Genomic DNA, 56,851 nt, shown 5'->3' on the forward strand with positions numbered 1-56,851 from the left:
CGTCGTGGATCACGCCCGCCGGCGTGATCGGCAGCAGCTTCTTAGCGAAGCGGCCGGTGGCAAAACCGGTAATGAGATAGGCGAGGCCGTTAACCATCAGCAGCCACATCGCCGCGAAATGCCAGAGCAGGCCGCCGCCGAGCCAACCGCCGAGCGTGTATTCGCGCGGAAAACTGAAGCCGAACAGCGGCGAGGCGTTATAAATCTGCCAGCCCGACAGGATCATCAGGACCATGGCGACCGCGTTGGTCCAGTGCATGACCCGGACCCAGACCGGCTGGATCACTTTGCCCGGAGTAGCCCTGACCTGCTCGTCGGATACGGTGAGGCTCGACATGGTGGTTCCGTCCTGTGAGATCGCGCTGACCATTATACGCCAGCGGCTCGGCGTTCGTTACATCAGCGCTTTCGCGAATCTGGCGCGCAGCTTCTCACAATAAAGCGAGCCGGGGGTACCCCCGACTCGCCTTGCCGTTCTTCCCTGCTCAGGGGGACTAAACAGGGTTCCGCGGTGTTACGTCGCCGGCATCAGCACGGTATCGACCACATGGATCACGCCGTTCGACTGGTTGACGTTGGAGATCGTCACCATCGAGGTGCCGCCCTTGGCATCGACGATCCAGACCTTGCCGTCCTGCTTCTTGACGGTGAGCTCCTCGCCCTCGACGGTCTTCAGCTTCTTGCCGTCGGTGAGGTCGGAGGCTTCGAGCTTGCCGGCCACCACATGGTAGGTGAGGATCTTGGTCAGGGTCGCCTTATTCTCAGGCTTGACCAGGGTGTCGACGGTGCCGGCCGGCAGCTTGCCGAAGGCGGCGTTGGTCGGCGCGAACACCGTGAACGGGCCCTTGCCTTCCAGCGTCGGGACGAGGCCGGCCGCCTTCACCGCTGCCACCAGCGTGGTGTGATCCTTCGAGTTGACCGCGTTCTGGACGATGTTCTTCGACGGGAACATCGCGGCGCCGCCAACCATGACGGTCTTTTCCTCGGCGCGGGCGGGCGCGACGACGGTCGCGGTGATGGCCAGCGCGCTGAAGGCTGCGGCGGTGAGATAGGCAATGCGCTTCGACATGGAGAAACTCCCGATTGAATTGTGACCGGCGATTGCCGGCGTTTGCGTTGGGCAACAACGGCGCCTGCGACAGTTTGACGTGAAGCAGTCACGCGTCGTTGGTCCGAACTACGGGACGGTTTGCGAAGCGGTTTCGGGGAATAACTTATTGTGATGCGTGAAACTATGCGCGGGATGGTGCGTGGGGTGCGCGAGCGCGCCTCACGCTCCACTGTCGTCCCGGCGAAGGCCGGGACCCATACTCCCGAAAAGCAGTCGTAGCGCGAGACAGGTAACCACGAGTCTTCGCCAAACTAATTCCTGTGGTTATGGGTCCCGGCCTTCGCCGGGACGACGAGTTGAGATTGTCGCGCGTGCTAAGACTCAATCCCTGTTGTGCGGCGTCTGAATGAATCCGCGATTATGCGTCGGGCTGATCAGCAGCTCGTTGATGCAGACGCGTGGCGGCATGCTGGCGATGAACGCGATGGTGCGGCCGAGATCCTCGGATTGCAGCATCTTGGCCTGCTCCTCCTCGCTCGGCACCACCGGACGCAGCTTGAGGATCGGCGTCGCCACCTCGCCCGGCATGAGACAGCAGGCGCGCAGGCCGTTGACGCATTCGTCCATGTTGAAGGAATGGGTCAGCGCCAGCACCGCATGCTTGGTGGTGGTGTAGGCCGGGCCCGGCATCTTCGAGACGTGGCGGCCGGCCCAGGACGAGACGTTGATGATCGAGCCGTCCTGCTGTTTGCGCATCGTCGGCAGCACCGCGCGCATGCAATAGAGCACGCCGTTGAGATTGACCTGGACGAGCTTGTCCCAGCCCTCCAGTTCCATGTCCTTCCAGCTCCGCTTGGGGACATTGATGCCGGCGTTGTTCACCAGAAGGTCGATCCGGCCGTGCTTCGCGACGATTTGATCAGCCGTCTTTTGGGCGTCGGCCGCGACCGCCACGTCCAGCGCGATCGCCTCGGCGGTCCCGCCGGCCTTCGTGATCTTCGCCACCACGGTCTCCAGGGCGTCCTTGCGACGACCGGAGACCACCACTGTCCAGCCGTCGGACGCAAGCGCTTCGGCGCCGGCCTCCCCGATCCCGCTGCCGCCGCCCGTGACCCAGGCCACGCGTTTCCCATTTTTGGTCATGCCAACTGTCTCCGTTGCTTCTTCGGGGCGGTTTTTGCTAATCCAGCCCTCGGTTTTGACCGGCTGAGCGGTCGAGGAAATCTTGCATGAACCAAGCTGCCAACGCCAATTTGTTTTCCCGCCTGTTCGACGGCCTGGACAGCCCTGCGCGCCTCGCGATCGAGACCCATGACGGCGCGCATATCAGCTATGGCGATCTGATCGCGCGGGCCGGGCAAATGGCGAATGTGCTGGTCGCGCGCGGCGTCAAGCCTGGCGACCGCGTCGCCGTGCAGGTCGAGAAATCGGTCGCGAATATCGTGCTGTATCTCGCCACGGTGCGGGCCGGCGCGGTCTATCTGCCCCTGAACACCGCCTATACGCTGAACGAGCTCGATTACTTCATCGGCGATGCCGAGCCGTCGCTGGTGGTCTGCGATCCCTCTAAGGCGGAGGGCCTCACCGCCATCGCCGCCAAGGTGAAGGCCAAGGTCGAGACGCTCGGGCCTGACGGCAAAGGCTCGCTGACCGAAGCCGCCGAGAAGGCGAGTAGCGAGTTCGCGACCGTCTTGCGGGCGAACGACGATCTCGCCGCGATCCTCTACACGTCCGGCACCACCGGCCGCTCCAAGGGCGCGATGCTCACCCACGACAATCTGGCGTCGAACTCGCTGAGCCTCGTTGGCTACTGGCGCTTCACCGACAAGGACGTGCTGATCCACGCGCTGCCGATCTACCATACCCACGGCCTGTTCGTGGCGACCAACGTGACGCTGTTTTCGCGCGCGTCGATGATCTTCCTGCCGAAGCTCGATTCAGATCTCATCATCAAGCTGATGGCGCGCGCCACGGTGCTGATGGGCGTTCCGACGTTCTACACGCGCTTGCTGCAAAATCCCGCGCTGTCGCGCGAGACCACGAAGCATATGCGCCTCTTCATCTCGGGCTCGGCACCGCTGCTGGCCGAAACCCATCGCGAATGGTCGGCGCGCACGGGCCACGCGGTGCTCGAGCGCTACGGCATGACCGAGACCAACATGAACACGTCGAACCCGTATGACGGCGAGCGCGTCCCCGGCGCAGTCGGCTTTCCCCTGCCCGGCGTTTCCGTGCGCGTGACCGATCCGGAGACGGGCAAGGAATTGCCGCGCGACGAGATCGGCATGATCGAGGTCAAGGGCCCGAACGTGTTCAAAGGCTATTGGCGCATGCCGGAGAAGACCAAGGCGGAATTCCGCTCCGACGGCTTCTTCATCACCGGCGATCTCGGCAAGATCGACGGCAAGGGCTACATCCACATTCTCGGCCGCGGCAAGGATCTCGTGATCTCCGGCGGCTTCAACGTCTATCCGAAGGAGATCGAGAGCGAGATCGACGCCATGCCCGGCGTGGTCGAATCCGCCGTGATCGGCGTGCCGCATGCCGATTTCGGCGAAGGCGTCACCGCGGTGCTGGTCTGCAGCAAGGGCACCGATGTGACTGAAGCCGCGGTGCTCAAGGCACTCGACGGGCGGCTGGCCAAATTCAAGATGCCCAAGCGGGTCTTCGTCGTCGACGAGCTGCCCCGCAACACCATGGGCAAGGTGCAGAAGAACGTGCTGCGGGATACGTACAAGGATATTTTCGCGAAGAAATAGCGGCGACTTAGCCGCACGACCGCGCCACATCCTCGCAGTCGTCCTGGCGAAAGCCAGGACCCATTGCCCCAGGGAGAAGTTTGGCGCGAAGCTGGTGACCACGAGTCATCGCAAAACCACTCCCTGGGGCAATGGGTCCTGGATCGGCGCTCGCTACGCGAGCTTGTCCAGGACGACGATGGAGTTAGCATTGCGAGCACTCTCATCACCGTCATTGCGAGGAGCCCTTGCGACGAAGCAATCCAGACTGCGACCGCGGAAAGATTCTGGATTGCTTCGCTGCGCGCGCAATGACGGAGTTTGTGGCGCCTACTGCCCGCCCAGCAGGCTCATCGCAAACCGGCTGCCGACGATAAACAGATAGCACCCGAAGGCCATCTCCAGCGTCCGCTTCGACATCGCGTGCGCGGCTCTCACACCTAGCGGCGCAGTGACCAGGCTCATCGGCATCACCAGCACGGCGCCGATCAGCGAGACGTAGCCCAGCGCGAACGGGATTTGCAGGGCCGTAACGGCCGGATAAGTCGCGGCCGCCGGCCAGCCGGCATAGATGTAGCCGAGCGCGCCGGGGATCGAGATCAGCACCGCGAGCGCCGACGAGGTCGCGACCGCCTGATGAATCGGGCGGCCGTAAAACGTCATCAGCAGGTTCGAAAATAGCCCACCACCGATGCCCATCAGCGTCGACAAGATGCCGACGCAGAAGCCGTAGACGCGCATCAAGGGGCCCTTCGGCAGATCGTCGCCGAGCTTCCAGGTCTCGCGCGCGAAGATCAGTCGCACGGCGGCGGAATAGGCGACGCAGACGAAGACGATCTTGAACAGCCGCTCCGGCGCGTAGCGCGCGACCACGCTGCCGAGAACGACGCCGATCAGGATCGGCAGCCACCAGACGCGCAGGATCGACATGTCGACAGCGCCGCGTTTGTAATGCGCCTGGAACGAGCGGATCGAGGTCGGGATGATCACGGCGAGCGAGGTGCCAACGCAAAGCGGCATCCGCACCTCGAGCGGCACGCCGGCGATGCGGAAGCATTCGTAAAACACCGGCACGAGAATCGCGCCGCCACCGATGCCGAATACGCCGGCCAAAAATCCGGACAGCGCCCCGACTGCGATCAGCAGCAGCGCGAGCTCGACGAGCTCGTTGATATCAAGACCTGCAATCACCCGGATCTGCCCCGACAACTGGCCGCAACCTTTCCGATTCGTTCGTTCGGAATGAGCTGCGGAGCAAGCTGTAGGCGATCCGATTTGCGTGGTCGACACGCCACCCCTCCCGGCTGGGGTGGAATGCAAGGTGCGCATATCCGCCGCCTGACGGAAAATCGGTGCGCAAGGCGGAAATTGGAGAGGGCGCATCGGCCAACTGCGCCGCCGTGGGCGTCATGAACTGACTGGTTCGAACGGTGGCAGCCAGTCGGCGGCTTAGAGCCGTTCCAATAGTGATTTCAATGCGCCTCGGCCATCGCCACAAAAGATGAATTAATATTCTATCCTTGGTCGGTGCACCATCGCTCTGGTATACCAAGCCTCTGATTGGCCTGTTGCATCAACGGCGTAGTGCTGAACGCCGGTTCGATTTATGACGATTTGGAGATTGCGCAGGTGAAATCGACTCCGTAAATAGAGCCGACCTTTCGCGATCCCCGCGCGCCCTCTGCTGGGCCGCCATAAACATCAAAGCCCATGACCGCACGGATCGAACGACCGCTTTCACCACACATGCAAGTCTACCGCTGGACGCTGACGATGGCGCTGTCCATCGTCCACCGCGCCACCGGCATCGCCCTTTATGTCGGAACCCTGCTGCTGGTCTGGTGGCTGGTCGCGGCGGCCTCGGGACCTGCCGCCTACGCCAACGTCCAGGCCTTCACCGGCAGCATCATCGGCCGACTGATCGTGTTCGGCTACACCTGGGCGCTGATGCACCATATGCTCAGCGGCATCCGGCACTTCGTGTGGGACCTTGGCTATGGCTTCAAGGCCAATGAGCGCGAGGCCCTGACCTGGGGCGCGCTGATCGGCGGCATCGTGCTGACGGTGCTGATCTGGATCATCGCCTTCGCGATCGGAGGTGGACGATGAGCGCACCCGATACGCCGAAGCGCAGCATGCGCACCCCGCTCGGCCGCGTCCGCAATCTCGGCGCCGCCCATTCCGGCACGTCCGACTTCTGGCGCCAGCGCATCACCGCCGTCGCCATGACGCTGCTGATGATCCCGGCGCTGGTCATCGTCATGATGCTTCTCCGCAGCAACCATGCCGGCGCCGGGCAGATTCTCAGCTCGCCTCCTGTCGCCTTGATCCTTCTGCTCTTCATCGCTGCCAGCACCTGGCACATGAAGATCGGCATGCAGGTCGTGATCGAGGACTACGTCCATAACGAGAAGCTGAAGCTCGTCTCGATCATGCTCAACAATTTCTTCTCGGTCGCCGTAGCGCTCGCCTCGGCCTACGCGATCCTGAAGCTTTCATCCGGAGTGTAAGCCATGGCCACAGCAGCGAATGGCAAGGGCAACGGCGCACCCGCCACCAACGGAAAAGCCTATCCGATCGAAGACCACACCTATGACGTCGTCGTGGTCGGTGCCGGCGGCGCGGGCCTGCGCGCCGTGGTCGGCTGCAGCGAAGCGGGCCTCCGCACCGCCTGCATCACAAAGGTGTTTCCGACCCGCTCGCACACGGTCGCGGCGCAGGGCGGCATCTCGGCCTCGCTCGGCAACATGCACAAGGACGACTGGCGCTGGCACATGTACGACACCGTGAAGGGGTCGGACTGGCTCGGCGACCAGGACGCGATCGAATACATGGTGCGCAACGCGCCCGAGGCGGTCTACGAGCTCGAGCATTGGGGCGTGCCGTTCTCGCGCACCGAGGACGGCAAGATCTACCAGCGCCCGTTCGGCGGCATGACGCTGGACTACGGCAAGGGCCAAGCGCAGCGCACCTGCGCCGCTGCCGACCGCACCGGCCACGCCATGCTGCACACGATGTACGGCCAGTCGCTGCGTCACGCGGCCGAGTTCTTCATCGAGTTCTTCGCCATCGATTTGATCATGGACGACCAGGGCACCTGCCGCGGCGTCATCGCGCTCAAGCTCGACGACGGCACGCTGCATCGTTTCCGTGCCCAGACTGTGATTCTCGCGACCGGCGGCTACGGCCGCGCCTATGCCTCCTGCACCTCGGCGCACACCTGCACCGGTGACGGCGGCGGTATGGTGCTGCGCGCCGGCCTGCCGATGCAGGACATGGAGTTCGTGCAGTTCCACCCGACCGGCATCTACGGCTCGGGCTGCCTCGTCACCGAAGGTGCGCGCGGCGAAGGCGGCTATCTCGTCAACTCCGAGGGCGAACGCTTCATGGAGCGTTATGCGCCGTCGGCGAAGGACCTCGCCTCACGCGACGTCGTCTCGCGCGCAATGACCATCGAGATCCGCGAAGGGCGCGGCGTCGGCAAGAAGCAGGACCACATCTTCCTGCATCTCGACCATCTCGATCCCGCGGTGCTGGCCGAGCGGCTGCCGGGCATCTCCGAATCCGCAAAGATCTTCGCCAATGTCGACGTGACGCGCGAGCCGATCCCGATCGTGCCGACCGTGCACTACAACATGGGCGGCATCCCGACGAATTATCACGGCGAAGTCCTGACCAAGAAGGGCGGCGACGACAACGCCATCATCCCGGGCCTGATGGCGATCGGCGAAGCAGCTTGCGTCTCCGTGCACGGCGCCAACCGGCTCGGCTCGAACTCGCTGATCGACCTCGTGGTGTTCGGCCGCGCCGCGGCGCTACGCCTTGCCGAGAAGCTTACGCCCAACGCCAGCCAGCCGGAGCTGCCGGCGAATTCGTCCGAGCTCGCGCTCGGCCGCCTCGACCATTACCGCTACGCCTCCGGCGGCACGCCGACCGCGAAGCTGCGCGAAGGCATGCAGCACGTGATGCAGAACAATTGCGCGGTGTTCCGCACCGGCGATATCCTGACCGAGGGCCAGAACCTGATCGAGAAGGTCCACAGCGGCATCACCGACATCGCCGTGTCCGACCGTTCGCTGGTGTGGAATTCCGACCTGATCGAGACGCTCGAGTTCGACAATTTGATCTCGCAGGCCGTGGTGACGATGGACTCCGCCGCCAACCGCACCGAGAGCCGCGGCGCGCATGCGCGCGAAGACTTTTCCGCGCGCGACGACAAGAACTGGATGAAGCACACGCTGGCCTGGCTGGACGATTCCGGCAAGGTCAAGATCGAGTACCGCCCCGTTCACGACTACACCATGACCAACGACGTGCAGTACATCCCGCCGAAAGCGCGCGTGTACTGAGCGAACAGCGAAGGCCTTAATCGAAATGGTTGAATTCGCACTTCCGAAGAACTCCAAGATCACCGGCGGCAAGACCTGGCCGAAGCCCGCGGGCGCGACAGAAGTTCGCGAATTCCGCGTCTATCGCTGGAATCCGGACGACGGCAAGAATCCGAGTGTCGACACCTATTACATCGACACCCATGATTGCGGTCCGATGGTGCTGGACGGCCTGATCTGGATCAAGAACCACATCGACCCGTCGCTGACCTTCCGCCGCTCCTGCCGCGAAGGCGTCTGCGGCTCTTGCGCCATGAACATCGACGGCCAGAACACGCTCGCGTGCACCCGCTCGATGCACGACGTCAAGGACGGCGCGGTGAAGATCAATCCGCTGCCGCACCAGCCGGTGGTGAAGGATCTCGTTCCCGACCTCACCAATTTCTACGCGCAGTACGCCTCCATCGAGCCGTGGCTGAAGACGACCTCGCCGACACCGCAGAAGGAATGGCGCCAGAGCCATGAGGACCGCGAGAAGCTCGATGGGCTCTACGAGTGCATTCTCTGCGCCTGCTGCTCGACCTCGTGCCCGAGCTATTGGTGGAACAGCGACCGCTATCTCGGCCCCGCCGCCCTGCTCCAGGCCAACCGCTGGGTCTCCGACTCCCGCGACGAGGCGACCGGCGAGCGGCTCGATAATCTCGAGGACCCGTTCAGGCTCTATCGCTGCCACACCATCATGAACTGCTCCAAGGCCTGCCCGAAGGGCCTGAACCCGGCGGAAGCTATCGCCGAGCTCAAGCTCAAGATGGTCGAGCGGCAGATCTAGGCGTCATTTGTGCTGCGACCCCGGCCTGAGCGGCCGGGGCATTCTACAGCCGACGCCAATTTAAGTAGAATTTTTCACTAACCCGCGCAGCGAGCGATCCTGCGGACCGCAACCTCCGGTTCTCGCCATAAGCCGCTTCCTTCCCGGCGCGAAATTCAAGTAAGCTCACCGGTCTGGGACCGGAGCGACTGTGCAGGGCGCGCAACGCAACTCGCTGAGACTTTTGCAGTGGATGATGGCTGCATCCCTGGCGCTGCCGATTGCGCTGTTCGCCATCGCCTCCACGATCTCCTACACCTCCACACTGGACATCGCCGACCGCGAGATCGAGCGCACGCTGGATGTCGCGCATGAGCATGCGCTCAAGGTGTTCGAGACCATCGACCGCAGCCTCGCCGAGCTCAACGAAGTCGTGCGCAGCCTTCCCGACGACAACATTCGCGCGCGCGAACCTGTGCTGCACCAGCGCCTGAAGCAGCTGAGCGACTCCCTGCCGCAGCTCAAATCGGCCTGGATCTTCGATGCGGACGGAAAGGCCCTGGTCAACAGCCTTGCTTCACCGCCGCAGGAGTTGAGTTTCGCGGACCGCGATTATTTCTACGCCCATGTCGACCAGACCATCGGCACGTTCATCGGCGCCTCGCTGACGCCGCGGCCGCCCTATCAGGGTGCGCGCTTCTTCGGCGTGAGCCGCCGCCGCGATGCTGAGGACGGCAGCTTCATCGGCGTGATCCAGGCCTCCGTCCTCCCGGAATATTTCGAGAGCTTCTACGCCAGGATCGGCTCCGATCCCGGCAGCTTCTTCGCGATGGGGCGCACCGACGGCACGCTGCTGGCGCATTTCCCGCGGCTCGATCGCGACCTCCGGCTCGATCCGAACGGGCCGGTCGGCCGGAACATCGCAGCCCACCCGGATCACGGCCTCATCACCATCGCCTGGCCGTCGGACGGGATCGAGCGCCGCATCGGCTACCGGCGCATCGCCGAATACCCGATCTATATCAGCGCAGGGCTGGAGACCTCGGCGATCCGCGCGCGCTGGCTCGCCACCATGAGCCAGCATCTGGTGTTCGGCGTTCCCGCGACCGCGCTGCTGTTTGTTCTGCTGGCCTTCGCATTCCGGCGCACGCAGCATCTCCAGACGGAGGCCGCAAGGCGGCGCGAGGCCGAGGAGGCACTCAAGCACAGCCAGCGCCTGGAGGCGCTGGGACAGCTCACCGGCGGCGTCGCGCATGACTTCAACAACCTCCTGACCGTGATCCGCGCCTCCGTCGATCTGTTGAACCGGCCGCAACTGAGCGAGGAGCGGCGGCAGCGCTACATCACCGCCATCGCGGACGCGGTCGCGCGCGCGGCCAAGCTGACCTCGCAGCTGCTGGCCTTTGCGCGGCGGCAGACCCTGAAGCCCGAAGTGTTCGACGTCGGCGAGCGCTTGCAATCGTTGCACGACATGCTGGCCACGCTGCTCGGACCGGCGATCGAGATCGTCATGCGACTGCCGGCGGAGTCCTGCCTCGTCAATGCCGATGCCGGCCAGTTCGAAACGGCGCTGATCAACATGGCGACCAATGCGCGCGATGCCATGCAGGGCAAGGGCCGGATCGTCTTCACGGTGCAGGCGGCGACGAATGTTCCGGACACGCTGGCTCATCTCACCGGCCGTCAGTTCTCGAGCAACCACGGCTTCGTCAGCATTGCCGTCGGCGACACCGGCATCGGCATTCCCGCAGGCCGATTGGGGCGCATCTTCGAACCGTTCTTCACCACCAAGCAGGTCGGCCAGGGCACCGGCCTCGGCCTGTCGCAGGTGTTCGGCTTCGCGCGACAATCCGGCGGCGAGGTGACGGTGACGAGTGAGGTCGGCCAGGGCAGCACCTTCTCGCTCTATCTGCCGCGCGTGCCGCCGGATCTCTTGCCGCGGAGTCAGGCGCCGACCACGGCGCCGGCGGTGGCCGGCAGCGGCATGTCGGTTCTGGTGGTCGAGGACAATATCGAGCTCGGCAATTTCGCCGCCGACGGGCTGACCGAGCTCGGCTACAGCATCACGCTGATCGACAATGCCACCGACGCGCTCGCCGAGTTGCTCGTCGACGCGGATCGGTTCGACGTCGTGTTCTCGGACGTGGTGATGCCTGATATGACCGGGCTCGATCTCGCGCAGGCGATCCGCGATCGCAGCATTGGCGTGCCGGTCGTGCTGACCACGGGTTACAGCGAGGCACTGTCACAGGAAGGCAGCCTCGGCTTCGACCTCGTGCAAAAGCCCTATTCCATCGACGAACTGTCGCGCGTGCTGCACCGGGCGGCGCGGCTACGGCGGGTGCGCGACGGCGCCGCCGAATGAACCACGGCACCGGAACTCGCGGGAACCGTTTGATTTCTTTTGCGTTATCCGGCCATGCAAAAGCCGGCCGGAAAAAATGAGCAGGGCAGGAAGCCGCCCATTGTCGAAATCACTGGCGAGAATGGCGAGGACGTCGCTCCGCCGCCGCCCGAACTGGTCGAGCCCGATCCCGAACTATCGCCTGAAGAGGCCGAGCAGGCGCGCAAAGACTATCTGCTGACGCGCTTCTGGATCAGCGCCCGCGGCTTCTGGGGCCGCAAGGGAGACCGGCTGGCGTGGCCCTACTCGATCGGCCTCGGTGTGCTGATCGTCCTCACCGTCGGCTTCCAGTACGGCATCAATGTCTGGAATCGCGCGATCTTCGACGCGATCGAGAAGCGCGATGCGACGGCCGTCTTCCATCTCTCCGCGGTGTTCTTCCCGCTCGCGATCGGCAGCATCGTGCTCGGCGTGGCGCAGGTGTTTTCGCGCATGGGCATCCAGCGGCGCTGGCGCGCCTGGCTCACGGCGAGCGTGCTGACGCGGTGGCTCGGCCATGGCCGCTACTATCAGCTCAACCTCGTCGGCGGCGACCACAAGAACCCGGAATACCGGATCGCCGAGGATCTCCGCATCGCGACGGATTCGCCGGTCGATTTTCTCGCCGGCGTGACCTCGGCGCTGCTGTCGGCGGCAACCTTCATCGTCGTGCTCTGGACCATCGGCGGCGCGCTCACGGTTACTCTTGGCGGCTCCGCGATGACCATTCCCGGCTTCCTTGTGATCGCCGCGATCCTCTACGCCGCGATCGCCTCCGGCTCGATCCTGGTGATCGGCCGGCGCTTCGTGCAGATCTCCGAGGACAAGAACCAGGCCGAGGCCGATTTCCGCTACACGCTGACGCGCGTGCGCGAGAACGGCGAAAGCATCGCACTGCTCGGCGGCGAGGAGGAAGAACGCGGCGGCATCGATCGCAACTTCACCAACGTGCTGCGGCAATGGGCGCGGCTCGCCGGCCAGCACATGCGTACCACGCTGGTGTCGCAGGGATCGAGCCTGGTTGCGCCCGTGGTCCCTCTCTTGCTCTGCGCGCCAAAATTCCTCGACGGCAGCATGAGCCTCGGACAGGTGATGCAGGCGGCGTCCGCCTTCACCATCGTGCAGAGCGCGTTCGGCTGGTTGGTCGACAATTATCCGCGGCTGGCCGACTGGAACGCCTGCGCACGCCGCATCGCCTCGCTGATGATGTCGCTCGACGGTCTCGAACGCGCCGAGCAGGGCGACGGCTTCGGTCGCATCAAGCGCGGCGAGACCAGCAATGACGCCATGCTGGAGCTAAACGATCTCTCGGTCACGCTCGACGACGGCACCGCCGTGGTCGGCGAGACCGAGGTGGTGGTCGCGCCCGGCGAGCGCCTGCTGGTCGCCGGCGAATCCGGCACCGGCAAGAGCACCCTGGTGCGCGCTATCGCGGGCCTCTGGCCATGGGGCGGCGGCAGCGTCAATTTCCATCCCGACCGGCGGCTGTTCATGCTGCCGCAGCGGCCCTACGTGCCGTCCGGCAGCTTGCGCCGTGCGGTCGCCTATCCCGGTGCCGAAGATGACTGGACCGTGGAAGAGATCGGCGAGGCCCTGCACAAGGTCGGCCTCGACCATCTCAAGGAGAAGATCGCGGAGGAAGCGCCGTGGGATCAGACCCTGTCCGGCGGTGAGAAGCAGCGCCTCGCCTTTGCGCGGCTGTTGCTGCACAACCCCGACATCGTCGTGCTCGATGAAGCGACCTCGGCGCTCGACGAGAAGAGCCAGGACAAGATGATGAAGATGGTCACCGACGAGCTGCCGAAGGCAACCATCGTCAGCGTCGCGCATCGCGTCGAGCTGGAGGCCTTCCACAGCCGCAAGATCGTGCTGGAGCGCCGCAAGGGCGGCGCAAAACTCGTCAGCGACATCGACCTGATCCCGCGCAAGGGCAAGCGCAAGCTGCTCGGCCGCTTCCTGCGCCAGCGCAGGCCGACGCCGAAGAAGGCGGCGTGACCCGTAGCCCGGATGGAGCGAAGCGTAATCCGGGAATCGCGCCACAAATGAAAACCCCGGATTACGCTGCGCTCCATCCGGGCTACAGGCCTCTCGTGAAGATTGGAGTCCCCGGCAAAACCGGCTATGCATGCGCCGCTTGCAACGAGGATCCTTGGCTTGACGCCCGACAACGCCCCATTGTCCGCGCCGTTCGGCGCGTTCGCACCGAACACGGCGCAGGCCGCGATCATCCGCCTCGCACAACGCTCGGGGCTGAAGCGCGGCGCATTCCGGCCCTGGATGTCGCGGCTGGTCAATCTGCTGCGCGGCGGTCCGGTCGACGTGCAGTATCAGGGCGCCTCGTTCCGCTTCTATCACCAGGGCAGCGCGACCGAGCGCGGCGCGCTGTTCAACCCTGACTACAATCTCGACGAGCTCGACTTCCTGCGCCAGCATACGCAAGCCGGCGGCGTGTTCGTCGATGTCGGCGCCAATGTCGGCACCTTTGCGCTGGTGATGGCACGGCAGGTCGGGCCCGCGGGCAAGGTGGTCGCGATCGAGCCGCATCCGATGACCTTTGGGCGGCTCTCGTTCAATCAGGCTGCATCGAAAGCGACGCAGGTGCGCCTGGTGCAGGCGGCTGCGGGCGACAGCGACGGCGAGCTGATGATCGAGAGCGGCGGCGGCAATCTCGGCGCCACGCATGTCGTGACTGGCGCGGCCAGCGCCGATGCGATCAAGGTGCCTTCGCTGCGGCTGACACGCATCCTCGACGAGGCCGGCGTCACGCAAGTCGATGCGCTCAAGATCGACGTCGAGGGTTTTGAGGACCGCGTGCTGATCGGCTTCTTCCGCGATGCGCCGCCCTCTTTGTGGCCGCGCGCGGTTGTCATCGAGCATCTGTCACAAGACGAATGGCGGGACGATTGTATTGCAGACATGGTCGCGCGCGGCTTTGCGATTGCGCGCAAGACGCGGAGCAATACGTTCCTGTCACGCTGACGACGACGAACAACGGAGGTTGCGATGATCGATCATATGGGCTTCTCCGTCTCCGACTATGAGCGCGCGAAAGCGTTCTACGCCAAGGCGCTGGCGCCGCTCGGCTACAGCCTGATCAAGGAAGTGACGCAAGAGCAGACCGGGCACGATCCGGCCGCGGGCTTCGGCGCCGACGGCAAGCCGGATTTCTGGATCGGCGGCGAAGGCGCGCTCAATAAGCCGGTGCATGTCGCGATCCTGGCGAAGGACCGCGCCACAGTCGACGCCTTCTACAAGGCGGCGATGGCAGCCGGCGGACGCGACAACGGACCACCCGGCATCCGCGCGCATTATCATTCGAACTATTACGGCGCGTTCGTGCTCGACCCTGATGGACACAACATCGAAGCCGTCTGCCACGCGCCCGAATAAGACGGCGACGCGAGACGGAACATCGGCGCGGCATCATCGTTGTCGTTCTCCCGACAACTGATCTCGATGATGCCGATGCCGATCGAACCGCCCGAGATACCGCCGTCGACACCCGGCACGCCCACCGAACCGCCGCCCGGAATTCCGCCGGGCAATCCGCAGCCTGAAATTGCGCCGCCGGTGCGCGAGCCCGGCGAATCACCACGGCCCGACGAATTGCCGGGCCATATGCCTGAAGAGATTCCATCGCGAGGCCCGACTGGTCCTCTCACACCGAATCCAGCGACGGATGCCAATTCGCCGCAGGATCACACATCGGGCGAAGCATCACATGTGAGGCGATTGCAACCTGCCTCTGAATGCGCAATGAACGTCGCCAGCGTGACGTGATTTGCGTGCAGAAATAAATCGGGCCGCGACCTCTTCGCCCGCCACAATGCGGCCCAACGCGTAGCTGTTGATCCCAACACTTCGTCAAAGAACCTTCCGGGGAAGTTCATCACCATGACCAATCTTCGTTTCGTGCTGCTCGCCACGACGGCTCTGACCGCGATGCAATTCGCAAGCTCCGCATCACATGCGCAAAGCGCGCCGCTCGTGGTCGCGCAGGCCCAGCCAGAGACGGGCCCTGACGGAAAACCGAAACAGCCTCCGAAGGAAGCGCCAAAGGCACCGCCGCCGGCCGCGCGCCCGGCAGCGCCGCCTCCGCCGCCGCCTGCGGCTCCCGCCCGCCCGACCGCACCGCCGCCGACGGCAGCACCGCCGCATCCGCCCGCCGCGCCCCCGCCGGCTGCCGCGCCGGCACGTCCGACGCCACCGCCGCCGCCGGCTCCGACTCATCAGGCACCTCCGCCGCCTCCGCCATCACCTGCTGCGCCCAAGGCACCGACGCCGCCTCCGGCCGCGGCCCCGCAGCAGCACGCGCCGACGCCGCCACCCGCGGCACCAGCACGTCCCGCCACCACGCCGACGCCTCCGCCGCCCGCAGCCGCGCCTCCTGCAGCGGCCCCTGCGGCGCGACCTCTCCCGACGGCACCAGCCCCGACGGCAACGCCCGCTCCGACGCCTGCGGCTCCCGCAGCTCGCCCGGCGACACCTGCTGCCCCGACCGCCACACCAGCGGCGCCCGGCAGCACGCCTGGCGCTCCGCCGCCTGGACGTCCCGGCGCTGCTCCTCCGGCTGCTGGATCGCCCGCTCCCGGCGCAACCCCAGCTCCTGGTGGCGCGATGACACCGCCTCCCGGACGTCAGGGTGGCACGCCGCCCGCGGGCGCGCCCGCTGCTGCTGGAGCACCTCCTGCGGGCACACCGCCTGCGGCACCGCAGGCTGGCGTCCCGGCCCGACCACCCGCACCGCCTGCCGGCGCCGCAGCGCCATCGGTCGTCCCCGGTTCGGCGGCGGCCGCGGTTCCGGCCAACAGGGCGCAGAACGCCCCGCCGACAGTCAGTTCGGCCTTCCGCGCCGCGCCTACGACCACCACGCCGCTGCCGCCACCGCCGCGCCCGCAGCAGCGTGACCTGACGCCGATTGCGATCGGCGCAGGCGTCGTCGCCGGTGTCGTGATCGGCGCCACCATCGCCGACATGCACAACCAGCGCCGCGAGGTCGTCGAGGGCGGCCGCACCGTCTACACCGAGCCGGACCGCATCATCATCCGCGATCCGGGCGGACAGGCCTATGTCCGCGGCAACGATCTCTATCGCTTCCGCTATGGCGCCCGCGACATCCGCACCGACACCGTCGGCGGCGAAACCCGCACCGTCGTGATCCGTCCTGACGGGAGTCAAATCATCACAGTGGTCGGTGCGGACGGATCGCTGCTGCGCCGAATCCGCCGGGACCCCCGCGGGCAGGAGCTCGTCATCATCGACAACAGCTATCGCGATCCGCGCGCGGTCGGCGGCTTCTATGTCGACGTGCCGCCGCCGGTGGTCAACATCCCCTATGATCGCTACATCGTCGACGCCGAGGAGGCTTCGCCGCAGGTGATCTACGAGACGATGGCAGCGCCGCCCGTGCAACGAATCGACCGGCGCTACTCGCTCGACGAGATCCGCTACAGCCCCAACGTTCGCATGCAGATGCCGAGCATCGACGTCAACACGATCACCTTCGAGCTGGGATCGTGGACCATCCCGCCGGACCAGGCTGCGCGGCTGCAGGCGATCGCCGACGGCCTCAACCAGGCGATCCAGCGCAACCCACGCGAGGTGTTCCTGATCGAGGGCCACACCGACGCGACCGGCAACGACGTCGACAATCTGTCACTGTCGGACCGCCGCGCGCAGTCCGCGGCCGAATTGCTGACGCAGCAGTTCAATGTGCCCGCTGAGAACCTGACGTCGCAGGGTTACGGCGAGCAGTATCTGAAGGAGCAGACGCAAGGACCGAGCCGGATCAACCGGCGCGTCACCGTGCGCCGCATCACGCCGCTGCTCAACGGCGGCCAGGCCTCGCTGCCGCCGCCCCCGCCCGGCACCACGCCGCCGCGCTGAGGCGAAGTCCACAAATGCAAAATGGCCGGGAGCGATCCCGGCCATTTTTGTTTGAGGCGATTGCACGCGAGGCGGCGACACGGCGCGAACTCGTAGGGTGGGCAAAGGCGCGTTTGCGCCGTGCCCACCATCACTGCCGTCGTAGAAAGATGGTGGGCACGCTTCCGCCTTCGCTCTTCGAGCTACGGCGGACAAGTCGCTTTGCCCACCCTACGGCACTAGTCCTTGTCGTTCTCGAGCTTGAAAATCTGCGAGCCTTCGCTGCCCGACAGCAAGCCCGTATCCGTGTAGAGCTTCAGCTTGGTGCGCGTGTCGGCGATGTCGAGGTTGCGCATGGTGAGCTGGCCGATGCGGTCGGCCGGCGTGAAGGCGGCGTCCTCCACCTTCTCCATGCTGAGCCGCTCCGGCGCATAGGTGAGGTTGGGGCTTTCCGTGTTCAGCAGCGAATAATCGTTGCCACGGCGCAGCTCCAGCGTGACCTCGCCGGTGACGGCCCGCGCGACCCAGCGCTGCGCGGTCTCGCGCAGCATCAAGGCCTGTGAGTCGAACCAGCGACCCTGGTACAGCAGGCGCCCGAGGCGCATGCCGCTGATGCGGTACTGCTCGATGGTGTCTTCGTTATGAATGCCGGTGATGAGGCGCTCATAGGCAATGTGCAGCAGCGCCATGCCGGGCGCCTCGTAGATGCCGCGGCTCTTGGCCTCGATGATGCGGTTCTCGATCTGGTCGCTCATGCCGAGGCCGTGGCGGCCACCGATGGCGTTGGCCTCGAGGAACAGCGCGACGGGATCGGCGAAGGTCTGGCCGTTCAGCGCCGTGGGCTGGCCTTCCTCGAAGCGCACCACGACTTTCTCGGCCTTGACGTTGCAGTCGTCGCGCCAGAACGGCACGCCCATGATCGGGTTGACGATCTTGATGCCGCTGTCGAGGCTCTCGAGGTCCTTGGCCTCGTGGGTGGCACCGAGCAGGTTGCTGTCTGTCGAGTACGCCTTCTCGGCGCTCATCTTGTAGGCAAAGCCCTGGGCAGTCATGAACGCCGACATTTCAGCGCGGCCGCCGAGCTCGTCGATGAACTGCTGATCGAGCCAGGGCTTGTAGATGCGCAGGCCCGGATTGGTCAAAAGGCCGTAGCGGTAGAAGCGCTCGATGTCGTTGCCCTTGAATGTCGAGCCGTCGCCCCAGATGTTGACGCCGTCCTCCTTCATGGCCGCAACCAGCATCGTGCCGGTGACGGCGCGCCCCAATGGCGTGGTGTTGAAATAGGTGATGCCGCCGGTCGAGATGTGGAAGGCGCCGGACTGGATCGCCGCGATACCTTCATGGACCAGTTGCGTGCGGCAATCGACGAGCACCGCTTTCTCCGCGCCAAACTCCATCGCCTTGCGCGGGATCTCGTTGTAGTCGGCTTCGTCCGGCTGGCCGAGATTGGCGGTATAGGCGTAGCAACGCGCGCCCTTCTGCTTCATCCAGAGCAGCGCCGCGCTGGTGTCGAGGCCGCCGGAAAAAGCGATGCCGACTTTCTCACCCTTGGGCAGGCTTTTCAGGATCGTGGTCATGGGGCTTCCAATCGGGTCTCAAGGGGCGGATGGCGGGTGTGGTTTGACCGCGCGAATATCAAATTTTGAGAGCCGGGGCACGCGTTTAATGGCGCCCCGGCAGACTCACACGGATGGCGCGGCGCCTGTTTTGCCACCGAACAGGCGCTGGCGGAGCCGGTAAGCGGGCCAGTTCAGCCGGGTCAGGGCGGCATCGACCGCCTCGTCCGAGAAGCGGGTCCGCGGCCAGCGGTAAATCAGCGCGTAGGCAAACCAGATTACGATGAAGGTGACGAGGCCGGCGATCGAGACATCGGTGAAGAAGTGTCCGCCAAAGGCCATGCGGAGCCCGCTGGTCACCAGACCAAAGACAACCGCGCCGGCATAGGCGAGCGGCCGCCATGCCGGCGGGGCCAGCGCGGCCGGCGCCAGCGTCCAGAACGCGGTCGCGCCCTCGCCGGAGAAGAACGAGCAGTTGCGCGCGCAATCGCCGCGCGGATCCCACCACGGCACGAATTGCTGATCACCGGCGAACTCTGTCACCACCACCGGCCGTGGTCGGCCCCAATAGGTCTTGAAGGTGAGATTGGTGAGAATGCCGGCCGACATGATGATCGTGACAAGCAGGAACACGATCGCGCGCCCCGACACCATCAGCGGCCGGTCGGGCCGGATCATCTTGACCACGAGCGCGATCAGCGGAGGCAGCACGAATGCCCAGGCAACCCACATTGCCGCGTCACGCGCAACACCGGCCCAGCCGATCAACTTGAGCGGAAACGTCTTCGTATCGGGGTCGAAGAACAGCGCGGCAAGTTTTAGATCGAGTTCGGGATAGAGGCCGAAGACGACGCCGATCACGAGCCACAGCGCCAGGGCGATGAAGAGTCCAGTACGGTTCATGGCGCGCGGTTTAGCGGAGGCGGGGAGAGATGAAAACCCCGGAATCGGTCGCGGCTGGCGCGGCAAGCCATAACGAAATTGTCAAAGCACGATGCCTCCACAACGTCGTCCCGGCGAAGGCCGGGACCGATAGCCACAGGGAGACGTTTGGCGAAGACTCGTCATGGGTCCCGGCCTTCGCCGGGACGACACTGAGTATGTGGTCTTTGCTCCAGAGCAGCCGCGTACCGTCACGGCGCATCGGGCCGCGACTGCAATGGCAGCGGCGGGGGTGGATTGCGCGGGGGCGGCGGATTGCGCCAGGCGCCGGCGTTGCGGCCGGCGATCAGCCAATAGACCACCCCGGCGACGATGCCCGCACCGGTCATGATCTCGAGGTGACGCCGCACGATGCCTTCGAATTGCAGCGTATCGGAGTGAAAGGGAACGAGGCCGAGATAGCAGGCCAGCCCGACCAAGCCGCCGGCGACGGCATAAGCCAGCGCGCTGCGGATGTAGAGCGCTTCAGTGATCGCGACGATCACCGCCGCCGGCACCAGCGCAAAGCCGGAGACGAAGATGAAGCCGAAACCAAGCAGGATATCGATCGTGCCCTGATCGACGGGGCCGGCGCCGAGATCGGAGAATTCCGGAAACAGCAGCGCGCCGACCACGATGATGCCGCCGACGAAGCAGGCGGCGAGGAAGCCGATGAAGATGACGACGAGGCGGCCGATCAGGGACATGACGGGAAAGCCAGCTTCGCCGTCATTGCGAACGCAGCGAAGCAATCCAGACTGTCTCTGCGGAAAGACTCTGGATTGCTTCGCTTCGCTCGCAATGACGAGGATGCGACAGCGCGGGCACGCATCGTTAATCCGTCATCGCCATGGCGCGTAGCGCCTGGCGTTCGCGGACGGACAGTTTTTCAGTCTCCGACTTGAGCTGGCCGCAGGCGGCGAGGATGTCGCGGCCGCGCGGGGTGCGCACCGGCGAGGAATAGCCGGCGTTGAAGATGTATTCGGAGAACTTTTCGATCTGGTCCCAGTCCGAGCATTCATAGGCTGTGCCGGGCCAGGGATTGAACGGGATCAAATTGATCTTGGCGTGGATGCCCTTGAGCATCTTCACCAGCAGCTTCGCATCATCGAGCGAGTCGTTGACACCCTTGAGCATCACATATTCGAAAGTGATGCGACGGGCGTTCGACGCGCCGGGATAGTCGCGACAGGCCTGTAACAATTCGGCGATCGGATATTTGCGGTTGAGCGGCACGAGCTCGTTGCGCAACTCGTCGCGCACCGCATGCAGCGAGATCGCGAGCATCACGCCGATCTCGTCGCCGGCACGCACGATGTTCGGCACCACGCCCGACGTCGACAGCGTGATGCGGCGGCGGGAGATGCCGATGCCTTCATTGTCGCCGACAATGAGCAGTGCGTCGCGCACCGCGTCGAAATTGTACAGTGGCTCGCCCATGCCCATCATCACGATGTTGGTGACGCGACGCGTGCCGTCCTCGCGATCGGCCCAATCATTCAGACGATCGCGCGCCACCATCACCTGGCCGACGATCTCGCCAGCAGTGAGATTGCGTACCAGACGCTGGGTGCCGGTGTGGCAGAACGAGCAATTCAGCGTGCAGCCGACCTGGGAGGAAACACACAGCGTGCCGCGATCATTCTCGGGAATGTAGACGCACTCGACTTCGTGCGCCCTCTCGACATTGTCGCCGCTCGGCAGCCGCAGCAGCCATTTGCGAGTGCCGTCGTTTGAGATCTGTTCGGCGACGACCTCGGGCCGGTCGACGGTGAAATGCTGGGCGAGATCGCCGCGAATGCCCTTGGACACCGAGGTCATCTCGTCGAAATTCTGGGCGCCGCGGAAATACATCCAGTGCCACAGCTGCTGCACCCGCATCTTGCGCTGCGCAGGAGCGACGCCAATCTCGCCGAGACGATCGGCAAGCTCTGTCCGCGACAGGCCGATCAGCGACGGCTTGGCCGGCGGCACATAGACTTCGAGTGGGGTCTTCTCCACCAATGTTGCGTTGTGCGGCTCGGTCGTCGGTTGCATTGAATGGCCTAGTGTCACCGGTGTCTAAATCGTCATGCCCAGCATGACCGTTCGAAGGACGGCGTCGCCGTGACGACAGAAAATCTGGAACCGCCCCTATATAGCAACCGGAACACCCGATTGCGACCGTGGCTGTTGCCTAGCCTTAAAGGCTTAAGCCTACGCCCTTAACGCCGGCAATCCTGCGAAATCCGGTCCAGCGCCTGGGCGAGGCCCTTCAGCGAGAAAGTATCGGTCGTCTCCGTCCCCTTGGCCGAGACGCCCTTGACCACGAGATCGGCGGATTTGCGCATGGCTTCGACCATCCGCTCCTCCTCGGCCGCGTTCTTGATCCAGAGGCCGTCACCCTGGGTGTACATCGCGAAGGCGGCGCCGCCGACCTCGACCGACGATTCCGAGCCCGGCTTCAGCGCGTAGCCGATCATGACCGAGACTTCGTTGTTCACCTTTTCCGCCGGCCGGGTCGAGACGAAGGCATAGGCGGGGTCACGCGGCCGGTTCGGCGGATTGGTTTTGGACGACGAGGGCTTTGCCAGCGCGAAGCAGACTTTCTTGCCATTGGGGGTCGCCGAATAGGCGCCCCAGGTGCCGAACTGGCCGATCAGCGTCGGGTCAGCACCGCCCGCAACCGCTGCGGGAACGGCCGCAGGTTTGCTCTCGGGCTTTGCCGCCGTCTTCGCGGCAGGAGCGGCCGGTTTTGCCGCGGCCTTCGGCGCCGGTTGCGGCGTCTGCGCTCGCGCGGAATCACTGATTCCACACGCCGTCACACCAATCATCAAAGCCAAAAATAGCGCCCGCCACATGCTGGAGTGGTTCCCTCAATATTGTGACTGGAAGATGGCCCGGCCGCGTTTTGTCCCCGAGCAGGGATAGCCGGGAAAGCCCAATTTGGGAAGGCAGTTAGCGGGACGACGCGGCTGGCCCTCGACTAGCTTTTGGCGCGCGCGGCACGCTGCTCGGCCCATTGCGCGTCGGTCCAGCGCAACAGATCCTCGGCGCCGGAACTGCGCAAATGCGCGCCGCCGTCGATCACCACCATCTCGCCATTGATGTAGCCGGCGCGATCCGAGACCAGGAAACTGGCGAGATCGGCAAGCTCGCTGTGCTCGCCAGTGCGGCCGAGCGGGTTGCGCGCGGTCCAGCCTTCGTCGCGGCCCTCGGGACGGAGCTGCCCGGACGCGCCGGCGGTCGGGAACGGGCCCGGCGCGATCGCGACAGTGCGGATGCCCTTCGGGCCCCATTCCACCGCGAGGCTCTTGGTCATCGCCAGCACCGCCGACTTCGCCATCGCAGACGGGACGGTGAAGGCGCGGCCGGTGATGGTGGAGGTCGAGAGGATCGAGAGCACGACGCCCTTGTGGCCGCCCTCGATCCAGCGCTGACCGGCAGCGAACGTGCAATACATCGCGCCATGCAGCGTCGGCGCCAGGATCGCATCCGCGGCACGGAACGACAGATGCTCGCTCTGTGCGATGAAGGTCGCGGCAGCATTGTTGACGAGAATGTCGAGCGGCCCTTTGCGCCAGATCGCGTCCATCATGCCGTCGACGGCGGCACCGTCGCGGATATCGCAGGCGATCGCGGTGACCTTGCCGCCGGTCTCTCCGCGCATCTCGGCTGCCGCGGTCTCCAACCGATCGAGCTTGCGGCCGCAGATGACGAGCTCCGCGCCAAGCGAAAGGAAGCGGCGCCCCATCGCGGCGCCGAGGCCCGAGCCGCCGCCGGTGACGAGGATGCGCTTGTCCTTGAGCAAAGCTGTTTCAAACATCGTTTGAATCCTCCCTTTTCTTCTTACTTCGTCATTGTGAGCCAACGGGTCCGCGCGACGCGCGGCCCGATGACAGGCGCCGCGAAGCAATCCAGAGTCCGTCCTGCGGAAATAGTCTGGATTGCTTCGCTGCACTCGCAATAACGCGAGGATAGGCCTGCGCATCGCTTTGGGCAAAGAAACCGGATTGTCGCCCGTGCTTAAATCCGGCAGAAACAGCCAACTATAATTCTGCCTCGAAACGCCAAGTGCTCTCAAGAAGGTGTCGCCATGAAAGCCATCCTCTGCTCGCAATATTGCCAGCCCGACGATCTCGTGCTCGCCGATGTGCCGGATCCGGTGGCGGGCCCCGGCGAAGCCGTGATCACGATCAAGGCCGCGGCGCTGAACTTCTTCGACATCCTGATGATTCAGGGCAAGTACCAGATCAAGCCGCCGTTCCCGTTCTCGCCGGCTGCCGAAGTTGCCGGTGTGATCGAGAGCATCGGCCCCGGCGTCACTGAGGTGAAGGTCGGCGATCGCGTCGTCGCGTCCTGCGGCCACAACGGCGCGCGCGAGAAAATCGCGCTACCGGCGGCATCGATCGTCAAAATCCCCGACAATCTCGATTTTGACCGCGCGGCCGGCATCATCATCATCTACGGCACCGCGCTGCATGCGTTGGAAGATCGCGCGAGCCCTAAGCCGGGCGAGACGCTCGCCGTGCTGGGTGCGGCCGGCGGCACGGGCCTGGCTGCCTGCGAGCTCGGCAAGCTGATGGGCCTGAAGGTGATCGCCTGCGCCTCGTCGGACGAGAAGCTTGAGTTTGCGAAGGCGCATGGCGCCGAGCTGACGCTGAACTACGGCAAGGAAGATTTGAAAGAGGGCCTGCGCAAGCTCACCGGCGGCAAGGGCGTCGATATCATCTTCGATCCGGTTGGTGGTACGTATGCCGAGCAGGCGTTGCGCTCGATCGCCTGGGAAGGCCGCTTCCTGGTGATCGGCTTTGCCGCCGGCGACATTCCGAAGATGCCGCTGAACCTCGCGCTGCTGAAGGGCTGCGATATTCGTGGCGTGTTCTGGGGCGCATGGACCCGGCTCAACCCGGCGAAGAACCGCGCCAATCTCGAGAAGCTCGTGAAGTGGACAGCCGAAGGAAAAATCTCCTCGCATGTCGACCGCACCTTCCCCTTGGCGCAGACCGCCGACGCCCTGAAGGTGCTCGCGGGACGCCAGGCCATGGGCAAGGTGATTTTGCATCCGTAATCGCGGTGCTGCTTCTACACACTCAACTGTCATCGCCCGCGAAAGCGGGCGATCCAGTATTCCAGAGACAGTGTGAGGATACGGAGAAGCCGCGGCGTACTGGATTCCCCGCCTTCGCGGGGAATGACAGCGAGCGCGGGACACGCGGTGTGCCCACCGCCGCACGGTAAAAACGCCCTCAACCATGGCTGCCAAAATTGCGGTGCATTCCGCGGGCTCGCCCCAATCAAACCCAAATATCTCCCGATTCGCGCCAACCGCCGTCGTTTTTTGGGCTGATTCAAATTGCGATTTACCGGTTCCAGTTTGCGGGGCGCTTCTGGACAACAACAAGAAGACTGAAGCCTGGAAGGCCCTCGCGTTGCGTCAGTAATGGGGAGCATCACCATGGAGACGACGGCGTACCGTCCGTCCAGGGAGTCGAGGGCGTTCGGCTCCGATCGATCTGCATCACATCCGTCCACCGCGTCTTACATCCGTGCGCACGCCGCGCGTGCCGATCTTTCGCACGACGATCCAGTTCCACTCTTCTTGTCCGATCCGCTCGGCGCGCCCGACCCACGGGAATATGCGCCGCGGGAGTTGCGCCTGAGGACCCGACTGGTCCCACGCATTCTCGCCGGCGTTCTGGCGATATCCACCATGGCAATCCTGGTCGGGCTATGTCAGCCCGATCTTCGCAGCCTCGTCACCGCCAATGCCGGTGGCGCGACGAGCACAGCTGCTGATCAGCCTGTGGCTCCGCCGAGCGCACCAATTGCACGGCAGGCTCCGATCAAGGACCCGGCCCGCGTGACCAACACGAGGCTGGCGAGCGCCGACGCGCAGGACCTTCCAGCACCGTCGACGCCAAGCCGCGAAGCGATCGCGACCGCCTACCAGATTGCGCTGCAAGCCCAGGCGCCTGTGACCGCGCCCGTGCCCGTCGCCGTGCAGCCTGCGCCGCCTCAACCTGCACCGCCTCAGCCTGCGAGAGCGCTCGACGCCGACACGCTGGCAGGACTGATGACGCGCGCGAAGAGCCTGATCGGCGTCGGCGATATCGCCGCCGCGCGCCTGCTGCTCGAACGCGCGGCCAATGCGCAAGATGCAACGGCAACACTTTTGCTGGCCCGGACCTATGATCCGGCAGTGCTCGGCACCAGGGATTCGCGGAGCGTCAACGCCGACGCGACCGTGGCACGCGACTGGTACCAGAGGGCCGCAGCCCTCGGATCGGCGGAGGCGCAGCAGCGCCTCGCTCAGCTCTCGAACTAGAACTTATCAGGGGACATCATGCGTAACGCTTTGGGAATGGCGCTTGCCGCCATCATGACCATCTGTGCCTTCGCGGCACGCGCCGAGCAGACCGAATATGATCCGGCCAAGGTCTCGGACAGCCTGAAGGCCATCTTCCAATTCGGCTCGACCTCGACCAAGCAGGCGCTGAACGCCAACACTGTCACGCTGATCACCGGCACGATCGGCGGCACCTATGTGCAATTCGGCGCCGACCTCGCTTCCGTGCTCGACGACGGCAACAAGATCCGCGTGCTGCCGATCGTCGGCCGCGGCTCGGTGCAGAGCGTTGCCGACATCCTGTTTTTGCAAGGCGTCGATCTCGGAATCGTGCGGGCCGACACGCTCGACTATCTCGAACGAAAAGGCTTCGCCAAGGACATCAAGCGGCAATTCACCTACGTGACCAAGCTCTACAACGAAGAGATGCAGGTGATCGCACCGAAATCGGTCGCGACGCTGAAAGACCTCGAAGGCAAGACGGTCAGCGTCGACCTGCCCAACGGCGGCACCTTCGTCACCGCGCTCACCGTGTTCGAACGGCTCGGGATCAAGGCGAAATTCGTCTATGTCGAGCAGCGCATCGCAATGGAGAAGCTGAAGGCCGGCGAGATCGACGCCGTGATCGTGGTCGGCGGCAAACCGTACAAATCGGTCTCGACCTTCGGCAATGACGGCCGCTTCCACCTCGCGCGCGTGGATTATGCAAAGCCGCTCCAGAGCGATTATCTGCCGGCGACGCTGACCGCCAAGGACTATCCGAACCTGATCAAGGACGGCGAGAGTGTGGACACCATCGCGGTGCCGGCGGTGCTCGCGGCGTATAATTGGGCGCCCAACACCGAGCGCTACCGCAAGCTTGCGCTGTTCGTGGACGCGTTCTTCACCAAATTCCCGGCGCTTCAGAACCCGCCCTTCCATCCGAAATGGAAGGAGGTTTCGCTCGCGGCACCTCTGGCGGGCTGGAGCAGATTGCCGGTCGCGCAGCAATGGCTCGACCGGCACGGCGTCGAGCCGGTGACGCAGCAACGCTTCGAGGCGTTCCTGAAGCAGAGCCCCACGGCCGGAAAAGTTTCCGACGCCGACAGGGAGACGCTGTTCAGGCAATTCCAGGCGTGGGATGCGGACAAGGCACGGGCGGAGAAGAAGTAGCGGGCGGCCACACGCTCGCTGTCGTCGCCCGGCTTGACCGGGCGATCCAGTACTCCGTGACGTCCGTGATTGAATCGAGAGGCCGCGGCGTACTGGATTCCCCGCCGGAGCCTGTCATCGGGCTCGCCGAAGGCGAGACCCGGTGGCGGGGAATGACAACGGAATATGAGGCCCCGCTATTGCTCAGCCCCATCCACCCCGCGCTTCAGCACGGTGCGGGCGGCTTCGCGATGCTCTGTCGTGATGTGGCTGGCGACCATGCGAAGGGCGGTGGCGAGCACGGCGGCGTCATCGGTGAAGCCGAGGATCGGCATCATGTCGGGGATGAAGTCGAACGGCAGGATGAAATAGGCGATGGCGCCGAGCAGCGACGCCTGGACATGGCGCGGCGTCTGCCGGTCGAACGCACAGTAATAGGCGGCGAGCAGATCTTCCGCGAACGGCAGATGCGCGGCGACGCGCTTCAGCTTGCGCCAGAAGCGTCGGCGCACGCTTTCACGATCTTCCGCGAGCCGATCGGCCGGCTCGAAGCCGACGCTGTGTTCGGCAACCATATTCGAAAACTCCGGTTCAGCCCGGCGCGGCCGATGGCCGCATCCGATACCGATCACAAGATGGGGATGCAGCCGGTCGCTGCAAGACGTCAGCCAAATGTCAGCTAAGCTGTCGGCCTGGCGATGGCATTCATCGCCTTGGCGAGCTCGATGTCGAGCGCCGTGACGCCGCCGGCGTCATGGGTCGACAGCACCACCTCCACCGTCTTGTAGACGTTGCGCCATTCGGGGTGGTGATCCATCTTTTCGGCGACCAGCGCGGCACGGGTCATGAAGCCGAAGGCCTCGTTGAAATCCTTGAACACGAAGGTCTTCCCGATGGCCTCCCGGCCCGGCACCTCGGTCCAGCCCAGGATACCGCCCAGCGCCTGCTTGCGCGCGTCCGCCGATAACCGCTCTGCCATGATCGTCTCCGTCCTTCAGGGGAACTTTACCCTAACACCGTGCTGACGCCCGGGTTCATACGGGATTTCGTCGATCCGCTAACCATGACGGAGATGTAACCCCGCGCGACAAGAAATTTGCTACACTTGCGGGCGTAAATCGCCGGCCAAGATGAAACTGAGCCTGAAGCGCCTGTTTGGGAGATCGATGACCGGGGGATTGGACCTGGCCGAAACGCCCTCTCCGCCTTCGCCGCGATCCGCGGCGCGGAAGACCGCGCTCGTGTCTCTGGCGCTCGTCCTTGCAATCATCGGTGCGCTTGTCGGCGGCTATTATTTCGCAATGCGACCGGTCACGCTGAAGGTCGCGGTCGGTCCGGCCAACAGCGATGACATCAAAGTGGTGCAGGCGCTGACGCAAGCCTTTGCGCAGAGCAAAGGCTATGTGCGGCTGCGTCCGATCCAGACCGATGGCGCTACCGCCAGCGCCGATCTGCTCGCCGAGGGCAAGGCCGATCTCGCCATCGTGCGCGGCGACCTCGACGTGCCCAAGAACGCGCAAGCGGTCGCGACGCTGCGCAAGAACGTCGTGGTGCTGTGGAGCGTGCCCGGCAAGGGCAAGAAGAAGGGCGCCAGGATCACCAAGATCGCGCAGCTCGCCGGCCATCGCGTCGGCGTGGTCGGCCGCACGCCGGCCAACGTCAATTTGCTCAAGGTGATCCTCCAGCAATACGGCGTCGATCCCGCCAAGGTCGAGATCGTGCAATTCCCGGCGAGCGAGGTGGCCGAGGCGATCCGCAGCCAGAAGGTCGACGCCTATCTCGCGGCGGGCCCCGTCAACAGCAAGATCACGTCGGATGCGATCGCCGCCTCCGCCAAGGACGGCGGCACGCCGTCCTTCCTCGCGATCGATTCCGCGGATGCGATCGCGCAGAACCATCCGGTCTATGAAGCGTCCGAGATTCCCGCGGGCACCTACGGCGGCTCGCCCGATCGTCCCGAGGACGAGGTCAAGACGATCAGCTTCTCGCATCACATCGTGGCCCGCAAAGGCCTGTCGGACACCACCGTCGCGGCGTTCACGCGGCAGCTCTTCGCCGTACGCCAGCAATTGGTGGCGGAATTCCCGATGGCCGCGAAGATCGAAACGCCCGACACCGACAAGGATGCCGTGATCCCCGTGCATCCCGGTGCCGCCGCCTTCGTCGACGGCGAGGAAAAGACCTTCCTCGACAAATACAGCGATTACATCTGGTGGACCCTGATGGCGCTCTCAGCCACGGGCTCGATCGGTGCCTGGTTTGCGGGCTATCTCAAGAAGGACGAGCGCGACAACAACAGCCATCTGCGCGAACGCCTGCTCGACATGATCGCGACGGCACGCAAGAGCGAGACGACCGAGGAGCTCGACCAGATGCAGGCCGAGGCCGACGAGATCCTGCGCGACACGCTGCGCTGCTATGATCACGGTGCCATCGAGGAAGGCGCGCTGACCGCCTTCAACATCGTGCTCGACCAGTTCCATACTGCGGTTGCCGATCGCAAGGCCGTGCTGTTCAGCATGCCGCAGAATTTGCAACGCGCCGGCGCGCAATTCCGGGCCGCCAGCAACGCGTAAGAGCGTGCGCGCGTTATCGCTGCGTCACATTGTCTCAATATAGCTTCGGACTCCATCGTGACGGCCTCCCGGGCGGGCCGTTTCGCGCGAGATCGAGGCTGTCTCCATGAAGATCAAATTCTCCCGCCGCCGTTTTCTCACCACCAGCGCCGGCGCGCTTGGCGCGATCGCGATGCCTCATCTGTCGCGCGCGGCCGACCGGCCGGCGGTGACCCATGGCGTGCAATCGGGCGACCTCACCGTCGATGGCGGCGTGGTCTGGGCGCGCGCGGATCGGCCCGCGCAGATGCTGGTCGAGGTGGCGGCGACGGAATCCTTCAAGGACGCCCGCGCGCTGCCGCCGATCGCGGCGCTGCGCGAGAGCGACTTCACCGCGAAGATGCTGATCGAGAACCTTCCCAGCGGACAGGACATCTTCTACCGCGTCCGCTTCCGCGATCTTGCCCACACTGCGATCGAAGGCGAGCCGGTGGTCGGCCGCTTCCGCACTGCACCGGCCGATCGCCGCGACGTCAGCTTCGTTTGGGGCGGCGATGTCGCCGGCCAAGGCTGGGGCATCAATCCCGACGACGGCGGCATGTTCGCCTTCTCGGCGATGCGCAAGCACCGTCCGGATTTCCTGCTGCATTCCGGCGACACCATCTATGCCGACGGCACGATTGCATCCGAGGTGAAGCTCCCCGACGGCAAGGTCTGGAAGAACGTCACCATTCCCGAGAAGGCCAAGGTCGCCGAGACGCTCGACGAATATCGCGCCGCGCACAAATACAATTTCACCGACGACAATGTCCGCGCCTTCAATGCCGAGGTGCCGATCTTCGTGCAGTGGGACGATCACGAGGTAACCAACAACTGGTCGCTGTCGAAGGACCTGCCGGCGACCTACAAGGTGCGCGACGTCTCGCTGCTCGCGGCCCGCGCGGGCCGGGCCTTCCACGAGATGTATCCGATGCGCGAGAGCATTGTCGAACCGGGCCGGGTCTATCGCCAGATCTCCTACGGCCCGCATCTCGACGTGTTCGTGCTCGACGAGCGCAGCTATCGCGGCCCGAACGGCGCCAATCTCGAGACGGAATACGGCCCGGCCAGCTACTTCCTCGGGCCGGATCAAATGGCGTGGCTCAAGCGCGGCCTGCTCAACTCGCGCGCGACCTGGAAGGTGATCGCCTCCGACATGCCGCTCAGCCTCGTTGTGCCGGATACGCCGCAGGGCGGCTCAGAGGCTTTCGCGCAAGGCGACGGGCCGGTGCGCGGCCGCGAATTCGAGATCGCCGACATCCTGCGCTTCATCAAGATGGCGCCGATCCGCAACACGGTATGGCTGACGGCTGACGTGCACTACACCGCCGCGCATTATTACGACCCGAACAAGGCGCAGTTCCAGGATTTTGATCCATTCTGGGAGTTCGTCTCAGGCCCGCTGCATGCCGGCACGTTCGGTCCGAACGATCTCGACAACACTTTTGGGCCGGACGTGCGCTTCATCAAGGCGCCGGGCAAAGACAACCAGAACCTGCCGCCATCGGCCGGCATGCAATTCTTCGGTCACGTCAAGATCGACGGAGCGTCCGGCCAGATGATTGTGACGCTACGCGACCGCGCCGATGTTGCGCTGTGGTCGACCACGCTCGATCCGAAATTCGCCTGAGGACGACGGCGACGGCGCGCCGTCAGCTGCCGCGCGCCCGCAACGCCGCCTCCAGCGCATCGCTGGAGCAAGGCTTTTGCAGGCGCGGTCGCGCTGCGAATTGCGGCGGAATGCTCGTCTCCGCGCCGTAACCGGTCACGAACACAAACGGAATCTTCAGAACGACGAGACGGTCGGCGATCGCAAAGCTCTTCTCGCGGATCAGCTCGACGTCGAGCAGCGCAAAGTCGGGCGCACGCTTCGTGATCGCCTCCAGCGCCTGCGCGACCGACCCCACGGTGCGCACACTCGTCACGCCAAACCCGAGCAGGCGATCCTCGAAATCGATCGCGATGATCGGATCGTCCTCGACGATCAGGACATCGGCAGGACAGTCTGAGCCGTCGGAAAGAGCGGGTGCCATCATCGCATCTTGGAACATGAGGTTTCTCGGATCAGGACTGCCGCGACACGATGCCTGTACCCAGCGCATCGGAGGGTTCCCGGAACGAAACCCACCACATCGCCGTTCTCTGGTCTGTCCACTTGTGCACACAGGGATCGGACGGAACTCGCTAATGTGAGAGGAGGATGGGAGCTCACCATGGACGCGCGCACCGCCAAGGCAACCGAGGTCAACACCCGGCCGACGAACAACCTGCTGCGGCGCCTGAACCAGGCGGACTACGCGCTGCTCGCGCCGCACATCACCGTCGATGACGCTGACGCGAACGAGCTGCTTTACAATCCCGGCGATGATGTCCAGGTCGTCCACTTCCCCTGTGGACCGGCGCTTGCGACGTTTCTCGTTCCCAACGAGGACGGACGCGACGTCGAGACCATCCTGGTCGGTCGCGAAGGTGCCGTGGGCGGCATCGTCAGCGAAGGATACTTGCCGGCCTACACCCGCATCGTCGTCAAATTCGGCGGCCCATTTGCGCGCATCCACGTCGGCAAGCTGGAAGCCGCCAAGCTGCGCTCGACGTCGTTGCGCCATGTCTTCGCCCGCTACGCGGACTGTATGCTGGCGCAAATCTTCCAATCGACCGCCTGCAACGCCATCCACTCGATCGAGCAGCGCACGGCCAAATGGATCTTGGCGGCGATGGAGCGGACGGGCGACGAGAACAGCGTGCCGCTGACGCATGAGCAGCTTGCGACATTGCTCGGCGTCGGCCGCAGCTATGCGAGCCGCGTGCTCCAGTCGTTCAAGGCGGAAGGCGTGCTCGACACGCGACGAGGGTCGATCCTGGTCCGCAACCGCGACGGCCTGCGCCTGCGCGCCTGCCTGTGCAACGACGCCGTGAAGATGCATTTCGAGGAGGTGCTGCGCGGGGTCTACCCGACCGAGGAGGCGGACCGCAGCTCGGCCCAGGGCTGACCGGCAGGCTGATTGGACTGGCCATTTGCGGGCCATGGGCCAGATTAGGCCCGGAACCCTCCCTAAGCCCCGGGGATTCCCGGACAAAATTCAGTCAACCAATCCCGAAAGAACGCATTGTTTTTTGGCGTTTTTTGCCTATATTGCGCTGCAAACGCGCAGGATGCCCGGTCGAGCTGGCCGGGCTTCCTTTTTGGGCGTAATAGGCCCCCGTTTTCCACGTTTCCAGCGTTGTCCGAGAAGAGGTCCCGGCTTGACCGGCGAGATCGCGCTTAACCCATTGTCCGACCGCAAAGAAGCTCACTCATGAACCTTCGCAACATCGCCATCATCGCCCACGTCGACCACGGCAAGACCACGCTCGTCGACCGCCTCCTCCAGCAATCCGGCACCTATCGCGAGAACCAGAAGGTGACCGAGCGCGCCATGGACTCCAACGATCTGGAGCGCGAGCGCGGCATCACCATCCTGGCCAAGGCGGCCTCGGTGCAGTGGAAGGACACGCGCATCAACATCGTCGACACCCCCGGCCACGCCGATTTCGGCGGTGAGGTCGAGCGCATCCTCAACATGGTGGACGGCGCGCTGGTGCTGGTGGACGCCGCCGAAGGCCCGCTGCCGCAGACCAAATTCGTGGTCTCCAAGGCGCTCAAGGTCGGTCTGAAGCCGATCGTCGTCATCAACAAGGTTGACCGTCCCGACGCGCGAGCGACCGAAGTCATCAACGAGGTGTTCGACCTGTTCGCGGCGCTCGACGCCAGCGAGGAACAGCTCGACTTCCCGATCCTCTACGGGTCGGCCAAGCAAGGCTGGATGGCCGAGAGCCCGGATGGGTCGCACGAAGCTGGCATGCAGCCGCTGTTCGACCTGATCGTGCGCCATGTCGCGCCGCCGACCGTCGAGGAAGGCCCGTTCCGCATGATCGGCACCATTCTCGAAGCCAACCCCTATCTCGGCCGCATCATCACCGGCCGCATCACCTCAGGCTCCATCAAGCCGAACCAGGCCGTGAAGGTCTTGGGCGCCGACGGCAAGATGATCGAGCAGGGCCGCATCACCAAGATCCTCGCCTTCCGCGGTATCGAGCGCACCCCGCTCGAAGAAGCCGACGCAGGCGATATCGTCGCGATCGCGGGCCTGACCAAGGGCACCGTCGCCGACACCTTCTGCGATCCGTCGGTCGAGATCCCGCTCGTGGCGCAGCCGATCGACCCGCCGACCGTGTCGATGTCCTTTATCGTCAACAACTCGCCGCTCGCCGGCACCGAAGGCGACAAGGTGACCAGCCGCATGATCCGCGACCGCCTGCTGCGCGAGTCCGAAGGCAACGTCGCGCTGCGGGTCGTCGAAGCCTCCGACAAGGACGCGATGGAAGTCTCGGGCCGCGGCGAATTGCAGCTCGCGATCCTGATCGAGACCATGCGCCGCGAGGGCTTCGAGCTTTCGGTGTCGCGTCCGCGCGTCGTGCTGCAGAAGGACGAGGCCACCGGCGCCACCCTGGAGCCGATTGAAGAAGTCGTGATCGACGTCGACGAGGAGCATTCCGGCGTCGTCGTGCAGAAGATGAGCGAGCGCAAGTCCGAGCTGGTCGAGATGAAGCCGTCGGGCGGCAACCGCCTGCGCCTGGTGTTCTACGCGCCGACCCGCGGCCTGATCGGCTATCAGGGCGAACTGCTCACCGACACCCGCGGCACCGCGATCATGAACCGTCTGTTCCACGGCTACGCGCCCTACAAGGGCGAGATCCAGGGCCGCCGCAACGGCGTGCTTATCTCCAATGACCAGGGCGAAGCGGTGGCTTACGCCATGTTCAAGCTGGAAGATCGCGGTCCGATGATGATCGAGCCGGGCTGGAAGGTCTACAAGGGCATGATCGTTGGCGAGCATACCCGCGAGAACGACCTCGAGATCAACATTCTCAAGGGCAAGCAGCTCACCAACATCCGAACCACCTCGAAGGACGAAGCGGTGCGCCTGACGCCGCCGATCCGGATGACCCTGGAAAAGGCGCTGGCCTATATCGAGGACGACGAGTTGGTCGAGATCACGCCGAAGTCGATCCGTCTGCGCAAGCGGCACCTCGACGCCAACGAGCGCAAGCGCGCCGAAAAGTCCAAGGAAGCGGTGGCGTAACTCGGTCCACGCCGCAGTGCCGAAGGGTGGGCAAAGCGCAGCGTGCCCACCACTTGAGATCCCGGTCAGCAATGGTGGGCACGGCGCAAGAGCGCCTTTGCCCACCCTACGAAGTCGGATCACCCGCTCCGGTGCGCAATTGCGCACAAGGCGGGTGATGACGGCTATGCTTGCGGCCGCTTCAGCACGCTCAGCGAACGTGCTAGATCCCGCTCATGAGTACCCTTCCCTCCTCCGTCGATGTTGCGATCATCGGCGCCGGTGCAGCCGGCCTCGGCGCAGCCCACGCGCTGTCCGGCTCCGGCCTCTCCGTGATCGTCCTGGAGGCACGCAATCGCCTCGGCGGCCGCGCCTGGACCGTGCAGGCCTCGCCTGAGGTCAACTTCGACGTCGGCTGCGGCTGGCTGCACTCGGCGGACAAGAACTCCTTCGTCACGATCGCTAGAGATCTCGATTTCGAGGTCAACAAGGATTTGCCGCCCTGGCGCGAGCGCGCCTTCGGCACCGCGTTTCCGCAAAGCGAGCGCGACGATTTCATGCGCGCGATGGACGCGTTCTACGAGCGTCTCTGGCAGGCCGCGCAGAAGGGCAAGGACGAGCCCGCGAGCCGCAGCCTCGAGCCCGGCAATCGCTGGAATCCCATGATCGACGCCGTCTCGACCTACATCAACGGCTGCGAACTGAAGGACATGTCGACACTGGACTGGGACGCTTACGAGGACACCAACGCCAATTGGCGCATCCGCCGCGGCTATGGCGCACTGGTCGCGGCCTATGGCGAAGACTGTCCAGTGGCCTTGAACTGCAACGTGACGCTGGTCGACCATTCCGGCCAACGCATCCGTCTCGAGACATCGCAGGGCACGCTGACCGCCGACAAGGTGATCGTCACCGTGCCGACCAATCTGATCGCCGATGAAGCGATCCGCTTCTCACCCGCGTTGCCGGCGAAGGTCGATGCGGCAGCCGGCCTGCCGCTCGGCGTCGACGACAAGGTGACGCTGGCGCTCGACGATGCCGAAGCCTTCCCGAAGGAAGGCAATCTGCGCGGCGCCACCATGCGCACCGAGATGGGCACCTACCACATCCGCCCGTTCGGCCAGCCCTGCATCGAAGGCTTTTTTGGCGGCACCTTCGCGCGCGAGCTGGAAGACGCGGGCGAGGGCGCGATCGCCGCGCAAAGCATCGACGAAATTGCGGGCTTCCTCGGTAACGACATCCGCCGCAAGCTGAAGCCGCTGTGCGAGTCGCGGTGGGGCCATGATCCGTTTGCGCGGGGCTCCTATTCGCACGCGCTGCCCGGCCACGCCGGCGACCGCGCGGTACTGGCCGCGCCGGTGGAGGGACGGCTGTTCTTTGCGGGCGAAGCAACGTCGCCGAACTTTTTCACGACGGCGCACGGGGCGAGGGACAGCGGAGAGCGGGCGGCTAAGGAAGTGCTCGCGGCTCGCGGCAAGCCGTAACCACACACTCCGTCGCTGCGCTTGCAATGACGGGTTACTCGATCACCCGCGCTCGCAAATCCGCATCCGGCACGAAGCACGCGTCATACTTGCCAAAGATGCGATAACGGTTGTGTGCGATGAGACTGTACACCGCATTCCGCAGCGGTTTCGGCACCGCGAATAGCGCCCGTGTCCAGGTCCAGCCAGGGAGATGCGACAGCACGGTCAGCGCAGCGTCTGACTTCATAAACACCCCGCCGCCGTGAACCACGGCGTTGGTGTCGGGATCATCGGGATCGATGCCGAACGTTTGTGCGAGCTTCGTTCCATAGTCCGACTGAATCGGCGTAAACCGAAACCGCTTCGCCGTGTCGCGCTGCGCCACGAAGCGCACCCAGCGCGAGCAGAAGATGCAGACGCCGTCGAACAGGATCACGTCGTCGTCGGGCCATTTTTGCATCAGACTCTCTTTTTGACACGTTTTCTTCACGCGAACCGGGATCCACTTCGCTCGAAAACGCTATCGATTATCCAGCATCAGAAGCGCGGCGAGCATCAGTACGATGGCCGGGCCCGTCTTTACCAGCGCGCCGAGCGGCTCGATCCAGAGGTCCGGCGTCAGGATCGCCGCACCCGCCATATAGCCGAGCGAGGCAATAATGCCAGCGACGAGCCCGATCGCCGCGGTGCGGCGGAAGGCGATCAGGCCGCCGATGCTCATGTCCATCAGGCTGGTGCCGATGGTGATGGGATCGACCAGTGCCGGCGGAAAGCCGTGTGCGCTCAAGATGCCGGCGGCGGCGCGGTAGGATACGAACAGTGCGATAAAGCCGGAGACGGCCCAGAACGCGACCAGGCTCGCGAAGATCAGCGCCTTGATCAGGAACAACCGCGCGAACCATTTGTCCTGGATGGTCGCGGGATGACGCCCAATCGTCTCCGCCAGCGTCTTCGGCGCAATGCCGGTGGCGGCGATCCACGTCGAGGGATCGCCGGTGACGCCACGGCGCAGCTCGGCGATCGCGGTGGTGCGCATCGGCGGCATCCAGCCGAGATAGTTGGCGAAATCGCCGATCTTCGCGCCGAGATCGAGCATCAAGGTCGGCATCGCGATGCGCGGCCAACCTGCGGTGCCGAACGCGAAGCGAAACTGCTTGATGACACCGGCCATGGTAACCGGCTCGGACTGCATCAAGTCCCAGCTCACGGCTTTCACGGAGCCGTCGTCGGTATCACGCGCAGCGAGCCAGGCGATGGTGGCGGCGATGTCCTCGACCGCGACGGGCTGAAACGGCGTCGCCATCTCCTTGTTCGGCAGATCGAGCGGGAACGCGGCAAGCGCGCGCAGCATGGCGCTGCCGCCATAGGCTGACGGTGCGACCACAAAGCCAGGGCGCAGGATGGCGTGGGGAATGCGGGATGCCGTGATCAGACGCTCGGCCTCGCGCTTGGTCGTGGCGAACGCAGTGCGATCCGCCTCCGCTGTTCCAGGGATCGAGATGTGCACCAACCGGATCGCACGGCCGCTGTCCGCGATCGCCTGAAGCAGCCGTGCCACGAAATCGCGGTGCACGGCATTGGTGTCGCTACCGGGGCCGTCCTGGAGCACGCCGAGGCAGTTGACGACAACGTCCACCGCATGTTCGCTCAGAAGGCGCGTCAGCGCGGCCGCATCGAGGGAGAGGAGCGGCAGTGCGATATCGAGCGCGCTCATCCTCTGCGCCGGCGACAGGCTTCGTGCGACGCCGACGACACGAAAGCCTCGTATGCGCAAATCGTCGGTGACGAAGCGCCCGATCAGGCCGGAGGCGCCGAGCACCAAAATGGTTCGCTGGTCCATCGCTTCCCTCACAACGGTTTTGCGATCATCAGCCAGAGGATCAGCATGGTTGCGCCGAAGCCGGGGAAGCCGAACGCGAACCAGCGGCGATACAGCACGAAATAACGCTCCGGCAGAGCCACGCGCTGCTCGGCGGCCTTGCGCGCGAGATTGCGCATCTCGATCTGCATGAAGACGACAGGAATCCAGAACAGGCCGGCGATGGCGTAGAGCACTAGCGAGGCGAGCAGCCAGCGCTCGGTGATATCAGTGGCCGAAAGCATCATCAGCAGGCCGCCCGTGACCGGCTGCAAGATCACGGCCGACAGCGTGAAGATCGCATCCGCGATCACCACCACCGAGGCGGTGCGCGCGATGAACGCCGCATCGTGCGTGCGATGCGCCATCAGCATGAAGAAGGCGATACCGGTTCCGGTGCCGAGGATGACGATGGCGCCGAGCACATGCAGATATTTGACCAGGAAATACAGCGTCATGGTTTCTTCGCCGCGACCGGCGTCAGCGCGCGATCAAGCTCGTTGCTGGCGGCTCTGACGCCGGCCTCGGTCTCGATCATCCAATGGCCCTCGCTGCCTACGGCCGGCAATGTGCGAAAATCGACCTTTCCGCCGCCGCCACGAAACGCATCCGCTAAACTTCGCGAGAACCCCGGCGCAAAATAGCTGTCATTGCTGGCAACGAGCCATGTGACGGGAACGCGCGCCGACTTGCCGAATTCGGCTGCGGCCGCAGTGAGCGTATGCGGCGCACAGATCCGATTCGCTTCATCGTTGGCGTGGCCACCGCGCCCTGGTGCGAGTGCGATGATCGCGGCGATCACCTTCGGATCGGCATTCGCAAGCGCCAGTGCGCCCCATCCGCCGGCGGAATGGCCGAGCACGATCGCCGCATCCTTGCGAATGAAATCCTGCTTCCGCAAATAATCCAGCGCGAGCGAAATCTGCTCTGCGGTTGCGCGGCCGGAATGCGCGTAGTCCGCCTCGTCGCAGCCGCCCTGGTCCTCGACATAGCGTCCACCGGTCGCGCCATGGCCGAGCCGTTCCGGCACCAGCACGGCAAAGCCGCGCGCGACGAGAAACGCTGCGAGCGCGCGGTATTCCGGCTGCGACATTTGCGCACGACGTAAGCCGTTCTGCGTCGAGGCATGTGCGATCACCGCGAGCCGAAACGGACCTGTGCCAACGGGACGAAACAGCAATGCACGCGCGGCAATATCGGTATCCGGTGACGGCACACGCCATTGCTGCCGGCGGAACGGCTCGCCTTCCTCGCCCGATGACCCAAAAATGACCTGAGCGCACAGAGGCGGCGCCGTCAGCAGGAACAGCAGAGGCAGGAGGGCGAGGATGTTGAGGAGCCGCATGAATTGCCGAAGGCGAACACGAATAGCGCAGGGCAGACTAGTCGGAACGAATCATCCTGGGCGGACTTTCTGCGCTGTCATCGCCGTTCATTCGTTCCGGCACAGCCGTTTTGCACCGACACACGGCACGCCAATGCCGTTCAAGGCGGCGGCTTGTCTTCTTTCGGTACAACATGGTTAAAATACTGATGCAGAAAGTCCACAGGTTAACCGATAATTAACGATAGGTCTTGCCGCCAGCGCGGCGACTTGGTTTGATCGCGTCCATGAGCACAACCCTGATCGAGGTCCGGCCGGCCAAAGCTGCAGACGCAACTGCGGTGGCGTCCACCCATGACGAAGCATGGCGCTCGGCCTATCAGGGCATCATTCCCGGCGCCGAGCTGGAGAAGCTGATCAACCGCCGCGGTCCGCAGTGGTGGGACAGCGCGATCCGCAAGGGCAGCCGCGTCAGTGTGCTGGTGTTCGGCGACAAGATCGCGGGCTACGCCAACTATGGCCGCAACCGTGCCCGCAGCCTGCACTTCGACGGCGAGATCTACGAGCTTTATTTGCGTCCGGAGTTCCAGGGCCTTGGCTTCGGTCGCCGCCTGTTCACCGCCGCCCGCCGCGACCTCATGCAGAGCAATCTGAAGAGCATGGTGGTGTGGGCGCTCTCGGACAACGATCCAGCGACCGAGTTCTACCGGGCGCTGGGTGGCCGCATGGTGGCGCGCTCCTCGGAGCGATTCGGGCCGAAGTCGCTCGACAAGGTTGCCTTCGCCTGGACCAATTGAGCTGCTGAAACGTTAACGGACAGCGTTCTCCTTCCGTCGATCCCGTTGCCGTCTGCGCCGGTGATCGCGGGATTCATTATTTCACAAAAACGCGATGGATAGGCGGGCCAAGCCCGCGTATGACAGTGCGAAAATCGCTGCCGGGCGCGATTTAGCCTCGGCAATAACGGAGCCTTTTCAATGCGTATCGATGCGGTCTCGATCGGGAAAAACGTACCCCACGACGTCAACGTCATCATCGAAGTCCCAGTGGGCGGCGAACCGATCAAATACGAGATGGACAAGGAGGCCGGCACCCTGGTGGTCGACCGCTTCCTCTACACGCCGATGCGTTACCCCGGTAACTACGGCTTCATCCCGCACACGCTGTCGGATGACGGCGACCCCTGCGACGTCCTGATCGTCAACACCCGCGCCATCATCCCCGGCGCCGTCATGAGCGTGCGCCCCGTCGGCGTGCTGTTCATGGAAGACGAGGCCGGTGGCGACGAGAAGATTCTGGCAGTGCCGTCGTCCAAGCTGACGCAGCGCTACGACAAGGTGAAGTCGTATTCCGACCTGCCGGACATCACGCTGCAACAGATCCAGCACTTCTTCGAGCACTACAAGGATCTCGAACCCGGCAAATGGGTGAAGATCTTGCGCTGGGGCGGCCCGGAGGACGCACAGAAGCTGATCCTCGAAGGCATCGAGCGCGAGAAAAAGAAGAAGGCGTAAGTTTTTTGGATCCCGGCTCTGCGTCGCGTCACTACGTGCCGCGCCGCGTCCGGGACAGGACTATACCGCCGGCTTCGGCAGGCCCGCGATCGCGCAGGCGGCGCGCAGTGTATTCACGAGCAGGCAGGCGACCGTCATCTGGCCGACGCCGCCGGGCACCGGCGTCACCGCACCGGCAACGCTGAGCGCTTCCTGGTAGGCGACATCGCCGACGAGCCGCGTCTTGCCGTCGTCCTTCGGGATACGATTGATGCCGACGTCGATCACGGTCGCGCCCGGCTTCAGCCAGTCGCCGCGCACCATCTCCGGCTTGCCGACTGCGGCATAGACGAGATCGGCCTGCTTCACGAGACCGGGCAAATCGCGCGAACGCGAATGCGCGATCGTCACCGTGGCGTTCTCGTTCAACAGCAATTGCACCAGCGGGCGCCCGACCAGATTGGAGCGGCCGATGACAATGGCGTTCATGCCTGCGAGCGAGGCATGCACGCTCTTGGTCAAGATGATGCAGCCGAGCGGCGTGCAGGGCGACAGCGCCTCGAACCCGCCGGCGAGCCGGCCGGCATTGTTCGGATGCAGGCCGTCGACATCCTTGGCGGGATCGATGGCATTGATCACGGCCTCGGTGTTCAGCCCCTTCGGCAGCGGCAGTTGCACCAGAATGCCGTGCACGGCGGGATCGCGATTGAGCTTTGCGACGACCGCCAGGAGATCCGCTTGCGAGACATCGGCGGGCAGCTTGTGCTCGAACGAGGCCATGCCGGCAGCCTGAGTCTGGGTATGTTTTGAGCGGACATAGACTTCGCTCGCGGGATCGCTACCGACCAGAACGACCGCGAGCCCCGGCACCAGATTGTGGTCACGCTTGACGCGGGCGACCTCATCGCCGACGCGGGCGCGAAGCCCCGCCGCGATGACTTTTCCATCGATGATCTTGGCCGTCATGTCAGTTCCTTATGTCTATCGATTTGACTGATGCGAGCTGGCGCAACGCTTCGACAAGGCCCGCCGGATCGCCCTCGACCGCAATCTGCTTCAGCCGCGACGTCGCCCCGGACAGGAGATTGACGCTGGCCTTGGGCACGCCAAGCGATTTCGCCAACAGCACCAGCACCGCGCGATTGGCCTCGCCGCCATCGGCGATGGCACGCACGCGCACCTTCAACACGCTGCGGCCGTCGGAGAGCTGCTCGATCCCGTCTATGTCGTCGCGGCCGCCGCGCGGCGTCACCCGCAACGCGATGCTGACGCCCGTGGTGGAGGTGCGCCAAGGAACCATCGCAGCCTCATCGGCCTAGGGCACGTTCGGATAAACGTACTCGGCGAGATAGAGCTGGATCAACCAAAGCACGAAGAATGCGACGATCGGAGACATATCGAGCCCGCCCATGCTGGGCAGCCTGCGCCTGATAGGACCGAGGACCGGCTCGGTGATCCGATAGAGAAACTCCGCGACCGCTCCGACGAACTGGTTGCGGGTATTCACGACGTTGAACGCGATCAACCAGGACAGAATTGCCGATGCGATCAGCAGGTAGATGTACAGATTGATGATCTGGATCAGAATGAAGACTATCGGGCGCATCAGCGAAACACTCTCTGGGCCTGTGTCGTGGGATGGTCATGGCTAGATATCGGTTCCCCCCGGCCCAAACAAGGGAAGTCGGTGCCCGGATGGCTAAAACCGGGTTACACCCGTCCTTGACTTGACCTTGGCGGCGACTTAAATGGCCCCGGTTGTCGGCCGCATTGACCAGAGCGGCCTGCTACGGGGCCATAGCTCAGCTGGGAGAGCGCGTCGTTCGCAATGACGAGGTCGGCGGTTCGATCCCGCCTGGCTCCACCAGCCTTCGCTCGCTTCGCGAGCTACGGCTAGGCAAGCCAGCCGAGCTCTTTCCTAGCGAAGGGAGCGACGGCTGTCCCGCCATAGCCCGGAGGGCGACGGCGGACCCTCTCCGCAAATCTCCCCCTACTTCCCCGTAAACCTCGGCGGCCGCTTCTCCATAAAGCTCGCCACGCCCTCCCGGAAATCGCTGCCGTTGAGCGCGACCAGCATCTCGCGATTGGCCTCGATGGTGGCCTCGCCAAGCGTCTGGAACGGCACCTCGTAGAGCTGCCGCTTGATCACGGCCATCGCACTCGGCGAGACGAAATCGGCGAGGTCGCGCGCATAGGCATAGGTCTCCTCGCGCAATTTTTCGGGCGGGCAGAGCCGGTTGACCAGCCCGATCCGCAACGCCTCCTCGCTTCCGACGCGCCGCGCCGAGAGCAGCAAATCCATCGCGTTGGCATGGCCGACGATGCGCGGCAGCATCCAGCTGATGCCGTGCTCGGCAATCAGGCCACGCCGCGCGAATGCCGTCGTGAACACGGTGTTGTCCGCGGCAAAGCGCAGGTCGCAATAGAGCGCATGCACGAGGCCGATGCCGGCGGTCGCGCCGTTGAGCATCGCGATGACCGGCTTTCCGATCGACGGATAGAAGCCGTAGCGCGTCTGCCAGTCCGGCCGCCTGTTCATGTCGAAGGGCGGCAGGTTCGAGGCGCGCCTGATGTCGTTGGGATCGAGCCCCTTCAGCGCATCCATGTCGGCGCCGGCGCAGAAGGCGCGGCCCGCGCCGGTGAGCACGATGACACGGACATTGTCATCGGCGCTTGACGCTTCCATCGCGTGTCGCACATCGCGCTCCATGATCGGCGTCCACGCATTCATGCGATCAGGACGATTGAGCGTGATGGTCGCGATCTTGTCGCTCACCTCGTAGAGAATGTGTTCATAGGCCACGGCGCTCTCCCTGTTTTTCAGCACACCTTCGCGCGTGCGCGTTGAGAGCAAGCCTAGCATATCCAGGGATGAGGCAAGGGCCGGAGCCGCGCGATCACTCCGCGGCTTGCGCCAGCACCGGCCGGCGCGACAGCCAGCCATCGATAAAATGATCGAGCCAGGCGCGCTCCGCAAAATCGTGGACGGCGCGGTCCGCGAAATGATGATGCCGCTCGCGCGCACCGGGCGCGCCCAGGCCGTCATAGCCGCGCGTGGTCCAGCAATGCATCATCGCGTAGGTCACGTCAGGGTGAAACTGCACGCCGAAGGCATTGCCGGTGCGGAACGCCTGCACCGGAAAATCGTCGCCTTCCGCAAGCAGCTCAGTGCCGACCGGCAACTCAAAACCCTCGCGATGCCAGTGATAGACCTGCGCCGGCCAGTCCGGGCAGAGCGCGTGTCCTGCCGCCGTCGGACGGATCGGGTAGTAGCCGATCTGGGTCAGCGCCGCCGCATGTGGCGCGACGCGGGCGGCGAGCTGCATCGCCAACATCTGCGCGCCAAGGCAGATGCCGAGGAACGGCCGCTGTTCGCGGAGCGGAATTTCGATCCAGTCGATCTCGCGGCGGATGTAGTCGTCCGGATCGTTGGCGCTCATCGGGCCGCCGAAGATCACGGCGCCGGCATGCTGCTCGAGCGTCTTGGGCAGGGGATCGCCGAAGCGCGGACGGCGGATGTCGAGACGATGGCCGAGCGCACGCAGCGCGTTGCCGACCCGGCCAGGCGTCGAGGATTCCTGGTGCAGGACGATGAGGACCGGCAGCCGGGCTTCAGAACGGGCAGCAGATGCGCCAACGGCCCTTCGCTTGGGGAAGGGTACCAATTCTGCGCTACCAAACCTGTCCGTCCGGAACGACATCGCCTTTCCAAGTGCTATCGGTTCAGACCGCCAGCATAACTAAGCGAGGGTTAATTTCGTGTGAGTTCGCACACACCTTCCCGATACAGAAAGCAAGCGCCGGGCCACAACGGGCGCTTCGGGCCTGCTCAGTGCCTCTGCCGCTGAAACCGACTGGTGGCGGACAGGATGAAGCCGCGTGGGAAGAAACGCAGTGCGAATGGCACAATCTTGATGCCCAGGCCGGGCAACACTGCCCGTTTGTTGGCCATCAGGCCACGATAGGCCTGCTGTGCAACATCGGCGGCAGGCACATTGAGAAGAGCCGTATTATGTCCGGAGCCAACGCCAGCGCGCGCCTGGAATTCGGTGGGCACCGGACCCGGGCAAAGTACGGTGACACGAACACCGCGCGGCGCGAGCTCGGCCCGCAGGGCCTCGGTGAGCGAAATCACATAGGCCTTGGACGCGTAGTAGACTGCCATGCCGGGGCCGGGCAGAAAGCCGGCGACCGATCCGACATTGAGAAGACCGCCCTTGTTCTTGATGAGCTGATCGGCAAATCGCAGCGACAGATCTGTCAGCGCCCGGACGTTGACATCAACGATGCCGAGCTGCGCGACACGGTCGCACTCGATTGCGTCGCCAAACGCGCCAAAGCCGGCATTGTTGACGAGATGGTCGAGCTCAACGCCTTCGGCAGCGAGCGCCGCCGCGATCTTCTCGCCGGCGTCCGCTTCTTGCAGATCGCAGGCGATCACGATCGGCTTCTTGCCGCCCTTGGCCGAGAGCTCGCAGGCGAGCGCCTCGAGACGATCTGCGCGGCGCGCCGTCAGAGCCAAACGATGCCCGTTCGCGGCGAATACGCGCGCCAGCTCCGCGCCTATGCCCGCCGAGGCACCGGTTATCAGCGTCACCCGCTCAGTCACGATGGAAGTCTCTTAATTTAAGTTTTTTTGGCCCACAACGACGGGACGAGAGCATAAGCCGTGCGCGACACGCAAGCTGGCTAGCCGCATGGCACCGTGAGCGAACGACAGGGAGTGCAGGGAAAACCCACGATTTGCAGGGCTTTTCGGCACCGGCGCGGCCGGGCCGCAATATTAAAGTTTCGTCATGTGCCCACACGGCCCGCAATTCGCCGTGCTGAGGCGGATCAGCCGTTGACGGCGCCGTCCTTGACCTGACCGCCGGCACGATCCGCAACCGCATGCTTGAGATCGATCCGGTCGCGCTGGGCGATCCCGAGCAGGTCGGACGCGCGCCACACGACATTGTCCTCGAACTCGGTCACCTGGCCGTCGGCATAGACCAGTTCCCACATCATTTGCACGATGCGCTTGCGGCCCTCTTCGTCGAGCGAGCGCATGATGACGCTGGTAAAGTGATAGAGGTCGACCGCCTCACCCTCGACCTGGGTCGCATCCGCAATCAGCCGGTCCGCGGTGCCGCGATCGAGCCCGAAATGGCTCTCGATCAGGCTGTGCAGCTTGCGTTGCTCGGCCGCCGTCGGCTGGCCGTCCAGCGAGACCACATGGACCAGCAGTGCGGTTGCCGCCAGTCGATAATCGCTGTCGCCGAAGGCGCGATCCCCGGCATGAGGGGCAACAATCTCAGCGATGAATTGGCGCAGACCGTCGAGCATGGAGTCCTACCGATATCGATGAAGCCGCTTGGAGCGCGGCCGCTACAAACCATTATATGAGTGGGAAACTCAACCAGCGCAACGTGCGTCAGTTCCGCGCGCTGATTACGTTTCGGCAATCTGGATAGCGTTAACGCGCTCGGCGCCCGCCTCATTCCCGGATGTCGTCCCGGCGAAGGCCGGATAGATTCCGCGGTATGGGTCCCGGCCTTCGCCGGGACGACAGCGATGGACTTTACGGTATCTCGTACACCACCATCTTGTCGGCGATGCCGCGCAGCGCGGCCTGCTTCTGGATCGGCCTGATCTCGCGCTGCTTGAGGACTTCTGCAACCGCCGGCGCGTCCAGCACCGGCCCGGTGATGTGGATTTCCTGCGCAGTCGACAGGCTCTGCACACGCGCGGCGATGTTGACGGTCTGGCCGAAATAATCCTGCCGCTCGTTGAGCATCACCGCGAGGCAGGGGCCTTCATGGATGCCGATCTTGACGATGAGGTCGGCGGTGCCGCGCTGCTTGTTCAGCTCATCCATCGCCGCGCGCATCCGCAGGCCCGCAACGATCGCGTGCTCGGGACGCACGAACGTCGCCATCACGGCATCGCCGATCGTTTTCACCACCGCGCCCTTCTCGGACGAGATGATCTCGAGCAGCGCGTGGAAATGCGCGCGCACGAGATCGAATGCGGCGAGATCGCCGACGCGTTCGTAGAGCGCGGTCGAGCCCTTGAGATCGGTGAACAGGAAGGTCAGCGAGGTGATCTGGAGCCGCTGGTCGAGACTGAGATTGTCCGCCTTGAACACATCGCGAAACGTCTGGTTCGACAACATGCGCTTGGCAGTGAGAAACGGCTTGCGCTTGCCTATCAGATGATGGAGCGCCTCGGCCGCGATGAACACCGACGGCAGCACGCGCACGCCGGCCTGGTTCTCCAGCGACAACCGCAGCGGCCCCGGCCGCATGGTCGTAGTCCCCGTCGGGGCCTGCACCTTGTTGTACATGATGGCAAGCTGCTGGCGGTCCTTGGTCGGCTCGCCCTGGACGTCGATGAAATGGGCAGCGTGCGTCACCGGCTCGAAGATGATGATGAAGTCGTTCGGCAGTTGCAGCGACATGGTCGCCTTCTCGCCGGCCGGCAGCTCCATCGTATCCAGCGTTACCTCGTCGGACAGCGTCGCAAACGACTCCTTGTCGAAGTCGACGCCGGAACTCCAGAACACCTGCTTGAAATACTCCCACACCGGAAGCGAGTTGGGGTCGTGCGCCGCGATGCGCCGCACGCGCGGATTCACCGTGAAGGAGACCTCGACCTGGTCGTCGACGGATGCCTTGTAGCCGCAGGCGCAGAGCGCGCAGTGATAGTCATCGGGCTTGAGCGCCTTCAGGGTCGAATGCGCGCCAAGCACGCCACCGCATCCCGGACACAGCACATTCCAGCCGAGATCGAACAGCCCGAGCCGCGCCGAATGCAGGAAAGCCGAGATCGCGCGCTCTTCGTCGAGACCATGCTGCCGGGAGAAGTCGAGGACGTTGACACGGTTGAGCTCGTGATCCTCGCCGTCCTCGATGAGGCGCACAATTGCGTCGACCGCCTTGGGATCGGCGGTCTGCTTCAGAACGGAAAACTGGGCCTGGATGTCGCTCATGGCGTAACTCTATCTAGGGTGGATCACGCCAACGGCCAGACGAGCGTCTGTCACCGGCGCGTGATGCGGAACATGGGGGAGTGGTCCGGCTGGGTGGTGACGACGCCATACGGAATGACCGGAGTGGTGTCGACAAGCTCGACGCGGAGCGCGCCGATCAGCCGGGCCAGCGCCAGCACCGATTCGGCTTGCGCAAACGGCGCGCCGATGCAGACGCGCGGGCCCGCGCCGAACGGCAGATAGGCGAAGCGATCGGGCGCCTCCGTCGACATGAAACGCTTGGGAATGAATGCGTTTGGCTGATCCCACAGCTTCTCATGCCTATGCAGAAGCCACGGCGCGATCATGATGACGTCACCCCTGCTGACCGCAACGCCGGCCACATTGTCCCTATCGCGCGCAGCCCGGGCGATCAGGAAGGCCGGCGGATAGAGCCGCATGGTCTCATCGATCACGGCGCGGGTGAATTTCTGGCGATCGATGTCGGCAATGGCATCGAGATGCTCGCCGCGGGTCTCGGAGGCGACCTCCTCCTGCGTGTCCGGATCGAGCGCAAGCAGATAGAGCGCCCAGAACAGCGCGGTCGCCGTGGTCTCGTGACCCGCGAGAATCATGGTCGCGACTTCGTCGACGAGCTGCGCGTCCGAAAAGCCCTTGCCCGTCTCAGGGTCGCGCGCCTCGTCCATGAGATCAAAGAGATCGCGCGGCGGCGCGCCGTCCTTCTTGCCCGCTGCGCGCCGCTCGGCGATCAGCGTGGCGACGAATGCGGTCCAGCGCTTGCGGAAGCGCGCGCGGGCGCGATCCATCGGCGTCGGCCAGGACACGGGCAACACCATGTCGAGGAGATAGGCCCGGCCGAGCCGCTCGCCATATTCCACGACGAAGTTGCGCAAGGTCGGACCGTGCCGGTCCATGCCGAAGGAGAACATCGTGCGTCCGGCGATCTCGAGCGTCATGCGCTGCATTACCTCGCGCAGATCGACAGCCTCGCCGGTTTGCGCGTCGAGCTTCGCGATGGTCTCGTCGAGCACCGCCGTCATGTGCGGGACGAGGTTTGCGGTGGCCCGTGGCGTGAAGGCGGGCGCGAGCGTGCGCCGCTGAAACGTCCAGTCGTGGCCTTCGGCAATCAGGAGACCCTCGCCGAGCACGGGACGCAGCATGCGGATGCCCGCCGGTGTGCGCGAGTAGTTCTCGTAATTGCTGAGCAGGACATGCCGGATCGCGTCCGGACGGTTCAGAATGAAGCTCTTGTGCAGGAAGAGGCGGCCCTGGATGATTTCTTCCTCGTAGGCGCGCTGCCCCCAGGTTGCGATCATGTTCTGCCTGATCACCGCAAGTCGGCCGAGGAACGACATATCGTCCGGCGCGCGCGGCGGGGTCGGAGGAACGATGGGCCGACGCACGCTGGCGATGTTCATGGCTCTCTCCCGCGGATCTGACGTATGCAGATAGCTAATAAGTCAGCTCGGCAACCGCAATCCTGTTCTCGGAGGCAGGCCAGACGCGTGCCACAATCCGTTCTTCGTTGAACTGGGCCACGACGTTACGCCCGACCTCGCTGGCCGGAAAGCGCAGGGTCGCTGTCGAATCCGTGGGCACACCCGGCTTGACGTCGGCGGGCTCCTTGCCGTCGAACAGCACGATGTCGCGCGGCAGGCCGAAATAACCGCGCGGGCGCGACATGATCACGACCGCACCGGCGTCCTTGTCCGCCGGCCCGAACGGGCGCGCGGCGCGCAAATGCACGACGTCGGAGGAGCGCGGAAAAGGCGAGCGGTAGAAATGCGTCGTCGGTGCGTCCGGCGACGTCATGACGATTTCAAGCGGCCAGGTGGACTCGACCTCGGCCGGCCCCCAGCGGCCGTCGGCCGCCGTCGTCGAGCGATGCACGGCATGGCCTTTGCGCTCGCCGCTTTCGCGGTCGACATGGAACACCTCCACCTTCGCTCCCGCCACCGGGCGGTTGGTCGGCACGCCGCCCGGCGTGCCCGTGACCAGCCCGCTGAGCCGGACGTTCCGCTCCGGCACGATCGCGATGCGGGCGGGCTCGCGGCCGGCGATGAATTTATAGATCTCGCGGAAGGCGCGCGGATGAAACCCCGTCTCGCGATGGTCGAGCGTGCCGAGCACGAGATTGATGGCGCCGTTCAGCGCGGGCCCGTCGGGGGTGACACCGGTCGGCACGCCGGGCTGGCCCATGAAGCGGCCGTCGGATTGCGCATATTTGTCCATGCCGTCGCTGCGCAAGGTGAGGAAAGCCGTGCCCGCCGTCACCTCGCTGTCGCCATCGTTCAAGCCACGCAGGAAGGGTCCGCGTCCGTTGAATTCGCTGCCGAGCAGAGTATCCCACGCGAACACGCCGTGATTGGGCGTGCCGCACAGAACGGCATGGCTGACATCAACGGCGCCGCCGTTCTTGATGACGTTGCGAATCGTGTAGCCGCCGCGCGAATTGCCGACCAGCGCCACGCGCGCCGCGCCGGTGCGACGCTTCAGCTCGGTGATGGCGGCGGCGAGCTCGCGGCGCTGGTCCTCGGTCGAAGAGCAGTTGGCCTGCTCGACCGTGTCGTCCTTGCGCGCCGTGGGATCGGTGAAGTTGATCGCCATCATGCGGTCCTGCGCAATGCCGTTGGATTCCATCCGCCACAACGCCGTCATCCACAGCGCGTCGTAGTCGCCATTGCCATGGACGAACAGGATCGGCGGCACCTCGGAGCTCTTTGCCACGGATGGAGATTGCGCCAGCGCATCCATCCGGAAGCTCGCAACCGCGAAAGGCAAGCTACCTGCACCTTGCAGGATTGTCCGTCGTGACAGCTTCATGCGTTCCTCCCCCGGTAAAACCGCGTCTTTGCACCGCTTATAGCGGCCTAACGACTGGACAGCGAAGGACTTTCGCGGGCATCACTGAACCTGCCGGATTCGCAAAAGCTGCTTCTGACAGCCCATTTGGAAGAGGATATGACCGAGCAGACGCACCGTCAGAAACGTTCCGCCGATGGCATCACGGCACCACTGCGGTACACCGTGTTCCGGCGCATCTGGCTCGCCAGCCTGCTCTCCAATCTCGGCCTCCTGATCCAGGGCGTGGGCGCGGCCTGGGCGATGACACAGATGGCGGCCTCCGCCGACAAGGTGGCGCTGGTGCAGACCGCCTTGATGCTGCCGATCATGCTGATCTCGATGCCGGCCGGCGCCATCGCCGACATGTATGACCGGCGCATCGTGACGCTGATCGCGCTGTCGATCGCGTTGGCTGGAGCAACTGCCCTGACGCTGCTCGCCTGGTTCCAACTCAGCAGCCCGGAAACGCTGCTGGCCTTCTGCTTCATCGTCGGCAGCGGCAACGCGCTGTTTGGACCTGCCTGGCAGTCCTCGGTCAGCGAGCAGGTGCCGCCGGATTCGCTGCCGTCGGCGGTGGCGCTGAACGGCATCAGCTACAACATCGCGCGCAGTTTTGGTCCCGCGATCGGCGGCGTCATCGTCGCCTCTGCCGGCGCGGTGGCTGCGTTTGCCTGCAATGCGATCCTTTATCTGCCGCTGCTGGTGGTGCTGCTGTTGTGGCGGCGCAGCACCGAGCCCTCGCGCCTGCCGCGGGAAAGGCTCAGCCGCGCGATGGTCTCAGGCTTCCGCTACATCACCAATTCGCCGCCGATCAAGATCGTGCTGCTGCGCACGTTGGTGATGGGCCTGTGCGGCGGCGCCGTGATGGCGCTGATGCCGCTGGTCGCGCGCGATCTCCTGCATGGCGGCGCGCAGACCTACGGCATCATGCTGGGCGCCTTCGGCATGGGCGCCGTCGTTGGCGCACTCAACATTCATGAATTGCGCAAGCGCATGAGCGGCGAGTCCGCGATCCGCGCCTGCACCATCTCGATGGCGTTCGCGATGGCTGCGCTTGCGCTCTCCAGCGAACCGGTGCTGACCGCGGCTGCGCTGGTGCTGGCCGGCGCGGTCTGGATGGCGGCTGTCGCGCTGTTCAATATCGGCGTGCAGCTCTCGGCGCCGCGCTGGGTCGCGGGTCGTTCGCTCGCGGCGTTTCAGGCCTCGATCTCCGGCGGTATCGCCATCGGCGCCTGGGGCTGGGGCCATCTCACCGATTATGCCGGCGTCGAGGTCGCGCTGCTGACGGCGGCCGGATTGATGCTGATCTCGCCGCTGCTGGGCATCTGGCTGGCGATGCCGCGCGTCGGCGCGCGCAACGAGGACGCCGAGGTGCTGGCCGATCCGGAAGTCAAACTATCGCTGACCGGACGCAGCGGGCCGCTGGTGGTCGAGATCGAATACCGGGTGAGCCAAGAGAACGCGCGCGCCTTCCACAATGTAATGCAGGACGTGCAGCTCTCCAGGCAGCGCAACGGCGCCTATGGCTGGTCGATCGCGCGTGACGTCGCCGACTCGGAATTGTGGACTGAGCGCTATCACTGCCCGACCTGGTTCGATTATCTGCGCCAGCGCAACCGTTCGACGCAGTCGGAACGCGCGCTGCATCAGAGCGCGATCGATTTCCACATCGGCCCCGATCCGGTGCGGATCCGCCGCATGCTGGAGCGCCCGTTCGGCTCGGTGCGCTGGAAGGAAGAGACCCCGGATCGCGCCGGCGCCGAGGTGCTGCCGGTGGTCGCGACCGCGGCGGGAAGCAGTACGTAGGTCTTGTCAGGCACTCCGCCGTCGTCCCGGCGAAGGCCGGAACCCATAACCACAGACAGAAGTTTGGCCAAGACTCGGAATTGCGACTGCGCCCAGTCCGGCTAGCCGCGCTCTATCGATGCATCACGCGGTATGGATCCCGGCCTTCGCCGGGACGACAAAGACAGTTACTGCCCGTGATCCGTCAGCACCTTGTCGCAGCCCTTGCTCAGGCGCGCGCGATTTTGCTTCAGGCAGGCGAGCACGGCGCCATCGCCATTGTTCATGACAGCGCGGCAGTGACGCGTGACATCGCGCGCGCAGGCGTCCTGGCCGGGCTGCTGCTGCGCAGAGGCGCCCGATGCGCACACGATCAAAGAGATGATGAAAAGAAATCTGGTCATCGCGTAATGCCTCTTACCCGGAAGATATGCGGGCGAAGCTAGTGCGGTGATGCCGTGGCCGCAACGGCTTTATGAGTAGGCTATCTTGCGCCATCGCGTGGCCCCGGCTTGACGCCGGAACACATCGCGCGGAGCTCTGGGGGATGCAACGTTCGGCGCGTTGCACGCACTCTTACTGGTTGTCCCGGGCGTCAGCGACCTTGCCGGAGCCGCCCTTGGCGAGTTCCTTGTCCACCATGGAACGACAACCGGTGCTCAGCTCCGAACGATGCTTCAATATACACGCCGAGGTCTTCGGGACGTTGGGGATTTCCGACGAGCAAAGGCGGAAGGCGTCGCTGTAGCATGCCTGCTTCGCTTCCTCGGAGAAGGCGAAGCTCGAGCCGGTCGAGATGATCGAGACGATAGCGGCAAAGCCCAGAGCAAGGCTGGTGTCGCGGATCTTGGCAGAGAATGACTTGGTCATCTGAAGCTCCCGTTGGCCCGCCGGAGCGATGCCCGTTGTTGATGGAGCGATGATGCTCCAAGGAAGCTGCTTCTTCTGTGATGATCATCACAATCGCGTTGCCCTTTGTGATGTTGGTCACTTTGGCCCTACGCTGCTGAAATTCCTCCGCAACCGCTGTCGTGTTGGTGTCACGTTAACTGTTCCTTCGCATTAATGGCTCGGCGCGCGGGAAATTCCGCTGGTTTGGTTGCGTATTTGGAAAGAGTAACGATGCGTAATGCGTTGGGCCTGATGCTGGCCAGTGTCCTTGCGGCGGTCGTGATCGCCGGAGGTTGGTTCTTTTATTCCTCGCGCGCCGACCAGGGCGCTCCCAAGACAACAGCCGCCCGTGCCGCCGATCCGCTGCCGGCGAAGCTTGGCGCCAAGGATGACGTCGAGACCACCGCGGCGCTCGCGGGCAAGCCTGCCGTCCTTGCGGCAGCGCCGGCACCTGCGGCCGCACCGGCCATTCCGGTGCAGCAGAAATCGACCTGCGCCAATCCGAACGCGCTTGGCGTTTCCCGCGTGGTCGAGATCGATACCACCGGCGGCCCCGGCTTCGGCTTCGAAACTTTCAAGCAGTTCGACTTCCTCACCGACAAGGAGGTCGTGCTGACCTTCGACGACAGTCCCTGGCCGGTCAACACGCCCGCAGTGCTGAAGGCGCTCGCGGATGAATGCACCAAGGGCTTGTTCTTCTCGGTCGGCAAGCATGCGACCTATCATCCGGAAATCCTGCGCCAGGTGCTGGCCCAGGGCCACACGATCGGCACGCACACCTGGTCGCACCTCAATCTCAACAGCAAGAAGTTGACGGAGCAGCAGGCCAAGGACGAGATCGAGAAGGGGTTTAGCGCCGTGAAGCTCGCGCTCGGCACCGAGCCCGCGCCGTTCTTCCGCTTCCCGCAGCTTCAGCACAATCCGGCGATGGTGACCTATCTCGGCACCCGCAACGTGGCGATGTGGTCGACCGATCTCGATTCCTTCGACTTCAGGAAGGGTGCGACGCCGGAAAAGATCGTCGAGACCGTGATGACGAAACTCGACAAGCTCGGCAAGGGCATCATCCTGATGCACGACTTCCAGAAGCACACCGGCGAAGCGCTGCCGACATTGCTCGCACGCCTCAAGGCGGGCGGCTACAAGATCGTGCAGATCAAGGCCAAGACCACCTTCCAGTCGCTGCCGGAATATGACGAGGCGCTGCTGAAGGAGCTGAAGGTGCCGACCTCGAGCGCACGTCCGATCGGAAGCGTAGTGCAGACGGTTTCGCAATAGGCTCGATCGACACGCTTTCCAATACGCGCAATGGCCGGGCTTTTGCCCGGCCATTGTCGTTTTGAGAAAGCGGTTACCAGTAGATGCCGTGCCGATGCAGTTCGGCGATGATGCGGCGTTCGGTCCAGTACGGCCTGTGCTTCGGTTTGCCTGCCCTTGCCATCTTGGCGGGCTTGGTCGTTGACGTCGGTGCCGCCGTGGTGGTCGCGGCAGGAGCCGTCGCCACAGCAGGTGCGGGAAGCGAGACCAATGGCGGACGATCGACATATTTCGGAGCCACGGCGACCGGAGCGACTTCGCTGATGTGTGTCGTGGGAGCGGCGGTCGTGTTGACTTGCGGAGCGGAGGTCGGCTCGGTCCCTGGGGACATCGAGAGGCTGCGGTCGCCCGCATAGGCGGATGCAGAGACCAGAACCATGGCAGCAACCAGAATGATCTTGCGCATGAGAAATCTCCCCGTGTTTGCGTGACCGGGACATTACGGGAGACGCGTGCGAGGTTATGTGAGAAAGATCACGCAGATGAACGCCTTGCCTTGAACCCGCGCGGCCGGGCTCAGCACCCGCGCCGATAGACCCGCAGCGTCACGTCCGGAAAGGTGATGGAATCGAGCGGGCAGAGGCCCTTTTCCGCGTCCATGCGCGCGATGAGCTCGTCGCCGACGCGCGGTCCGACCAGGGTGTGCTGGATCGAGCTCGACAGCACGAGAATCTCCGACTGCAACAGCGCATCGCCGGTGGCCTGCGCACTCCGGTGAAACAGCTCGTTGCGCACGACGAGGTTCGTCTGCGCCTGTGCGGCATAGAGCTGGATGGTCGCCGATGTGACCGGATAGGGGCTCGAGAAGGCGACGTAGAGAGGCCCAGGCTTCTCCGGTTTCATGTCGCGCAGGAGCGACCAGAGCCGCTCGGTCGCAGCCCGGATATCCTCCTGCTGCTGCGCGCTCAGCGGCGTCGCGGTACTGATCTGCCCCATGACGACGTGCCTGACGAACAGCTGGACGACGAGCGCGAGCACAAGCACCCGACTAGCCGTGAGCAAATAGCGGCGGATGTCGTTCCCGATACCGAAGCGGGCGAGGAGCGCTTCAATAGACGCCAGGCTGGCGCAGCCATTGAGCACCATCGCGACGATGAAGAGGCCATAAAACATCGCACCGAAATAGTAGGTCTTGATCTCCGCGACGGAGGGAATGGCATAGGCGATCAGCACGGCCGCGAGCAGGACGACAGCGTCCAGCAGCGCGGCTCTGCCGTGAATGGCCGCAAGCACGAAACGCAGCACCATCAGCGCCAACCCCACGGCTAACCAGTAGTGCAGACCGAACTGTCCCTCGCCACCGATCGAGAAGCGCAGCAATCCGACCCAAAAGCTTTCGCCGGTGGTCCAGAGGTCGCGGTCGCCGACGAACACATTGAGGATGTAAGTGACGGTCTCGACCAATGCCGGCCCGATCAGAAGGGCGGTGGTCGCGATCAAGGGCAGCACGAACCACGCTAGGGCGATAAGCGCCTTGCGGACCGAGGGCCGCAACCCGCCGGCCTCGATGCAATCAACAAACAGCCGGATCGCGAATGCGGTACCGAGAAGAGCGAGCGCAGCCGGAAACGACGTCGGCTTGATGCTGGCAGCCAGCGCGCAGGCGGCGCCCAGGCCGGCGAGCGCGCGGGCGCTACGCTGAAGCACTCCGCGGTGAACGATTGCCCCAGAAGCAAGGCCAATGGCGAGACCCGAGGGCAGATCTGGACGTGCTTCGGCGACCGTGTGCCACAGCACCGGCACGCAAGACACGGCAATCAGCCATGTCGCGATGTCAAGGATGGGCTGTCGGCAGGTCAGCCGGACGATCCCGAGCAGGAATGCGAAGACCACCACAGCGTGGACGAGATAAGGCCCAATGAAGCTGCCGGGAAATAGAGCAAATCCAATGACCGCCACCAGCGTCGAGAACGGGGCGTGCTGGCGCAACATCTCCCAGACACTGGCGAAGATGCTCTGGCCCTTGGCCGCGTTCGTCCACCGCACGGCGTCGAGAAAATAGGAGACGTCGTCATAGAGCGGAGGAACGGACAGTCGGCCGTGCAGCTGCGAGGCTTCGAGCGACCGCCAGGCGACGATGGCGGTGATGCATGCGGCG

General features: G+C 64.5%; 53 protein-coding genes, 1 tRNA gene and 1 pseudogene (2 of these 55 running past the window's edge). 24 read left to right on the forward strand and 31 right to left on the reverse strand.

The window, feature by feature from the left end; all coding sequences use genetic code 11:
* The 3 genes from UB31_RS24885 to UB31_RS24895 all read right to left on the reverse strand — a co-directional run.
* Window positions 1-337 carry the 5' portion of a cytochrome b/b6 domain-containing protein gene (locus UB31_RS24885; protein WP_045012979.1) on the reverse strand. It extends 293 nt beyond the left edge of the window, so only the first 337 of its 630 coding nucleotides appear in the window; it begins with the start codon at window positions 335-337; the stop codon falls past the left edge of the window.
* A gap of 177 nt (window positions 338-514) precedes the next feature.
* A complete protein-coding gene (locus UB31_RS24890; protein ID WP_045004457.1) occupies window positions 515-1,069 on the reverse strand; it encodes a fasciclin domain-containing protein in 555 nt (184 codons plus the stop codon).
* 363 nt (window positions 1,070-1,432) lie between these two features.
* Window positions 1,433-2,194 carry an SDR family oxidoreductase gene (locus UB31_RS24895; RefSeq protein ID WP_045012784.1) on the reverse strand — a complete coding sequence of 254 codons (762 nt, stop codon included), beginning with the start codon at window positions 2,192-2,194 and terminating at the stop codon, window positions 1,433-1,435.
* 86 nt (window positions 2,195-2,280) lie between these two features.
* Here UB31_RS24895 and UB31_RS24900 point away from each other — a divergent pair, with 86 nt between their 5' ends.
* Complete coding sequence (locus UB31_RS24900) at window positions 2,281-3,810, forward strand: malonate--CoA ligase (protein WP_045012785.1); 1,530 nt, start codon at window positions 2,281-2,283, stop codon at window positions 3,808-3,810.
* Between the two features lie 309 nt (window positions 3,811-4,119).
* On the opposite strand, the gene UB31_RS24905 is transcribed toward UB31_RS24900, so the two are convergent.
* Window positions 4,120-4,980, reverse strand: a complete 861-nt coding sequence (locus UB31_RS24905) for a sulfite exporter TauE/SafE family protein (protein WP_045012980.1) — start codon at window positions 4,978-4,980, stop codon at window positions 4,120-4,122.
* Between the two features lie 519 nt (window positions 4,981-5,499).
* Between UB31_RS24905 and sdhC the strand changes: the two genes are divergently transcribed.
* The 10 genes and pseudogenes from sdhC (at window position 5,500) to UB31_RS40655 (ending at window position 17,194) form a co-directional block, all read left to right on the forward strand.
* Window positions 5,500-5,898, forward strand: a complete 399-nt coding sequence (gene sdhC, locus UB31_RS24910; RefSeq protein ID WP_045004464.1) for a succinate dehydrogenase, cytochrome b556 subunit — start codon at window positions 5,500-5,502, stop codon at window positions 5,896-5,898.
* The gene (sdhD, locus tag UB31_RS24915) at window positions 5,895-6,299 is read left to right on the forward strand and encodes a succinate dehydrogenase, hydrophobic membrane anchor protein (RefSeq protein WP_045004466.1); all 405 of its coding nucleotides are present in this window, start codon (window positions 5,895-5,897) and stop codon (window positions 6,297-6,299) included. The genes sdhC and sdhD overlap by 4 nt, the downstream gene beginning before the upstream one ends.
* Before the next feature lie 3 nt (window positions 6,300-6,302).
* Window positions 6,303-8,138, forward strand: coding sequence for a succinate dehydrogenase flavoprotein subunit (gene sdhA, locus UB31_RS24920; RefSeq protein ID WP_045012786.1), 1,836 nt, complete (start codon window positions 6,303-6,305; stop codon window positions 8,136-8,138).
* A 25-nt stretch (window positions 8,139-8,163) separates the two neighbouring features.
* Window positions 8,164-8,946 (forward strand): succinate dehydrogenase iron-sulfur subunit, encoded by a 783-nt coding sequence (locus UB31_RS24925; RefSeq protein ID WP_045004469.1) that lies wholly within the window; start codon window positions 8,164-8,166, stop codon window positions 8,944-8,946.
* Window positions 8,947-9,136: 190 nt separating this feature from the next.
* Entirely contained in the window at window positions 9,137-11,290 is a 2,154-nt protein-coding gene (locus tag UB31_RS24930; protein ID WP_045012787.1) for a hybrid sensor histidine kinase/response regulator family protein, read from the forward strand.
* A 54-nt stretch (window positions 11,291-11,344) separates the two neighbouring features.
* The gene (locus UB31_RS24935; RefSeq protein ID WP_045012788.1) at window positions 11,345-13,303 is read left to right on the forward strand and encodes an ABC transporter ATP-binding protein/permease; all 1,959 of its coding nucleotides are present in this window, start codon (window positions 11,345-11,347) and stop codon (window positions 13,301-13,303) included.
* A 159-nt stretch (window positions 13,304-13,462) separates the two neighbouring features.
* On the forward strand, window positions 13,463-14,287 hold the full coding sequence (locus UB31_RS24940) for an FkbM family methyltransferase (RefSeq protein WP_045012981.1): 825 nt from the start codon (window positions 13,463-13,465) through the stop codon (window positions 14,285-14,287).
* Window positions 14,288-14,311: 24 nt separating this feature from the next.
* Window positions 14,312-14,698, forward strand: a complete 387-nt coding sequence (locus UB31_RS24945) for a VOC family protein (RefSeq protein WP_045012789.1) — start codon at window positions 14,312-14,314, stop codon at window positions 14,696-14,698.
* 75 nt (window positions 14,699-14,773) lie between these two features.
* Window positions 14,774-15,007: pseudogene (locus UB31_RS42645) on the forward strand (hypothetical protein); the annotation flags it as partial.
* 195 nt (window positions 15,008-15,202) lie between these two features.
* Window positions 15,203-17,194, forward strand: a complete 1,992-nt coding sequence (locus tag UB31_RS40655; protein WP_082078612.1) for an OmpA family protein — start codon at window positions 15,203-15,205, stop codon at window positions 17,192-17,194.
* 218 nt (window positions 17,195-17,412) lie between these two features.
* On the opposite strand, the gene argG is transcribed toward UB31_RS40655, so the two are convergent.
* The 6 genes from argG to UB31_RS24985 form a co-directional block, all read right to left on the reverse strand.
* Window positions 17,413-18,750, reverse strand: a complete 1,338-nt coding sequence (argG, locus tag UB31_RS24960; protein ID WP_045012790.1) for an argininosuccinate synthase — start codon at window positions 18,748-18,750, stop codon at window positions 17,413-17,415.
* Window positions 18,751-18,855: 105 nt separating this feature from the next.
* Complete coding sequence (locus UB31_RS24965) at window positions 18,856-19,632, reverse strand: phosphatase PAP2 family protein (protein ID WP_045004475.1); 777 nt, start codon at window positions 19,630-19,632, stop codon at window positions 18,856-18,858.
* 230 nt (window positions 19,633-19,862) lie between these two features.
* On the reverse strand, window positions 19,863-20,357 hold the full coding sequence (locus UB31_RS24970) for a hypothetical protein (protein ID WP_045004478.1): 495 nt from the start codon (window positions 20,355-20,357) through the stop codon (window positions 19,863-19,865).
* Window positions 20,358-20,484: 127 nt separating this feature from the next.
* The gene (gene rlmN, locus UB31_RS24975; RefSeq protein WP_045012791.1) at window positions 20,485-21,687 is read right to left on the reverse strand and encodes a dual-specificity RNA methyltransferase RlmN; all 1,203 of its coding nucleotides are present in this window, start codon (window positions 21,685-21,687) and stop codon (window positions 20,485-20,487) included.
* A gap of 167 nt (window positions 21,688-21,854) precedes the next feature.
* Window positions 21,855-22,490, reverse strand: coding sequence for an invasion associated locus B family protein (locus UB31_RS24980; RefSeq protein ID WP_045004481.1), 636 nt, complete (start codon window positions 22,488-22,490; stop codon window positions 21,855-21,857).
* 125 nt (window positions 22,491-22,615) lie between these two features.
* Window positions 22,616-23,455 (reverse strand): SDR family oxidoreductase, encoded by an 840-nt coding sequence (locus tag UB31_RS24985; RefSeq protein WP_045012792.1) that lies wholly within the window; start codon window positions 23,453-23,455, stop codon window positions 22,616-22,618.
* Between the two features lie 270 nt (window positions 23,456-23,725).
* On the opposite strand from UB31_RS24985, the gene UB31_RS24990 reads away from it, so the two are divergent.
* The 3 genes from UB31_RS24990 to UB31_RS25000 all read left to right on the forward strand — a co-directional run bounded on the left by UB31_RS24990 (window position 23,726) and on the right by UB31_RS25000 (window position 27,130).
* Window positions 23,726-24,700, forward strand: a complete 975-nt coding sequence (locus UB31_RS24990) for an NADPH:quinone oxidoreductase family protein (RefSeq protein ID WP_045012793.1) — start codon at window positions 23,726-23,728, stop codon at window positions 24,698-24,700.
* 387 nt (window positions 24,701-25,087) lie between these two features.
* Complete coding sequence (locus tag UB31_RS24995) at window positions 25,088-25,957, forward strand: SEL1-like repeat protein (RefSeq protein ID WP_045012983.1); 870 nt, start codon at window positions 25,088-25,090, stop codon at window positions 25,955-25,957.
* Between the two features lie 18 nt (window positions 25,958-25,975).
* Window positions 25,976-27,130: a TAXI family TRAP transporter solute-binding subunit gene (locus UB31_RS25000; RefSeq protein ID WP_045012794.1), complete on the forward strand. Its 1,155-nt coding sequence runs from the start codon at window positions 25,976-25,978 to the stop codon at window positions 27,128-27,130.
* Window positions 27,131-27,306: 176 nt separating this feature from the next.
* Here UB31_RS25000 and UB31_RS25005 read toward each other — a convergent pair whose 3' ends face one another.
* Window positions 27,307-27,684, reverse strand: a complete 378-nt coding sequence (locus UB31_RS25005; RefSeq protein ID WP_045012795.1) for a YkvA family protein — start codon at window positions 27,682-27,684, stop codon at window positions 27,307-27,309.
* Between the two features lie 104 nt (window positions 27,685-27,788).
* Complete coding sequence (locus UB31_RS25010; protein ID WP_045012796.1) at window positions 27,789-28,088, reverse strand: 4a-hydroxytetrahydrobiopterin dehydratase; 300 nt, start codon at window positions 28,086-28,088, stop codon at window positions 27,789-27,791.
* A gap of 151 nt (window positions 28,089-28,239) precedes the next feature.
* On the opposite strand from UB31_RS25010, the gene UB31_RS25015 reads away from it, so the two are divergent.
* A complete protein-coding gene (locus UB31_RS25015) occupies window positions 28,240-29,685 on the forward strand; it encodes a TAXI family TRAP transporter solute-binding subunit (RefSeq protein ID WP_045012797.1) in 1,446 nt (481 codons plus the stop codon).
* Between the two features lie 106 nt (window positions 29,686-29,791).
* Entirely contained in the window at window positions 29,792-31,333 is a 1,542-nt protein-coding gene (locus UB31_RS25020) for an alkaline phosphatase D family protein (protein WP_045012798.1), read from the forward strand.
* Window positions 31,334-31,355: 22 nt separating this feature from the next.
* On the opposite strand, the gene UB31_RS25025 is transcribed toward UB31_RS25020, so the two are convergent.
* Window positions 31,356-31,754 (reverse strand): response regulator, encoded by a 399-nt coding sequence (locus tag UB31_RS25025; RefSeq protein ID WP_045004495.1) that lies wholly within the window; start codon window positions 31,752-31,754, stop codon window positions 31,356-31,358.
* Window positions 31,755-31,916: 162 nt separating this feature from the next.
* Here UB31_RS25025 and UB31_RS25030 point away from each other — a divergent pair, with 162 nt between their 5' ends.
* The 3 genes from UB31_RS25030 (at window position 31,917) to UB31_RS25040 (ending at window position 36,289) form a co-directional block, all read left to right on the forward strand.
* Entirely contained in the window at window positions 31,917-32,693 is a 777-nt protein-coding gene (locus UB31_RS25030; RefSeq protein ID WP_045012799.1) for a Crp/Fnr family transcriptional regulator, read from the forward strand.
* Window positions 32,694-32,999: 306 nt separating this feature from the next.
* Window positions 33,000-34,826: a translational GTPase TypA gene (typA, locus tag UB31_RS25035; RefSeq protein WP_045004499.1), complete on the forward strand. Its 1,827-nt coding sequence runs from the start codon at window positions 33,000-33,002 to the stop codon at window positions 34,824-34,826.
* A gap of 215 nt (window positions 34,827-35,041) precedes the next feature.
* Complete coding sequence (locus tag UB31_RS25040; RefSeq protein WP_045012800.1) at window positions 35,042-36,289, forward strand: flavin monoamine oxidase family protein; 1,248 nt, start codon at window positions 35,042-35,044, stop codon at window positions 36,287-36,289.
* A 34-nt stretch (window positions 36,290-36,323) separates the two neighbouring features.
* Here UB31_RS25040 and UB31_RS25045 read toward each other — a convergent pair whose 3' ends face one another.
* From UB31_RS25045 to UB31_RS25060, 4 genes are read right to left on the reverse strand one after another with little or no spacing between them, the layout of a single operon-like run.
* Entirely contained in the window at window positions 36,324-36,731 is a 408-nt protein-coding gene (locus UB31_RS25045; protein ID WP_045012801.1) for a thiol-disulfide oxidoreductase DCC family protein, read from the reverse strand.
* Between the two features lie 60 nt (window positions 36,732-36,791).
* Complete coding sequence (locus UB31_RS25050; protein WP_045012802.1) at window positions 36,792-38,111, reverse strand: SDR family oxidoreductase; 1,320 nt, start codon at window positions 38,109-38,111, stop codon at window positions 36,792-36,794.
* A gap of 8 nt (window positions 38,112-38,119) precedes the next feature.
* Complete coding sequence (locus UB31_RS25055) at window positions 38,120-38,587, reverse strand: DUF2269 family protein (protein WP_045012803.1); 468 nt, start codon at window positions 38,585-38,587, stop codon at window positions 38,120-38,122.
* A complete protein-coding gene (locus UB31_RS25060) occupies window positions 38,584-39,474 on the reverse strand; it encodes an alpha/beta hydrolase family protein (protein ID WP_045012804.1) in 891 nt (296 codons plus the stop codon). Before UB31_RS25060 ends, UB31_RS25055 begins: the two co-directional genes overlap by 4 nt.
* A gap of 266 nt (window positions 39,475-39,740) precedes the next feature.
* Between UB31_RS25060 and UB31_RS25065 the strand changes: the two genes are divergently transcribed.
* Together UB31_RS25065 and ppa are read left to right on the forward strand one after the other, a co-directional pair.
* Complete coding sequence (locus tag UB31_RS25065; RefSeq protein WP_027533231.1) at window positions 39,741-40,250, forward strand: GNAT family N-acetyltransferase; 510 nt, start codon at window positions 39,741-39,743, stop codon at window positions 40,248-40,250.
* A gap of 180 nt (window positions 40,251-40,430) precedes the next feature.
* Window positions 40,431-40,967, forward strand: coding sequence for an inorganic diphosphatase (gene ppa, locus UB31_RS25070; RefSeq protein WP_045004506.1), 537 nt, complete (start codon window positions 40,431-40,433; stop codon window positions 40,965-40,967).
* A 60-nt stretch (window positions 40,968-41,027) separates the two neighbouring features.
* On the opposite strand, the gene folD is transcribed toward ppa, so the two are convergent.
* The 3 genes from folD to UB31_RS25085 are packed head-to-tail and all read right to left on the reverse strand — an operon-like array spanning window position 41,028 to window position 42,552.
* Window positions 41,028-41,912: a bifunctional methylenetetrahydrofolate dehydrogenase/methenyltetrahydrofolate cyclohydrolase FolD gene (folD, locus tag UB31_RS25075; RefSeq protein ID WP_045012805.1), complete on the reverse strand. Its 885-nt coding sequence runs from the start codon at window positions 41,910-41,912 to the stop codon at window positions 41,028-41,030.
* Window position 41,913: 1 nt separating this feature from the next.
* The gene (locus UB31_RS25080) at window positions 41,914-42,246 is read right to left on the reverse strand and encodes a DUF167 domain-containing protein (RefSeq protein WP_045012806.1); all 333 of its coding nucleotides are present in this window, start codon (window positions 42,244-42,246) and stop codon (window positions 41,914-41,916) included.
* Between the two features lie 15 nt (window positions 42,247-42,261).
* Window positions 42,262-42,552, reverse strand: coding sequence for a YggT family protein (locus tag UB31_RS25085; protein WP_045004511.1), 291 nt, complete (start codon window positions 42,550-42,552; stop codon window positions 42,262-42,264).
* Between the two features lie 185 nt (window positions 42,553-42,737).
* On the opposite strand from UB31_RS25085, the gene UB31_RS25090 reads away from it, so the two are divergent.
* Window positions 42,738-42,813, forward strand: a tRNA-Ala gene (locus UB31_RS25090).
* Between the two features lie 123 nt (window positions 42,814-42,936).
* Here the strand turns inward: UB31_RS25090 and UB31_RS25095 are convergent.
* The 7 genes from UB31_RS25095 to UB31_RS25125 form a co-directional block, all read right to left on the reverse strand.
* A complete protein-coding gene (locus tag UB31_RS25095) occupies window positions 42,937-43,749 on the reverse strand; it encodes an enoyl-CoA hydratase (RefSeq protein WP_045012984.1) in 813 nt (270 codons plus the stop codon).
* Between the two features lie 94 nt (window positions 43,750-43,843).
* Window positions 43,844-44,647, reverse strand: a complete 804-nt coding sequence (locus UB31_RS25100; protein WP_045012807.1) for a glutamine amidotransferase — start codon at window positions 44,645-44,647, stop codon at window positions 43,844-43,846.
* A gap of 128 nt (window positions 44,648-44,775) precedes the next feature.
* Complete coding sequence (locus tag UB31_RS25105) at window positions 44,776-45,555, reverse strand: SDR family NAD(P)-dependent oxidoreductase (RefSeq protein WP_045012808.1); 780 nt, start codon at window positions 45,553-45,555, stop codon at window positions 44,776-44,778.
* Between the two features lie 227 nt (window positions 45,556-45,782).
* The gene (locus UB31_RS25110; protein ID WP_045004516.1) at window positions 45,783-46,271 is read right to left on the reverse strand and encodes a tellurite resistance TerB family protein; all 489 of its coding nucleotides are present in this window, start codon (window positions 46,269-46,271) and stop codon (window positions 45,783-45,785) included.
* A gap of 235 nt (window positions 46,272-46,506) precedes the next feature.
* Window positions 46,507-47,916, reverse strand: a complete 1,410-nt coding sequence (locus UB31_RS25115) for an adenylate/guanylate cyclase domain-containing protein (protein WP_045012809.1) — start codon at window positions 47,914-47,916, stop codon at window positions 46,507-46,509.
* A gap of 50 nt (window positions 47,917-47,966) precedes the next feature.
* Window positions 47,967-49,334: a cytochrome P450 gene (locus tag UB31_RS25120; protein WP_045012810.1), complete on the reverse strand. Its 1,368-nt coding sequence runs from the start codon at window positions 49,332-49,334 to the stop codon at window positions 47,967-47,969.
* Between the two features lie 34 nt (window positions 49,335-49,368).
* Complete coding sequence (locus tag UB31_RS25125; RefSeq protein ID WP_045012811.1) at window positions 49,369-50,739, reverse strand: hydrolase; 1,371 nt, start codon at window positions 50,737-50,739, stop codon at window positions 49,369-49,371.
* 138 nt (window positions 50,740-50,877) lie between these two features.
* On the opposite strand from UB31_RS25125, the gene UB31_RS25130 reads away from it, so the two are divergent.
* Entirely contained in the window at window positions 50,878-52,566 is a 1,689-nt protein-coding gene (locus tag UB31_RS25130; protein ID WP_045012812.1) for an MFS transporter, read from the forward strand.
* Window positions 52,567-52,733: 167 nt separating this feature from the next.
* On the opposite strand, the gene UB31_RS25135 is transcribed toward UB31_RS25130, so the two are convergent.
* Window positions 52,734-52,949 (reverse strand): cysteine rich repeat-containing protein, encoded by a 216-nt coding sequence (locus tag UB31_RS25135; RefSeq protein WP_045004527.1) that lies wholly within the window; start codon window positions 52,947-52,949, stop codon window positions 52,734-52,736.
* Window positions 52,950-53,121: 172 nt separating this feature from the next.
* The gene (locus UB31_RS25140) at window positions 53,122-53,415 is read right to left on the reverse strand and encodes a hypothetical protein (protein ID WP_045004528.1); all 294 of its coding nucleotides are present in this window, start codon (window positions 53,413-53,415) and stop codon (window positions 53,122-53,124) included.
* Window positions 53,416-53,667: 252 nt separating this feature from the next.
* Here UB31_RS25140 and UB31_RS25145 point away from each other — a divergent pair, with 252 nt between their 5' ends.
* Entirely contained in the window at window positions 53,668-54,714 is a 1,047-nt protein-coding gene (locus UB31_RS25145; protein WP_045012813.1) for a polysaccharide deacetylase family protein, read from the forward strand.
* Window positions 54,715-54,787: 73 nt separating this feature from the next.
* Here UB31_RS25145 and UB31_RS25150 read toward each other — a convergent pair whose 3' ends face one another.
* Entirely contained in the window at window positions 54,788-55,159 is a 372-nt protein-coding gene (locus UB31_RS25150; protein ID WP_045012814.1) for a hypothetical protein, read from the reverse strand.
* 110 nt (window positions 55,160-55,269) lie between these two features.
* Window positions 55,270-56,851, reverse strand: the 3' portion of a protein-coding gene (locus UB31_RS25155) for a hypothetical protein (protein WP_245306056.1). 71 nt of this gene lie beyond the right edge of the window; the window shows 1,582 of its 1,653 coding nt (coding positions 72-1,653); its start codon lies off the right edge, out of view — the gene reads right to left on this strand; it ends in the stop codon at window positions 55,270-55,272.

The organism is Bradyrhizobium sp. LTSP849 (assembly GCF_000938255.1).
Classification (GTDB): Bacteria; Pseudomonadota; Alphaproteobacteria; order Rhizobiales; family Xanthobacteraceae; genus Bradyrhizobium.

Bases quoted from the DNA above. Each gene is read 5' to 3' on its own strand.
- UB31_RS24890 (WP_045004457.1), bottom strand. From the start codon at position 1,069: ATGTCGAAGCGCATTGCCTATCTCACCGCCGCAGCCTTCAGCGCGCTG.
- UB31_RS24895 (WP_045012784.1), bottom strand. From the start codon at position 2,194: ATGACCAAAAATGGGAAACGCGTGGCCTGGGTCACGGGCGGCGGCAGC.
- UB31_RS24900 (WP_045012785.1), top strand. From the start codon at position 2,281: ATGAACCAAGCTGCCAACGCCAATTTGTTTTCCCGCCTGTTCGACGGC.
- sdhC (WP_045004464.1), top strand. From the start codon at position 5,500: ATGACCGCACGGATCGAACGACCGCTTTCACCACACATGCAAGTCTAC.
- sdhD (WP_045004466.1), top strand. From the start codon at position 5,895: ATGAGCGCACCCGATACGCCGAAGCGCAGCATGCGCACCCCGCTCGGC.
- sdhA (WP_045012786.1), top strand. From the start codon at position 6,303: ATGGCCACAGCAGCGAATGGCAAGGGCAACGGCGCACCCGCCACCAAC.
- UB31_RS24925 (WP_045004469.1), top strand. From the start codon at position 8,164: ATGGTTGAATTCGCACTTCCGAAGAACTCCAAGATCACCGGCGGCAAG.
- UB31_RS24935 (WP_045012788.1), top strand. From the start codon at position 11,345: ATGCAAAAGCCGGCCGGAAAAAATGAGCAGGGCAGGAAGCCGCCCATT.
- UB31_RS24945 (WP_045012789.1), top strand. From the start codon at position 14,312: ATGATCGATCATATGGGCTTCTCCGTCTCCGACTATGAGCGCGCGAAA.
- UB31_RS40655 (WP_082078612.1), top strand. From the start codon at position 15,203: ATGACCAATCTTCGTTTCGTGCTGCTCGCCACGACGGCTCTGACCGCG.
- argG (WP_045012790.1), bottom strand. From the start codon at position 18,750: ATGACCACGATCCTGAAAAGCCTGCCCAAGGGTGAGAAAGTCGGCATC.
- UB31_RS24965 (WP_045004475.1), bottom strand. From the start codon at position 19,632: ATGAACCGTACTGGACTCTTCATCGCCCTGGCGCTGTGGCTCGTGATC.
- UB31_RS24970 (WP_045004478.1), bottom strand. From the start codon at position 20,357: ATGTCCCTGATCGGCCGCCTCGTCGTCATCTTCATCGGCTTCCTCGCC.
- rlmN (WP_045012791.1), bottom strand. From the start codon at position 21,687: ATGCAACCGACGACCGAGCCGCACAACGCAACATTGGTGGAGAAGACC.
- UB31_RS24980 (WP_045004481.1), bottom strand. From the start codon at position 22,490: ATGTGGCGGGCGCTATTTTTGGCTTTGATGATTGGTGTGACGGCGTGT.
- UB31_RS24985 (WP_045012792.1), bottom strand. From the start codon at position 23,455: ATGTTTGAAACAGCTTTGCTCAAGGACAAGCGCATCCTCGTCACCGGC.
- UB31_RS24990 (WP_045012793.1), top strand. From the start codon at position 23,726: ATGAAAGCCATCCTCTGCTCGCAATATTGCCAGCCCGACGATCTCGTG.
- UB31_RS24995 (WP_045012983.1), top strand. From the start codon at position 25,088: ATGGAGACGACGGCGTACCGTCCGTCCAGGGAGTCGAGGGCGTTCGGC.
- UB31_RS25000 (WP_045012794.1), top strand. From the start codon at position 25,976: ATGCGTAACGCTTTGGGAATGGCGCTTGCCGCCATCATGACCATCTGT.
- UB31_RS25005 (WP_045012795.1), bottom strand. From the start codon at position 27,684: ATGGTTGCCGAACACAGCGTCGGCTTCGAGCCGGCCGATCGGCTCGCG.
- UB31_RS25010 (WP_045012796.1), bottom strand. From the start codon at position 28,088: ATGGCAGAGCGGTTATCGGCGGACGCGCGCAAGCAGGCGCTGGGCGGT.
- UB31_RS25015 (WP_045012797.1), top strand. From the start codon at position 28,240: ATGAAACTGAGCCTGAAGCGCCTGTTTGGGAGATCGATGACCGGGGGA.
- UB31_RS25020 (WP_045012798.1), top strand. From the start codon at position 29,792: ATGAAGATCAAATTCTCCCGCCGCCGTTTTCTCACCACCAGCGCCGGC.
- UB31_RS25025 (WP_045004495.1), bottom strand. From the start codon at position 31,754: ATGTTCCAAGATGCGATGATGGCACCCGCTCTTTCCGACGGCTCAGAC.
- UB31_RS25030 (WP_045012799.1), top strand. From the start codon at position 31,917: ATGGACGCGCGCACCGCCAAGGCAACCGAGGTCAACACCCGGCCGACG.
- typA (WP_045004499.1), top strand. From the start codon at position 33,000: ATGAACCTTCGCAACATCGCCATCATCGCCCACGTCGACCACGGCAAG.
- UB31_RS25040 (WP_045012800.1), top strand. From the start codon at position 35,042: ATGAGTACCCTTCCCTCCTCCGTCGATGTTGCGATCATCGGCGCCGGT.
- UB31_RS25045 (WP_045012801.1), bottom strand. From the start codon at position 36,731: ATGCAAAAATGGCCCGACGACGACGTGATCCTGTTCGACGGCGTCTGC.
- UB31_RS25050 (WP_045012802.1), bottom strand. From the start codon at position 38,111: ATGGACCAGCGAACCATTTTGGTGCTCGGCGCCTCCGGCCTGATCGGG.
- UB31_RS25055 (WP_045012803.1), bottom strand. From the start codon at position 38,587: ATGACGCTGTATTTCCTGGTCAAATATCTGCATGTGCTCGGCGCCATC.
- UB31_RS25060 (WP_045012804.1), bottom strand. From the start codon at position 39,474: ATGCGGCTCCTCAACATCCTCGCCCTCCTGCCTCTGCTGTTCCTGCTG.
- UB31_RS25065 (WP_027533231.1), top strand. From the start codon at position 39,741: ATGAGCACAACCCTGATCGAGGTCCGGCCGGCCAAAGCTGCAGACGCA.
- ppa (WP_045004506.1), top strand. From the start codon at position 40,431: ATGCGTATCGATGCGGTCTCGATCGGGAAAAACGTACCCCACGACGTC.
- folD (WP_045012805.1), bottom strand. From the start codon at position 41,912: ATGACGGCCAAGATCATCGATGGAAAAGTCATCGCGGCGGGGCTTCGC.
- UB31_RS25080 (WP_045012806.1), bottom strand. From the start codon at position 42,246: ATGGTTCCTTGGCGCACCTCCACCACGGGCGTCAGCATCGCGTTGCGG.
- UB31_RS25085 (WP_045004511.1), bottom strand. From the start codon at position 42,552: ATGCGCCCGATAGTCTTCATTCTGATCCAGATCATCAATCTGTACATC.
- UB31_RS25100 (WP_045012807.1), bottom strand. From the start codon at position 44,647: ATGTCGTTCCGGACGGACAGGTTTGGTAGCGCAGAATTGGTACCCTTC.
- UB31_RS25110 (WP_045004516.1), bottom strand. From the start codon at position 46,271: ATGCTCGACGGTCTGCGCCAATTCATCGCTGAGATTGTTGCCCCTCAT.
- UB31_RS25115 (WP_045012809.1), bottom strand. From the start codon at position 47,916: ATGAGCGACATCCAGGCCCAGTTTTCCGTTCTGAAGCAGACCGCCGAT.
- UB31_RS25120 (WP_045012810.1), bottom strand. From the start codon at position 49,334: ATGAACATCGCCAGCGTGCGTCGGCCCATCGTTCCTCCGACCCCGCCG.
- UB31_RS25125 (WP_045012811.1), bottom strand. From the start codon at position 50,739: ATGAAGCTGTCACGACGGACAATCCTGCAAGGTGCAGGTAGCTTGCCT.
- UB31_RS25130 (WP_045012812.1), top strand. From the start codon at position 50,878: ATGACCGAGCAGACGCACCGTCAGAAACGTTCCGCCGATGGCATCACG.
- UB31_RS25135 (WP_045004527.1), bottom strand. From the start codon at position 52,949: ATGACCAGATTTCTTTTCATCATCTCTTTGATCGTGTGCGCATCGGGC.
- UB31_RS25140 (WP_045004528.1), bottom strand. From the start codon at position 53,415: ATGACCAAGTCATTCTCTGCCAAGATCCGCGACACCAGCCTTGCTCTG.
- UB31_RS25145 (WP_045012813.1), top strand. From the start codon at position 53,668: ATGCGTAATGCGTTGGGCCTGATGCTGGCCAGTGTCCTTGCGGCGGTC.
- UB31_RS25150 (WP_045012814.1), bottom strand. From the start codon at position 55,159: ATGCGCAAGATCATTCTGGTTGCTGCCATGGTTCTGGTCTCTGCATCC.